A 57,671-nucleotide genomic window follows, 5' to 3' on the forward strand; every position below is an offset into this window, starting at 1 on the left:
GCTCTTTCTTTTGTGATCGAAAGGAGAGATACCCATTCCAAATACAAATTTCTAACAGCAAAAGCACTGGGTGAACTCAATTACAAATTGGATTACCCAAAGATATCAATCAAACGTTATAATGAATACACGACCGCTTATAAAAATGATATGGAAGTTTTGTTCCGATTGGCACAAATCTATTTCGTGTTAGGTGATTTCAAACATTGCCGCCAATATTTAGAACAAATTAGAGAAAAAAATCCGAGAGACATTGATGCCTCGTATATGCTTGCTGAAATTTATTTTATGGATGCGCGTGATCTTGCGCCCACATACTTCGCAACACTGAAAAAAGAAAAAAAAATCCCGAAAGAGGGAATTGTTTTTTTACTCGATAAACTCATTTCTGGATCGAAAACCGGACTGGATGTTAAACTAAAAACCTACATTCAAGAAAATCCAGGAAGGTTATCTCCTCGTGTAGCTCTTTTAGAACTTGCGGAAAAGGAAAAATTTCCTGAATACGAAATCCTTAATGCTGATACAGCCCAGTATGCTTATGAATATAGGCAGTATATCACCGCAGAAAAGATCTTACGGCGAGGTCTTTTACAAATCAGTACAAAGGAAAATGCAGATGAGGAAAGGTCTCTGTATTTTGAAAAGATTTCTTCCTGCCAAGAGATGCTTGGTCAGTGGAATCATTCCATCATCTCTACAAGAGAAGCGCTCCGACTCACAAAAGAAACAGAAAAATCGTTTCGATTGCGGTTTCGTTTGGCTTACCTCTACCTCCAAGGAAACTTAAAAAAAGAATCATTATCTGTTTCTCTTTTGTCCGAAACCATAAAAGAAAATCCAAATCCGACTCACTATTACCTCCGAGGCCTTGCTTATTTCCAATTGGCGAAATACAAAGAAAGTGTGAACGACTTTAGTGATGCAATCAAACTAGATCCTAAAAATCCAAATTACTATTTCTATCGTGCCACAGCCTTTGATAAGCTGAAACAGTTTGTAGATACAGAAGCAGATCTAAAAACCACCATCTCTTTGAATCCCAATGCCTCCAACGCCATGAATTATTTGGGGTATCTATATGCTGAAAAAGACATCAATCCCGAAGAAGCAAATAAACTCTTAAACCAAGCAGTTTCCTTGGAACCAGACAATCCCGCCTACCAAGATAGTTTGGGTTGGGTAATGTACAGAAAAAAAGATTATAATCGTGCCTTACTCCATTTGAACTTTGCGACATCTTTGGCTCTAGAAAGAGGATTTGAAGACCCTGTGATTTATGAACATCTGGGAGATGTGTATTTGGCTAAAAAAGATCCAGTGAATGCTTTGCAATTTTTCAAACTTTCCGAATCCAAATTAAAATCCGAGTCTAACAAAGACTTAGTGGCAAAAATCAAAAAAGTGCAAAAGGAAATTTCTGAATGAAAAGGACCTTACTCCTTCTTAATATTTTATTTTATGTTTATTCTTGTCGGTCGGCAGAAGTGGAAGATCCCAATTTCATTGGCCGGGATAAAGAAAAATACCATTCGGCTAAAGAGGGAGAATCTAAAACCCTTCTAAAAGAAATTCTAGAAAAACAAACCGAATTTCAAAGTTTTAAATCCGAATTTTCCATGCAGATCCAAACCTTTGTTCCTAAAAAAGACAATGTCTATCTGGATGGAAAACTTTACTTTTCGAAAGAAACCAAACAGATCAAAATCCAACTCATGGATAGTTTTTTTGGAATGGTATTTACTGAACTCATCGCCGATCCAAACCAAATCCAAATCAAACCTACGAGTACAAAGGAAGTCCAAACCTTTCCGATGGGGGACATCCTCATCCAAGATCCGAATACGAATAAAAAATTTGCCATACCTTTTCCCGTGATTTATGAATACCTTACTGGAACCTACATTGGGGAGATCCAAAATCCAAAAGCAAAATTCAATACAAAGGATTCGCGAATTGCCCTCACAAAACCCGATGGCGAATACGAATATTTTTTTAAAGAAGGGCAACTGGATCGATTGGAACTTGCTAGCACAAAACGTGGGTTAAAGGCAATAGCCATAGTCAAAACCAAACCAGAACAAATCCATCCACCCAAAGAAATCACCACGAAGGTCATTAGTTTGGATACAGAAAAGGAAAATGTTCTCATTCTAATTAAATTAAAAAAATCGCAAATGACGGAACCACCCGCAAATACATTCCGTTTTTAAATGTACTTATTTCGTTTTTTATTCCTTCTGGTTTTAGTTTGTCCGCTTTTTGTGTTTTCAGCGGACATTCCGGAACCCGAAGAACCTAATTTAGAACTACCTATAAACGATCTTTATCATTTCCGAACGGACACAGGGGAGACTATCAAATTTCCCAAATCCACAAAACTATGGTTTGGTGGGGATGTAATGTTTAATTGGGGAGTTCGGGATTCCATGCGAACTGAGGACCCATACTTTCCTTTTCGCAGTTTTTCTAGTTTTCTAAAAACCTTCGATTATCGTTTCCTAAATTTAGAAACACCGATCCTTCATAAAACACCTGCAGCTGACCAAAGAAAGTCCTATGTGTTCTTTGGGGAAAGACGGGATTTGATGGTTTTGCGAATGCTTGGGATTGATGGGGTTTTTCTGGGAAATAACCATACCATGGACTTTGGAGAAAACGGACTCTATGAGACCTTGGAGCTTTTGGATGAATTTGGAATCCGCCATACCGGAGCTGGCAAACACACTGATGATGCTTTAGTCCCGATTTCTATCACCAAACATAACACAGACTACCGCATCTTTTCCTTTTCTGATACGGGTGAAACCAGGTTGTTTTCGGGAACTAAAACTCCTGGGGCCGCTTATTTCCGAGTGGCGACTGCTGAACGCCTTGTTAAAAAATCGAAACCAAACCAGGTAAATATTCTATCCGTACATTGGGGTGTAGAATACAATCCTTTGCCCATGGATACGGAACGGAATGCCGCCAAATATTTGGTAGGTGCTGGATACAAAGTCATCATCGGCCACCATCCCCATGTCCCCCAAGGGATAGAAGTGTTTCCTACAGGTGTTGTAATTTATTCACTCGGAAATTTTTTCTTTGGATCGAAAAACCAATACTTAAAACACAATATTTCTGTTGTTTTGCATTTTGACGGCGAAAAACTTTTGTTTGTGGAAGTGATACCCGTATTTGGAAAACACCAATCCTTGTCCGGCGATCATTATTTTTTTCCTTTGGGTCCTAAGGAAGCGGAAAACTTTTTAAAAGAGTATTCTATCCTTTGTAAACAACTCGGAACAGAACTTGTGATCTCTGGAGGAAGGGGTTATGTTTTTTTAGATAAGGAACTAAAGGCCAAACTAAAACCGTAGTGGAACCAACTGCAAACAAGTCCCACGGCAAAAAAGGGAAAACTAAGTTCCAGTAAATTGGTTTTATAAATCGAAAACAACTGCAAAAAGAAGCCAGTAAAAAATAAAACCGAAGCCGTTCGCAAAATCCAACCTTTTTCGTATAACCAAAAGTAAACGGAAACAATGGCCGCATAACCAAACAAACAAAACCATTTGAGCTGCGATGTGGGTTTAAGATATTCGAGCGAAGGTGCCATTTCTTCTGCTGTTTTCGCATCGAGTACATTTAAGATTAAAATATTTTCGATTAAGTCCGCAAATCCTGCGATCACAAGAAGTAAAACCATACCCATAAAGATCTTTAAAAAGATGGGCCGCACCTTCCTGCCTGCATAATGGCCGGTATAGGTAAGAAAGGCCAAATAACAGAAGATAAATCCAAAGTCAAAATAATGAACCCTTCGGTATTCTGAGGACAAATTGAAAAAATCGATGGTATCTGGGATTCCAATCAGGTCTTGGACTTGTTTGGGCGTTTCTGCCATCTCGAGTCCAAGGAGGGTGGATTCAAATCCGGAGTGATTGTCGAGAGCTGGTTCTTTCGGGGTGATGTGGTTTAAAAAACCAGCATAGAGTGCTAAAAATAGGCCAAGTCCTAGGCCCCAAACTTCTGGAAAATTTGATTTTTCACCCATAAAAATGTTAGAAATTACATGGAAATGGAAGGGTTTGGGAACTCCAAGAAGAAATTCCATTGACCCTTGCCCCTATTGGCAAAACCCTAGTGGAAACTAACAAATTCTTCTACCTACAAGTGTTTCTATGTAGGTATACCCATAGGAGAAATATGAGAAACTACGAAATCACGAATATTCTTCGTGAAGGTAATGTAGAAGAGACGAAGTCTGCAGTAAAAGACTTACTCTCCAAATACAACTTCACGATCCAAGGCGAAGAGGATTGGGGTTCTAAAAGACTCTGGCATCCCGTTGGACAAGACGAACAAGGCCACTTCACACTTATCAAGTGTTCCGGATCCCCTACAGAAGTTTCAAAGATCGAACATGAGTTTAAACTCAATGGTAACATCTTAAAAACTCTCGTAATCAGGGCAAATGGCTAACGATCTCAACAAAGTACTTTTAATCGGTCGAATGACCCGTGACCCGGAATTTAAATCGGTGAACGGAAGTTCTGTTGTCAATTTCTCAATTGCGAATAACAGAGTTTATGTGACTAACGGTGAAAAAAAAGAGGAAACTCATTATTTTGACTGCGTTGCATGGGGCCGACTCGCTGACATATTAAAACAATATGCTGGCAAAGGAAAACAAGTAGCGATTGAAGGTAGACTTCAACAACAGTCCTGGGAAACACCTGAAGGCAAAAAAGCCACCAAAATCCGTGTCTATGTCGAATCCGCGCAATTACTAGGCGGCCAAGGACAAGGTGGTGGTGGATCAGGTGGCGACCGTTCTGACAGTTCCTCTTCTTATGATTCCGGCGTAAGTAGTGGTTATGATGATTATCCAGCCGGTGACGATGACATTCCTTTTTGATAGGTTATGATAATGAGCGAAACAGCAAATACTGAAGAAACAAGAACAGATTCCCGTGAGAGTATGGACGGGATGGAAGACGACGATAAAGGCGGTTTCCGTGGTAAAGACGGAGAAGGCAAATTCGGTCGTAAAAACGCAAAATATAAGAAGAAAGTATGTAAGTTCTGCGCTGACAAAGCCTTACTTGCAGGACTTGATTACAAACGAGTCGATATCTTAGAAAGATTTGTTACCAACCGTGGTAAAATCATTCCAAGAAGAATCACTGGAACTTGTGGCAAACACCAAAGAGCTCTAGCTCGTGAAATCAGAAAATCCAGATCTATCGGCTTATTGCCGTTTAAAGTTCTGTAGGAGTAACGGATGAAAGTTGTATTGCAAAAAGATGTATTGAATCTTGGTGATGCTGGTGATGTGAAAGAAGTTGCAGACGGTTACGCACGTAACTTCCTCATTCCTAGAAGATTTGCAGTCCGTGCAAATGATGGAAACACAAAAGCCGCAGTCCACCAAAAGAAACTTGCTGAACTGAAACGCGACAAACGCGTGAAAGTGATGAAAGAACTTTCTTCTTCTATCGAAGGTAAAACTTACGAGATAAAAGTGAAAGTGGGTGAGAACGACAAACTTTTCGGTTCTGTAACAGCAAATGATATTGCACTCGCAATCAAAAGCACTGGTGTAGAACTCGACAAACGTAAACTAGACTTAGGTGAGCCGCTAAAATCAGTAGGCGAATATAAAATTAAAGTTCGTTTGGCTGAAGGTGTTGTTCCCCAAATCATAGTTAAAGTCGTCGGCCAAGCATAGTTTTACGCTAAAGCTTTTTCGATGAATTCTAACCCCCTTCAGGAGATAGAGTCTGAGAAGAACTTAATCGGTTACCTACTCATGAGAGGGGTAGCCGGGCAGGAAGACTTAGGTCTAAGCCCGGATGATTTCTACATGGACAGTCACAGGCGTGTCTTTGAAGCTGTCACCGATCTCATCAGTGAAGGGATTGCCATTGACCTGGTTACGGTCACAAACCAAATGCGGGAGAAACGTCTTTTTAAAGATGAGTCCCGCGACTTGGAATACATTACTTCCCTCTACAAAGATACCGTTCCTTTCCAACCGCTAGATTATTATGTTCGGCGAGTGAAACGTATCTCGGACCGTCGTAAGTACGTCGAAGCATTAAACCAAGCCATCGATAAAGTAAAGATCGAACCTGGGGAAAACGATTCTGTATTCAGTCTCGTAGAACAGTCGCTTATGGACATCTCTCGCCAAGAGAGATCCAAAGGTTTACGAAAAGTAAAAGATGATGCCAATGCACTCATTGATTATATCAAAAATGTTGTGGCGGCAAGCCAAAATGGAACGGGTGGAATTAATGGATTAAAAACCCATTTTACGGGTCTGGATATGGCAACCACAGGTCTTAAGTCACACGAACTTATGATCCTTGCGGCTCGTCCTGGTAACGGAAAAACTACATTTGCATTAAACATTGCTGCAAACGCCGCTTTGAAAGAGCGTAAAACGGTTGTTATTTTCTCTCTTGAGATGAGTCGGATCGAATTACTTCTGAAACTCATCAGTGCAGATGCAAGGATTGATTCCTATGCTTTAAAAGCGGGAACTCTCACGTCTGCACAGATGACCCAACTCAAAGATAGTATCGGAAACATAACCTCTGCTAGTTTGTACATTGATGATTCTGGATATTTGACCATCCAAGAATTTTCGGCAAGACTCCGCCAACTTCGCACAACAGAAGAAGTGGGGCTTGTGATTGTTGACTACTTACAGCTTATGAGTGATCCGAAAGCTGCCATGGGGGGAAGGCAACAAGAGGTTGCCAATATTTCCAGGGGACTGAAACAAATGGCACGGGAAGTGGGATGCCCCATCATCGCATTATCGCAGATGAACCGTTCCATTGAAAATCGCTCCAAAGACCAAAGGCCCCAACTTTCCGATTTACGGGAGTCAGGTGCCATTGAGCAGGATGCGGACATTGTATGTTTTATATATCGAGAGGAAATGGTGAAACCTCCCGAAGAGCTTGACCCGAACAAAAGGGGAATGGCTGAGATCATCATCGCCAAAAACAGAGCGGGTGCTACGGCCGATTTTCCATTGATGTTCAATCCGAAGATCAGCCGTTTCGACAACGTTCCATTATAAAGAGGTTTTCAATTGAATCAGTGGGTCAGTTCCGAATATAAAAATAGAATTAGTGCAACGAGTGTTTCGGATGCATCTGTCGGTAAAACTTTATTCCTTTCTGGATGGGCTTTTCGTTACCGCGACCAAGGAGGAGTGATTTTTATCGATCTTCGCGATCGTTCTGGAATTCTACAAATTGTTGCTCGAAAAGAAATCTTAGGGGACGATTTTTCCAAAGTAGAAAAAATTCGTTCCGAATTCGTGATTGCTGTGAAAGGAAAACTTTCGCTTCGCGATGCCGAATCCATCAACCCCAAAATGGAAACCGGCAAATACGAGTTAATCGCCGAATCTGTTGAAATTTTAAATACATCCAAAACTCCTCCTTTTACTTTGGATGAGTTTGATCCTTCTGGGGAAGAAATTCGATTGAAGTATCGTTATCTAGATATGCGCCGCGAAGAACTTCGTGACCGTTTGATTTTGCGTCACAAACTAACCTTTGCTCTGCGTGAATATTTGGACAGCAAATCCTTTTTGGAAATCGAAACTCCTATTTTAAATAAATCCACTCCCGAAGGAGCACGTGACTTTTTAGTTCCTTCTCGTTTGAATGCAGGTGAGTTCTATGCTCTCCCACAATCTCCGCAACTTTTCAAACAAATTCTGATGATTGGGGGAATGGAACGATACTTCCAAATTGTAAAATGTTTTCGAGATGAAGACCTACGTGCGGACCGCCAACCAGAATTCACACAGCTCGATATGGAATTTTCTTTTGTCACGGAAGACGATATCCGTTCTGAGATCGAAGCCATGTGGACTTTCGCATTAAAGAAAGTGTTTCAGTTAGAAGTGAACTCACCCTTTATGACCATGCCGTATCACGTTGCAATGGAAGAATACGGATCAGACAAACCAGACATTCGTTTTGGAATGAAACTTGTGAATGTGTCAGACATTGTAAAAGATGCTGATTTCCAAGTATTCAGTGCGGCTGTTTCAAGTGGCGGAGTGGTGAAAGCAATTTGTGTTCCTGGTGGTTCTGTGATTTCTAGAAAAGAAATCGAAGACCTGACCGCTTGGTTGTCACGGGACTTTCGTGCCAAAGGCCTTGCCTATATGAAACATGGGGCAAATGGACTCGAATCTACTATCACCAAACGTTTCACTCCCGAGGCACTCGCGGCAATTGCGAAAGCTGTTGGTTCGAAAGAAGGAGACATGGTTTTCTTTGGAGCCGATTCTTCTAAGATTGTGAATGCCTCACTCGGCGCTCTGCGTTTGAAATTATCGGATAAATATGATCCACCTAAGGTTCCTTATAGTTTCCATTGGGTTGTGGATTTTCCTATGTTTGAATTGGATGAAGCCACCAAAACTTGGACTTTCCTCCACCATCCTTTCACTTCGCCAAAAGAAGAAGACTTTGACAAACTAAGAGATTGGAAAGCTGGGAAATCAGTTGACCTTTCCACTATTGGTGCTAAAGCTTATGATCTAGTTTTGAATGGAACAGAAATAGGCGGGGGATCGATTCGGATTCACAATCCAGAAATTCAAAGCCTGGTTCTGGAAGCGATTGGAATTGGAGAAGACGATGCAAAATCCAAATTTGGATTTTTACTTGATGCCCTTTCTTTTGGAGCGCCACCTCATGGGGGGATTGCTTTTGGTGTGGATCGGATTATGATGTTACTCACGGGAGGAACTTCCATTCGTGATGTCATTGCTTTCCCAAAAACACAAAAAGGAACTTGTATGATGAGTGAAGCACCAGGGCCAGTCGAAGCAAAACAATTGGAAGAATTAAAACTCAGGGTAGTCACTATCTAATATGGATGAAAGTTTTACATTTCAGGAAGAATCCCTCTACCAAACGGTTTGCGGGATTGGAGACAGCAAACTCCCGTTATGGGAAAGTAGACTCAATGTAAAACTCATCCCCAGAGGAAAATCTCTCATCATCCAAGGAAGCGAGGACCAAGTCCAAGTTGCCTTGGATACCTTTCACAAAGTGGAAGAAAATTTCAAACGTAGACCTGACAAAGCAGAGTATTCTTTTTTTGATATAGATTACTTAGTGAATAAAGTAAAAGACTCGAGTGGAGGTTGGCCCACGCCTGGTTCTTCTGACTTCCAAAAGGAAGGGGAGAGCTGGACTCCGAGAGACAAAATCTTTGTTACCTTCAAAGGGAAACCCATCTTTCCTCGCACCAAAAACCAGGAAAGTTTTGTGGATAGCCTTCACAAAAACTACATTACCATTGCTATGGGACCTGCGGGAACTGGTAAAACATTTTTATCCATTGCGACTGCCTGCCGGATGATGCAAACAGGTGAGGTGGACCGACTCATCCTCACTCGTCCTGCCGTGGAAGCCGGAGAGAACTTGGGATTTTTACCGGGAGACTTAACCCAAAAAGTAAATCCTTATTTACGTCCCATCTATGACGCGTTACACGAATGTATTGGTTTTGAAAAGACTACGGAGTATTTGCAAGTGGGTAAAATTGAAATTGCTCCCATTGCTTTTATGAGAGGACGGACTCTTTCTCATTCCTTTATTATTTTAGATGAAGCACAGAACTGTACTTTGCCTCAATTAAAAATGTTTCTCACTCGTTTTGGCAAAAATTCAAAAATGGCAATCTCTGGAGATGCCACCCAAATTGACTTGGCCCATGGTCGGTCGGGACTGGAAAAAACTGTGTATACTTTACGAAATCTGAATGGAATTGAAACGATTTTCTTTGGAAGAGAAGATATTACGCGCCACCCTATCGTCGAATCTATTGTCAGACGATTCGAAGAGAACGAAAGTTTATTCTCCAAAAAACCATGAAAGCCATCTTAGATTCCTCCATGACCCAAGTGACAGACTTCCTAACAAAAGTTAGGCCAGTCTCTGTTGTCAGAAACATTCAAATCATTTTGGTTTCGCTTACTTTGTTATTTGTCACTTACGTACTTTCGATTCCCTTTTTTGGACAAACAAGTGTCAATACAGATCCCGATGGATTATTTTCAGAAGGTAAAATTGCTCCCGAAACCATCCAATCTGTAAAAGAATTTTCTTATGAAGATACAGAAAAAACAAACGCGGAAAAACAAAAAGCTGCTGCCAATGTTCCTTATGCCTTTGATAAAGATTTTGGAATTTTAGTCGCAGGGATTGATACCAATCTTTCAGAGGATATTGAACTCTTACGTGCTACCCTTGCAGAAGGTAAGGGAACACCAGTCATTGTTAAGGATCGAATTCCGAGATGGCGAAACCGAACCAATGAAGAAATCCAAGCCATTTTGGATTATCCCAAAAAAGAAAAGTTAAAGAACTTTATCCAACAATATACCAACTTAATTTTTTCCAAATATTGTATTGTGAAAGAAGACCTTCCCTTTGCCAAAGATTTGGACAAAGCTGGGGCCAAGATCCGAAACATCGGAACCCAAGACCAAACTTCTATCATTGACGGGAATTTAGTGATCCCAAGATCCCAAATTTATAAAGAGGGGCCTGTTGCTTCCGTATTATCTAAGTTAGCCTCTGAAAAGTTACCGAACGTTTCCGAGTCACTTCTGAAAGCTGTCTCTCGAATAGGACTCTACTATGTATATTCCTATCCTGCTTGTAACTACAACCCAGAAGAAACAGAGAGTGCTCGCATGCGGGCGACAAACTCCATTCCGATTCAGAAAAGTAGAATCCAAGCCAATGAGGTCATCGTTCGCTCAGGAGATGTGATCACCCCTGAAGTTAAATTGAAATTAGAGATGATGAACCGGTATGCTACAAGGGCCAACTTGGCATCAATTGTCTCTATTTTCCTGACCCAATGTGTTCTGATTGTGATTGTTGGGTTTTATCTCATTCGTTATAGGCCCAATCGGTTGAACGACCTTTCAAGTAATTTAATTATCTTTTTTACACTTTGGATTGTCATCGCATCCATTTATCTTGTTTCTAAGGTCTTTTATTCCACTGACAGTGATTTGTCGGGAGTGTATTATTTTGGAATGTTTGTTCCGGTAGGAATGTTGTGTTTACTTCTTGGTTTTGTTTATGACGAACAACTTTCCATCGCCATTGGTTTCTTTCTTTCCTTTGCTGTTTTTTTTGCGTCAAGATACAATCCAACATCCTTTATGTTGGCTTTTACCGTCGCGGTAATGAGTTCAATTTATGGAAGGCGACTTCTTAAACGAATCGATTTTTTAAAGGCAGGGTTTTTACTTACCTTTGTTCAAATCCTCATCACCACTGCCGGGTATTTGTTTGATGGAAGAGAATTCTATGTATCTACGGGTGCTGGTTTTTTTCGGGACTTGAGTAATTCCAATTTATTTCGAATCACAGTGATGTGTTTTATTAATGGATTTGCTAGTGCCACGGCAGTTCAGTTTTTACTTCCTCTCTATGAATATGTATTTAATATTCCTACTCGGTTCAAACTGATTGAACTTGCTGACACGGGTCATCCACTTTTACAACAACTTCTTATGAAAGCCCCATCCACTTATACCCATACCTTTATGGTGGCGGCACTGTCAGAACGTGCAGCACAAAATTTAAACTTAGATAGACTTCTTGTTCGCGTGGGGGTTTACTTCCATGATATTGGAAAAATTCCTAATGCTGGATTTTTTGTCGAAAACCAACATTTGATTCCCAAACCAGAACATATTGATAAAGATAATCCGGCTCTTGCTGCAAAAACTGTGATTGATCACGTGTTAGATGGGATTGAAATGGCAAAAAAGGCAAGGCTTCCGCGGGAGATTATAAGTTTTATCCCAGAACACCATGGAACTTCGACCATGGCCTTTTTCTATCACAAGGCCTTACAGGATATTTCTGCCTCTGCTCGGAAAAATATTAACAAAAAAGATTTTCAATACCCAGGTCCCAAACCACAGAGCAAAGAAACGGGGATTGTTATGATTGCAGATTCTTTGGAAGCCGCCTCGCGTTCGTTAGATGAAGTTTCGCAGGAAAGTTTGGATGAACTAATTCGTAAAATCATAAACTCCAAATTGGCTGAAAACCAATTGGATGAAAGTGGTCTGACCATTGGGGATTTGGAAATCATCAAAGCCAGCTTCAAAGAAGTATTACTTTCTAGTTTGCACCAAAGGCCGAAATATCCGAAGCCAGAAGACACCAAAGCTTTGGAAGCTGCTGGTTCTAAAAAAACTAAAAGATGAATTCTTCACTTATGGTTTCGACGCACTGGAATGACCAGTGGGGAAATTCTGAAATTCGATCCGAATTGGTATTGGAGAACTGTGAGCGAATTCTTAAATTTTTAAGCCCTACGTTTTTACAATCTTTAGAACTTTCCATCCTCGTTGTGGACGACTCCCTCATGCAAGAAATCAATTTGGAGAGGAGGGGGTTAAACAAAACGACCGATGTTTTATCCTTCCCCCTCTATTCAGAATCTCCTCCTATCCCCTTTCAGATCTTAGGTGAAGTGGTCATTTCCATGGATACCTGTATCCTCCAATCAAAAGAAATTGGACATAGTCTCTTAGATGAATTCTATCGTTTACTCGTTCATGGAATTTTACATTTGTTTGGTTATGACCATGAAACAAATGAAGAAGATGCCATCCTGATGCGTAAAAAAGAAGATGAGTGTTTGGAATTGGTCTTTGAAAGATAGATGGCCATTCGAAAAGAAAGAGGGATTGTCATCCATAGTCGAGACATTGGAGATAGTGACAGAGTCATAAGTCTTGCCGGTGAATCGCAAGTAAGAATGAACTTTTTAAGCAAAGGAATTCGAAAGTCCAAACGCCGCGCCATCATCACCACAGAGCTTGGCTCTCTTGTGGAACTGGATTATTATGATCAGGCAGAGAAAGATTGGAAGTCCATTAAGGAAGTCCATTTAGTGAACCGGTATGATGAATTGAAATCGGACTACTTGGGTACTTTGTTTGTACTCTATCTGACAGAACTTACATCGATGATTTATCCTGAGGGAGAAAGCCATCCTTTTCTTTTCCAGCTTCTTTCGGGGAGTTTGGATACAAGTAACGAAAAGGGTTTTCAGAAACAAATCCTTCCCTTTTTTAAGTTGAGAGCCCTATCGCACATGGGCCATTTCCCAACAGAATTTTATTGCCATACTTGTGGGGAAGAGGTGTTATCTAAACGGGCTGCTTACTTTTCTGTGGATGACCGTGAATTTTTATGTTCCGATTGCCATCCTATTCCCAAAGATCATTTGCCTGTTTTGAAACTATTTCATACTATGTTATCAAAGAAATTTTCAAACGTAGTGGGTATGTTCCCTCGGGAAACGGAGTATAGGGATGGGGATCTGATTCTGAATCAGTTTTTGCGATCTTTATTCGGAAAAGAGTTAAAATCATACTTCGAGTTTTACAAAACGATAGGGTATTTATGAATTCTATTACTAAAACAATTTTACTTTGTATGACTCTTTCTGTTTTTTTTGCGTTGTTCCAACTTTTGCTTAAGGGTGAGAATTTGCGAAAGAATGAGAAAAATAGAACAGGAAAAATACAGTCCGAAACTTTCCAAACCACTCTCAGAGAAGAAAAAGAAAGTATTCCTCATTTTGTATCCAGGTTCAAGGCCAAAAGTTTTGAACTTTGGCAAAACTCAGACAAACTTAAGATGGAAATCAAATATTAAAAATGAATGTAAATCAATTATTAAAACAACTTGTATTATCGGAATTAGAGAAGGCAATCGATCTTTACCTAAAGCAAGAAAACCTAACTTCACTTAAAGATTCCTTAAAAATTCGAATTGAATATTCAAGGGATGAAAAATTCGGAGACTACTCTTCCCCTTTTGCTTTAGAAAACAAAAATGTATTAAACAAAAATCCAAAAGAAATTGCAGAAGCAGTCCTTTTGGAAATCAAAAATGATTCGATGTTTGAGTTTGTCACTTTTTCTCCCCCCGGTTTCATCAATTTTCGAATCCATTCTGATTATTTGAATCAGTATGTGGCCTCTGTCATGTCACCTAGTGTTCTATTTGCAGAATCACCTAAAAAAGAAAAAATCCTATTAGAGTTTGTTTCTGCCAATCCTACAGGACCTATGAATATTGTCTCCGCTAGGTCTGCAGCTTATGGGGATGCAATGGCAAATCTACTTTCAAGCCTTGGTCATAACGTCAAACGAGAGTTCTATGTGAACGATTACGGAAACCAAGTCTATTTACTTGGTGTGGCAGTTTTACTTAGAATTTTCGAAATCAAAGGAGAGACCATTCGTTTCCAGGAAGAGGAATCTGATGAACCTGTGATTGGCCTCATCAAAAAAAGAATTCTGCCTAAGGAAAGTTACCGAGGGGAATACATCAAAGACATTGCGATCCAATGTTTAGAGGACCAAACAAGAACTCAATTTGTCTTTGATTCTGTTGCCGGTGAAAAATGGGACGAGGTGATTGACTTTCTTTCTCGTTATGCGGTGGAATACAATTTAGGCAGACAAAAAGAAGATTTGGCTCTCTTTGGTGTGAACTTTGATTTGTTCTTTAGCGAACGTAGTCTTCACGAAGCAGGGGATGTAGAAAAAGTACCTTCTATCTTAAAGAAAGAAGATGTCACAACGATTGATGGAAAACTCCATTTCCTTTCCACATTGTATGGGGACGATAAAGACCGTGTGATTCGAAGAGAGGATGGTCGTCCTACGTATTTGATGGCAGACATTGCTTACCATTACAATAAGTTTCAAAGAGGATTTGATACCCTAATCGATATTTGGGGGCCAGACCACTATGGATACATTGCCAGATTAAAAGGGGCAGTAAAATCTTTTGGAAAAACAGAGGAGAGTTTTAAGGTTCTTATCGCCCAACAGGTCAATTTGATTGAGAATAAAGAAAAGGTCAAAATGAGTAAACGTTTGGGAATTTTCCAAACCATGAGAGACTTACTTTCTTATTTGGGAAAACAAGGAAGGGATGTGGGAAGGTATTTTTTCTTAATGAGAAGTTCCGATGCCCCACTTGATTTTGATTTGGATTTAGCAAAAGATGAATCTGACAAAAACCCTGTATTCTATATTCAATATGCACATGCGAGGATCTGTTCTATCTTTCGGGAATTACAAGTTCCTATGGAATTCAAACCGCTGCTGTCGGGAATTTCCGCTGAATTTCTAAAACAAGAAGAAAGGACACGACTTCTTTTTTGGGTGGCAAGGCTCCAAGAAGAAGTGTATGATACGGCAACTAGTTTCGAACCACATAGACTGACAAACTATCTTCAATCTCTCAGTAAATCGTTCACAAAGTTTTATTCTCACAAGGACAATCGAATTAAGGACAAAGCAGGAAAAGAAAGAGATACACTCCTTGTCCTTGTTTTGTATACCAAGTTGGCCTTAGAGAATGGGCTAAAACTTCTCGGAATTTCCGCCCCAGAGAAGATGTCAAAAGAAGAGATTTAAAAAGAATGGAAGCACCATACATCGTCATTATCTCAACAGGTTCTGAGATTACCGCAGGCCGAAGTTTGGATACAAACTCTGGTTGGATGGCTAACCAACTCTTTGAACTCGGTTGGAAGGTAAAAAAATTCATCGGTCTTCCTGACGATCCGGATCTGATTCTTTCAGAACTAAAAGCCCTAAAACAACTGGCAGAAACAAGGCCAGTACTTGTTCTTATGACTGGCGGGCTTGGTCCGACAGAAGACGATTATACTTTAGAAACAGTTTTGAAACTGAGTGGAAAAAAATCCTATTCTGTAGAGAAAGCGAAGATTCGTTTGCAACGAATTTATGAATCTCGGGGAAAACAATATAGCGATATCCTACCGACAGTCCTTCGCCAGACCCATGTGCCCGAAGATTGTAAAACCTTAGACAATACGGTCGGGATTGCTGTTGGGTTTGTGGAGCCGATTGGAACAGATTCCTATTTAGTTTGTATGCCAGGGGTTCCTTCGGAAATGAAGGAGATGTTTACGCGTAGGCTTGTGCCAGAACTCAAACGAATTTATCCTCGGGAAAACTTAGTCCAAAAAACCAAATGGTTATGGAATATCGGGGAATCCTTATACCAAAAAGACTTTGTGGAAACACATAGGGACGAATTATTCCAAAATGTAGAATGGGGAGTAACAGCAAACAGAGGTTATATTAAGTGTATCTTCCAATCTACTGATTCTAAACCATTGGAGAGAATCATCCAGAAGTTGGAAACTCAGTATCCGAAGATTATATCTGATGATGTTTTCGAATTCGTTCATGAGCATTTAATTTCTGAAAAGTTAACCATCGCTGTAGGAGAAAGTTGTACTGGGGGCCTTCTTGGAAAAAAACTGACAGACTTCCCAGGATCTAGTTCCTACTTTGTAGGCGGATTTTTAACGTATTCGAATGAGATGAAAGATTCTTTGTTAGGGGTTCCGAGTGATACATTACAGAGTTTTGGGGCAGTGAGTAAAGAAACAGCAGAAGCCATGGCAAAGGGTATTTCTGAAAAAACAAAGGCTGATTATTGTATCTCGATCACAGGGATCGCAGGTCCTGATGGGGGAACTGAGGCAAAACCTGTGGGAACTGTTTGGATTGGCATAAAAACTCCCGATGGTTCTGTCCAAACTCACTCTTATATTTTTCCAGGAAACCGAGAAGGAATCCGAGAAAATGCAAGTAATACTGCTTTATTTTTATTATACCAGTCATTAAAAAAAAGGAACGTTTAACATGTGGCAGACGATCATTTATTCATTTGGTTTTTTTCTATTATTCTTCTTTAGTTGGGATGTGGACTTAAACCTAGTTCCAAACATCAGAGAAACTTGGGTTTGGAACAGTGAAGGAAGGTTCGGAACCACTTCTCCGAAAATTGGAGAAGACCCATTGAAAACCATCAATGGATACAAAGTAGGGGGAAGGTATTATTCGTTTCGCACAGGAAAATTTCCTGAGATCGATCCTAAGTATTTGGTCGACTTTCCTTTACTTGCCAATGGGTATCTATTGTACGAAAAGATTGGAGATGAGGTGGATTTTTTCTCTGACTCAGGGGAGCTTTTCTGGAAAAAACCAATCAATTCTTATCCACGGAGTGGATACTTTGCATCTCCCGTTTTGTATTTATCCGGTGATAATAACACGGTGTTTCTCATGGATGAAAGTGGGAACAGGGTCGGTAAATCGGAGTTAAACGGAAGATTTTTAACAGATTACCAATTTGATTCTAAAAACAAAGGTGTAATCGTTCTCTTTTCTGGTGGCGAGTTGTATCGGTTAGACGAAAAAGGAAATGTACTTTTTGAAAAGGAATTATCTAAAGATAAAAAGGATTCTTTTTTCAAGTCTGTTTCTCTATCTCCCGATGGAAAATTTTCCTCTATCCATTATTCCTTGTTAGATAAAGATTTTGTTGAAGTATTAGATGAGGCAGGAGAAACGGTGGAAGAGTTTTCTCTTCCTAAGTTCTATCCACATAAACTTTATTTTGTTACTGGAAATGATGGTTCTGTGATTTTTAATTTACCTGATTCTTTGGTATTTTACAAGGATGGAAAGTTGGTTTGGGAAAAAACCAAATCCAAACTCGGTGGGGTATACCAATCCATTTTTAATATGGACTCAATTTACGTGGCTGTTACCGAATCAGAAATGCAAATTTATAATACTAAAGGAAATTTGATTCGTTCCAAACGAATTCCCCCATCAGAGTTACCTGTTCGGTTCTTTCCCGGAAAAACAAGTTCGGCGTTTTACATGCAGTCGAAATCGGATTTGATTCAGTTTCAAATATTTTAAAGGTTTTAATGTCCTAAGAGTTGGTTTTCGATTTTGAATCTACTTCATAAATAGAAAGTGATTTAAAACCAGTGCGTCCTTCTCTGTTGATCATCGCTATGGTTTCAGTGCACACTCCTGGTTCAATGTTGAAAATCAGTTGGTCAGAGATTTCCCGGCAAATATAAAGTCCACGGCCATGACTATCTTCTAGTCCCTTTGGAAAACCTGTAGAATCATCGATACTAATATGTCGATCTAACCTATGTAAAATTTCTTCTTTTCTAAGAGACCCAAACTGGTCGCGAACGACAATAAAAATCGTACTTTCTGTTGCACCATATCCAATTAAGAAATAATCGTCAGGCATCAGTTGGATATTATCGAGGGGAACCACCATATCATGACTTGGAATTTCAAATTGGTATTTGTATTCTCCTTCGTGAGTGCGAGGAGCACGAATCATAGCATTGGAAGTTAATTCCTCTAACACTTGTTGGATGGCTTTCGGGGCCCCTAATTGGATTAGGTTTTTTGAGATTTTACCGCAAAGAATGGATCTGTCTTGGTCTGATTTAATTTGTTTGTAAATGATTCCGTTTGATGGAGCTTCTTCAAACTCGCTATTAAAATTGTCGCTATAAACTTTGAAATCATTCGAAAAATATTTTTCTATTCCGAAAATATCTTTGGAAAGAAGTTTCTCTACCATTACTTCGATTAGGTGGATATCTAAAAAACTATATTTGGGAATGATGTTCCAAATGTGAAGATCTTTAGCATATTTAATATATTCGTTGATATTGTAAGCAGTCATCAGTGCATAAAGTACATGAGGAAATTCTTTTTGGATAAGTTTGACTAAGTCAATTCCCGACTTACCGGGAAGCCGGATGTCTGTAATCGTTAAATCAATTTTTTCGTTCGTTAGATACCAAACTGCTTCTTCGAAATGTTCAGCACCAAATACGTTATATTTTGTACTGAGTAAATCCATAATCGCTTCGCGAATAGAATGGATGTCTTCAACAATAAGGATTGATTTTTTCATGGATTTTGCTCCGTGATATCGTTGGTAAGAGGAAAGGAAATGGTGAAGCGAGTTTTTTGTTCTACGGACTTCACTGAAATATTACCATCATGTTCTTTGACAATGGAGTGACAAATGGAGAGGCCAAGTCCCGTGCCTGTTCCCGATTTATTGCTTGTGAAAAAGGGATCAAAAATCTTTTGTATGATGGCATCGGGAATTCCACCTGCATTGTCTTCCACGATGATATGAAGCCAGTTTTTTGTTTTTCGTAGTTCTATAGAGATTTCGCCCGGTCTATAATCAAATGCCTGTAGTGAGTTGCGAAATAAGTTCATAAACAAACGTTCCATCTTTCCTGGATGAAAAGGGAATTGGTATTCATAGTCACAGGAGATTCGCCAAACAATGTTTTTACTCAAGTGGGGATAAAGACGAATCACTGTATCTTTGGCACGGTTGATGGTTTCAACAATATCACCAAGAGTTACTTTGACTTTATCTGTTTTTGCAAAAGAAATGATATCCGATACGATGATGGCAGCTCTAGAAATATCATTTTTAATCATATCCAACCGTTTTTCAATTTGTTCTGGAGGTTGGTTTTGCCAATTAGCCTTCAGGTTTTGTAATGTTAAACTAATCCCCGTTAAGGGGTTATTTAATTCGTGGGCAATCCCGGAAATTAAGATTCCAAGCGAGGCAAGGTTACGCATCCGAAAGGATTCTTCTTCTTTGTCTCTTTGTTTGGTAACATCCGAGATTTTTTCCACCATCCAGAATAGATCTTCTTGTTTAGGGTAGGGATAAAATTCGAGTAGGAGTGTTTGTTTTTTATCTTCGGAGCGAAAAAAGATCTCTCTTGTGATCGGAGTGGAGTAGGTTTGGTTTTTGTCCTTGGGTTTGACGTTAATTTTGGGGCAGTAAGGACAGATGTCGCTGCGCTGGTAAAGCACTTCGTAACATTTACGATCTAGAAGTTCATCGTATTTATTGTTTTTGGCAAAGAGGATAGTTGCAAGGTTAGCTCTCTGGATATTAAAATCGGAGTCAATGAGAACCAGCGGGTCTTGAACCACATCATAAATGGCTTCCAGTTCTCGGGCTTTTTCTGCCACTTTTTCAACAGAGGCAGAATCATTACTTTGCGAGTTCCCTGACAAAATTAGTATCCCAAAGATTGGTTCAATTGTTTGAACATGGACTTTTGATTTTTATTCCCACCTGTTTTTTGTAAGGCGGAGATAGATGCCAGTTGGCTATGAAAGTCTAAAAGGAATTTAATATAAAAATCCTTTTTGAAATCATTACGTTCTCCTTTGATTTCATCATTACGAAGAGAAGAGAGTGGAAAACTATCTGATCCATCAAGGCCTGAAAAACTAATCACCATATCATTTAGTGATGTATCCAAAGGGGACGTATCCGAGATTTTAGTTTTTGTTTTTTGTTCGATTTCTGTATCTTCAGTGACCACTAAAACTTCCACCTTAGAAAGAACCGATCCATTGAATTCTAGGAGGATGGATTTTTCTTCAGAATGTTTGATTCGGTTTTTATTTTGTGGGTCTGGATCTACTTTGTATTTACGAATGCGAATGCCCGTCCTATTGGGATAGGTTCCAATAAAACTGATTGTAGTGTTTGCGGGTAAGGAAGTGAGATGTTCGTAGGTAAGAAGATCCCTGGCTTTAGCGATCTCTCGGTAAAGGCTAAGGATTTCCTTATCTAATCTACTTTCTTTTTCGGAAATCTCAGTCTCTGCAAAAAGACTAAGATTTAGCGAGAAAAAACTAAGGAGTAGTAGGAGCCGGTACTTCGGAAGGTGTTCCATCAGTTTCTACCGGAGCTTCTAAACTTGGTTCTAGATCGGGAACTAAAACTTCGTCTTTTTTAGCGAATACAAAAGAAAGTGCCAAAGAGAGGACGATGAAAAGAATCGCTGCCACTCTAGTGGTTTTTGTCATCACGTCAGCAGTAGATGCTCCAAATACTGATTGGCTCGCGGTGGATCCACCTAACATTCCAGCACTTCCGCCTTTTCCAGTTTGGATCATGACGAGAAGGATAAGAAAGAGTGAAAGTAGAATAAAAAGTGTGAGGATGGTTCCTGCAAAAAATCCCATAGTGTTTCCTTATTTCAAAAGTCCTAAAAATGAATCTAATTTTTGACTAGCTCCCCCTACGAGGCCACCGTCTATGTTTGGTTTGGTGAGTAGATCTTTGATATTGTCCGGTTTTACCGAACCACCATAGAGAATTTGAATTTTCTCAGCGATCGAACTGGCACCTACAAATAAATTACCGATTTCCTTACGGATAAAGGCATGTGCTTCTTCTGCTTCCACGGGAGTTGCTACTTTTCCTGTTCCAATAGCCCAAACGGGTTCATAAGCAATCACAAGATTTGCGAATAGGTCGCTTGTAATGTCTTTGAGTCCTTTTTTAATTTGGTCTTCTAACACAGTAAAGGTGTTTCCTTTTTCTCTTTCTGCCCAGGTTTCCCCCACGCAGTACACCACTCGGAGGCCCGCTTTTAAAAAGTAGGAAATCTTCGCATTATCAAACTCGGAAGTTTCTCCAAGGAATTGTCGTCTTTCGGAGTGACCCACAAGAACGGTGGTAATCCCAAGCTCCGCCAGTTGTGTAGGTGAGATCTCTCCCGTCATCGCAGTGAGTCCCGATTGGTAAGCATTTTGTGCCCCCACGATGAGTTTGGATCCTTCGGCAATTCCCGCAACAGTCTCCAAGTGTAGAGCACTTGGGAAAACCATCACTTCATGAGTCGATGAGTCACTCGCAGAAACCAAACCTTTGGTGATGGTAACTGCTTCCGCCAATGTCAAATTCATCTTCCAATTTCCAGCAATGATCTTCTTTCTCATCTTATTTTTCTTCCTTAGGGAGTAAACATTGTACACCAGGTAGTGTTCGTCCTTCTAAAAATTCTAAGGAAGCACCACCACCAGTGGAAATATGAGTGATTTTGTCTGCCACACCCGCTTTGTTCACAGCGGCAATGGAATCCCCACCACCCACAACCGTTTTGGCCTTGGATTTACTGATGGCTTTGGCAATTTCGATGGTTCCTTTGGAGAATTTATCCATCTCAAACACACCCATAGGCCCGTTCCAGAGAATAGTTTTGGCTTCTTTGATTGCCTTTACATAATTGTCGATGGTTTTAGGCCCAATGTCCATTCCCATCCAACCATCCAAAATTCCCATTTTGTCTACGGATTTCGTTTTAGCGTTAGGATCAAAAGCATCCGCAATGACATGGTCGATCGGGATTTGGAGGTCGACTCCTTGGACTCCCGCTCTGTCGATGAGTTGGAATGCTTGGGATTCAAAGTCCGGTTCCACAAGGGATTTTCCCACGGGAACGGCTCTGGATTTGAGAAAGGTATAGGCCATTCCCCCGCCAATGAGCAGGTGGTCTACCTTCTCGAGAAGGTTTTTTAAAATAGCAAATTTAGAACTGACTTTGGAGCCGCCAACAATCGCCACAAAAGGGCGTTCGGGGCGAGCAAGGAGGCTACTCAAAACTTCGATTTCTTTACGCATCAGAAGTCCCGCAAAAGCGGGCAGTATGTGTGCCACACCTTCTGTGGAGGCATGGGCACGGTGAGCTGTCCCGAAGGCATCGTTCACATAGACATCCGCTAATTTGGCCAGTTCTTTGCAGAAACCGGCCGCATTCTCCTCTTCTTCTTTATGGAAACGAAGATTTTCTAAAAGTAGGATTTCTCCTTCACCGAGTGCGTTCGTCATCTTCACCACGTCAGGTCCAATCACAGATTCAGAGAAACTGACTTTGGTTTTGACGAGTGTAGCGAGAACATCAAACACCGGTTTCATGGAATATTTGGCCTCAGGGCCGCCTTTGGGGCGACCTAAGTGACTTCCAAGAATGATCTTTGCCCCTTTGGAAATCAGTAACTCCAAAGTGGGAAGGGTTTTTTCAATCCGAGTTTTGTCCGTGGCTTTGCCATTTTCGACAGGGACATTGAAGTCCACACGAACAAAGACTCGTTTTCCTTTTAGATTTTGTTCTTCTAGAAGAGGTAATTTCATCTTAGCCTTTTTTTGCCATGTAACGAACGAGGTCGAGCACTCGGTTTGAGTAGCCCATTTCATTGTCATACCAAGATACGAGTTTGAAAAAAGTGGAGCTTAGTTCGATACAAGCATCGGCATCAAAGATAGAAGAACGAATGTCTCCGAGGAAGTCGTTAGAAACCACCATATCTTCTGTGTAACCAAGGATTCCTTTCATGGAACCTTCGCTCGCTTCTTTCATTTTCTTTTTGATTTCTGCGAGTGATGTTGGTTTTTCTGTGCGAACCGTTAAGTCCACAACGGATACGTCTGGAGTGGGAACTCGGAAACTCATACCTGTGAGTTTTCCGTTCACTTCTGGAATACAAAGTCCTACAGCTTTTGCAGCCCCAGTGGATGCTGGGATGATGTTTTGTGCCGCACCACGGCCACCACGGAAGTCTTTTTTAGAAGGTCCGTCCACAGTAGGTTGGGTTGCGGTCATCGCGTGGATGGTAGTCATAAGGCCTTCTACAATTCCAAAGTTGTCAAGAACCACTTTTGTGATCGGAGCCAGGCAGTTTGTTGTACAAGAGGCATTGGATACTACATTGTCTTTTGCAGAATCATATTTTTCATGGTTCACACCCATAACAAAAGTAGGGATGTCTTTGTCTTTTGCGGGAGCAGAGATCACCACTTTTTTGGCACCTGCTTTGATGTGTTTTTCGGCACCCACTCGGTCCGTAAAAAGACCAGTAGATTCAATCACAAAGTCCACTCCGAGTTCTTTCCACGGGAGTTTTTCTGGGTCTCTTTCTGAGAAGGTTTTTACTTTTTTGCCATCGATAATGATTTCGTTGTCTGTGTGAGATACTTCACCGTCGAATCGACCATGAGTAGAGTCATATTTAAATAAATAAGAAAGGTTGTCCGGTGTAACAAGATCGTTGATTGCAACGAATTCTAAATTGGGATCTTTGATTCCTGAACGAAGCACCAGTCGTCCGATGCGACCAAAACCATTGATTGCGATTTTTACCATGAGTTTCTCCTAAAAGGCTCGTATCTAGAGATGAAACGATTTTTTAATTACAGAATTTCGAATTCGGGGTCTCTGTCACTCATTTTAAGACCTAAAGGTGCGTAGAAGCCTTAAGAAATTGAGATTTTCTCACTCGCCTGCCTATAATTGCCAATAGTATCCGGCCTATTGATTCTCTATGACCAAGGATGGACTTGCGGATGAGAGCCCTGACGGGCAAGGGGTGAATCAAAAGTTTAGGTTTAGTTCCTTCTGTTTGGCAGTCCGTTCCGAGGAAGGCAGTGGATCCAATTTTTTTCGGGGTTTACCTTTGGTCCTTACTACCTAATCGTTGTTTGTTTTGGTCATATAACCCTATCAGTAATTTGTCTCCGTCGGTATTACCTTCCCGAAAACGGATTCCCGCATATTTGGCTTCGCTATAAAGATCCCCGTCCCCCTCTTGGAAAAAATAGGACTCAGCACCTATTTTTAGGTCATAATCACTTCGGTAGTATTGCAAACAAAATTCGGAAACTTTTAGGTCAGTAAAAGAAGATTGTAACCGAACGGGCATTAACACATCTTCTTGGATCTGGAAAACTAAACATCCTCTGTTTGGTGCTTTTGCATTTTCTTCTCTTTCCAAAAGACTCCAGTCATAATTTAGAATCATATAGTCGCCTTGGAATAAGGACCTTGGGTCTTTGGGGAGAAGAGGCAGGAAAACCAATCGGCCATTGTTACGGATTGTTTCTTTTTTTATGACAGCCTGAGTGAGAAAGCCAAATAACAAAAGTAAGTTGATTGTGAGAAGGACGGTTATTTTCTCTTTCATCTTTTTTTACCCATGGGGGAGAAACGTAAACAAAAATAAGCAAAGAAAAACAGAAGTGAGGATCCTAACATCATTTTGGATTTTTCAAAAAGGGTTGTCTCTAGGTCATAATAGAACGCAAAATAAAATAGAAGAAGAGAAAACCAGGCCAAGTAGGAAAGGAAATTGTATCCTCTCACAAACCCAATGAGGATGAGAAAAAAAGAAGCAATGATTCCGGGAGTTCCGAGTGTTGGGAAAAAAATAAGACCATAAAAAAGAATTACGCATCCCACTGTCAGGAGATTGGTTTTAGAGCTAAGTTCTTTGTAAAATAAAAGGCATCCTGTAAAATAGAAAACCAAGGATTGAAACTCTGAAATTTGCGGACTTTGTTTTAATTCTGGAAAAAAAGAAAAACCAGCCAAACAAAGTAGAGAGATACTCAGAGAGTAAGGTAGGCTTTCGAAGTTTTCTTTTATATTTTTAGGATATGTGTAAAAGTATAATAAAAACAAACAAACTGTTGTTAATAAAGGGATAAAAAATAGAATTTTGTATTCATAAAGCAATACTCCTGAAAACACAAAAACCAAAATGGGGGATAAAAACCTTTGGATGGGGCTGGATACTAGAAAAAAGAAACCTAACTGAAAACAGATGATAGTCCAAAGAAGAGAAGTATCTTCTGGTTTAAAAACTTGATTCACACCAAAGAGAAACAAAACAAAACCTTGGTTTAAAAAAGAAAAAATCACAGGTCCTAAACTCCGTTTTTTACCATCTTTGGAGAAAAAGGAAAGGATAGAGACTAGGATCATGACAGTGAAACCTAAAAAAAGATTTACATGTTCGTTGTTTAGAAGGCCAAGGACAACCAAACAAAGTAGAAAAAATCCTCCAGCGAGAAGGGATCCAAAAAAACTTAAAAGTTCAATGTACCAAGGAGATATCATGTTTTGCCTTCTTCAGTAGGTTGTGACTTTCGTAGGCTTTGGAGGTGCGAAACCGCCCAAACGGTATAACCTGTGATCAAAAGGGCAAAAAGTAAAAAACTTACACCCGAACTATAGCTCCAAATTTGAAAAAGTTCCATTATTTTTAGAAAGATTTGTCCGAGTCCAAAGAGTAAAATAAGTGTTAGGTTTAAGAGTCGGAACCGAACCCATCTGTAGTAATAATAATAAAAACCGTAAAAAATAAGCGGAACAAGGATTTGGTAGAATTCATTATTTAGGGAAGATCCGTTTTCTTCTGATACCCACATTAGACTCAAAACCGCAGAATGAAGGAAGGAAAGGGCAATGGTAAGTCCGAGTCCCGAAAGAAACGATTTTGTTTTTGGAGAAAACCGATCGGTTTGGAACCAATCAAAACAGATCATTGTCACACCAAAGAGAAGTGAGGTGATACTATATAAAACATGAGATCCATTTCCCTCTACTTGCTCGGAATACAAATAGACAGTAACAGCACAAAGGATCATCCATAGACCTGTCACTACACCCGATCGCGAAACTGGAATTAAGAGAAGTGTGAGTGCCGACCAACCGAAAAAAAGATCATAAACATCGGCCCCTGTTTGGTAAATTTGACCAAAAACAAGGAGTGCCGAACCAGTGAGAAAAAAAATAAGGGTAAGACCAATTTCGAAATAGAGTGATTTTTTCCGGAATAAAATGGTGAAAAGATAGGCGATGAGGTTGAGCGACCCAACTAGTCCGAGTTTGGTGAATCTGTCCAAATGGTTCCAATTGAAGGCTACTAGGAAAAAGATTCCTGAGAGGAAAAGGGCCGTTCCAATCAGTAGTAAAGTGGATTCAAAAAACCGAACCCACTCTTCTACGCTCCTCTTTACCATAAGGTGGCAATTACATGGCTTTCTTGCACTACGCCTAAAGTTCTAGAATCCACTCCCAGTTCTCTGTTATCAGCCAGCAAAAAAAACGATTTTTCTGGAACTGTCAGTTTTGGCATGTCATCGGATTCTGTTTTACCGGGAGGGATCATGGGAATGTCATTCGAAGCAGATTCAGGAAAACTTGTGGGATCAAGAAGGGTATCATTTCGAAAGACCATTCGCTTTTGCACATAGATCGTGTCTCCTGGTTTACCTACAATCCTTGCAATGAAAACCGACTTGGGATCGAGAGGAGAACGAACCAAAACAACATCACCAATTCCCAACTGTTTGGATCGAAACATACGATTGAAGTAGGCTGTGGATCCATTTTTTAAGGTGGGTTCCATAAACTGGTTCACAACGTGAACAGGAGTGATGACGTAGTATTTGACTAAAATAGCAGAGATAAGTCCTACAACTAGGGGGATGAGAAATGCATATAACCTAGTTTTGAATGGTACTTTGTTTTTCGATTTAGACATGGAAATAGTTTATCTCTCTTCGTAGACTTTCGGATAATTGATTCATGGTTTGAGAACTGGATTTGGTTCCTTCACTTGACATGGCAGTGGTTTGTGCATGGTTGTTGATCTCTGCCATGGACCTAGAAATTTCTAACATCGCCATTTTTTGTTCGTCGGTGGCTTCCTTAATCATCTCGGAGAGTTCACGAATTTGAGTGACACCTTCGTTGACTTCATCGTTGGTTTCAATTTGTTTTCTGACTACCGAACGAATCTCTTTTGTCATTTGGTTGATGGAGTTAACGCCAGAAATGGTCTCGCTTAAAATTACGATGGACTTTTCAATTTTCTCCTGACCTTGTTGGATCTCACCTTCGTTCTGTTTGATGAGTTCTTCAATATCATCAATGGACTTTGCTGTTTTATCGGCGAGTTTGGAAATTTCGTCGGCAACCACAGCAAATCCTCTTCCACTAGCCCCAGCTCTTGCGGCTTCGATGGCGGCATTGAGTGCGAGTAAATTGATTTGTTCGGAGATATTGTGAATGATTTCTACAACATTGGTCATCTCTGAGGAAGATTGGTAGATTTTATCCATGGAAAGTTTCATCTCTCCTAGGGACTTCTCACCTAACTTAGCGTCCTTTGTGATTTCTTCCACTCTCACGTCAGCGATTTGAAATTTTTTGTCAATTTCGGAAACGGCCCCATTGAGCTCTGTCATTTTTTTCATCAGTGAAGCCAGGGTAAAGGATTGAGTCTCTGTTCTTTGGGCCACACTTTCTATCCCTGCAGTAATTTCCTCGACAGAAGCAGAAATTTCTTCACTGCTTGCTGCCTGGTTTTGTGCGGCATCGGAAAGGGATAACATAGATTCGTAAATATCAGAACTTGTGTTTGTGAGTTCATTCGAAACAGTTTGTGTTTGGTTGACAATTTGCCGTAACTTGGTTTGGAAATCAAACATGGCATTTGCCATACTTCCAATTTCATCTCGGCTAGAGTCGTAAAAATCGGATTGTAAGTTTCCCTTTACCATTTCTGAGATTCTAACTTTGATTCGTTCTAATGGCTTTAGTTTGGACTCAATCACAAGAACTGTTATGATTCCAATGAGTAAAACAACAACAATGGAGATTCCCAGTGTGGTGAATAAACTGGTAAGTGTTTTTTCATATAACTCTGCATTTTCAAAAATACAATAGATAATATAATTGAACTCAGGGTTTTTGACATAAAAAATTCTTTTTAAGGTTCCATCTTCAGTTGAATCGGCAAAACCGAGTGCTTCTGTTTTCTGGAAGGGAGTATCAAAAACTAACTTTGCTTTTGCGTTACTTCCAATTTCTTTTTTATTTGTATAATAGACAATGGTTCCATCTCCATCAAAAAAACCAACTTTCCCAGATGTTCCTATTTTAATATTTCCTAATATAAAACTAGAAAGTTTGCCAATATTTAAAAATCCACCAACATAACCTAAAAATTGATCATTTTGATACACGGGTAGTGTGTACGGTGATACAATGTCTCCAGAGATACGAGAACGAATGCTTGTATGTCGAAGTGGACCCTGTTTTGCGAGCCCCACATCTTCTATAAAAAATATGGATCCTGTGTGAGAACGGTCGTATTCATTTGTGGAAACAAAAATTCCTTCTTCTGGTTTGTAGTAGAAGAGAGCTTCCACTGCATGATTTGTACTTTTTAGTTGGATTTCGTTTAGAACCGAACGGATTCCTTGCAGGTCTTTTTTTACAATTTGGTCTTTTAGTTTATTTTCTGCAAAGATAGAAAGAGTGAGCCTATCTCGAAAGTCAACCAGTGTCACTCGCATGAGTGTCTCTGAATCCATTGCTGCTTGTTCCATACTGGAATGAACTAAATCCAACTCTTGTTTGAAATTGAGTCGGTAGTTGACAATAAACAAAACTAGGATAGCTGCAAAAAAAGCTAATACAGTTTGAAATCCCAAATCTCTAGCGAGGTTTCTTGTATTGATTCGTTTGGTATGGTCGCTTCTGATAGAAAGCAAGATTCCTTTAATATTGAATTTGTTTTCTACATAATTGATAAAGATGGATTGGAAGATAACGGTAAAGGCAAGGGTAAGAAAAAGACCGATTGCCATTTCACTCATGAGGACAAAGTTTTTGGACTTTAAGTAGAAGAGAAGGGCTCCGATCACAAACAAAAAACCAATGGCATAGCGAATGATCATATCGATGATGGCAACTTTTTCTAAATGATCCAACCAGAAATAGGCCAGTTTATGATCTCGTTTTGTGACTTCCGGTCTTCCAATCCGAGAGACCGGTGCAAATCGAATCCAATAAAAAGTGATACAAAACCCGATTATAAAAAAAACTGCAATAGAAGTGGAAATTAGAATAGTTTGAAATTCTTCTCCCGACCATTCGGTGAAAAAGTAAATATAGCCAAGGAGAGTGGGGACACCGATTCCGTAATTAAAACCTTCTAGACCAAAAATTATGAATTTGATCATTTTACGCATATCCATACCCTAGGGATACAGATCGTCTAAGAATTGTAAACGTAAAATTCCCACTGAAAGCCAATATGAAAGACTCACTTGTTCTAAAAACGATCCAGGAAAAGATTAAAAACTTAGGAAGTCTTCCCGGTTGTTATCTTTGGAAAAATGAAATTGGGGAAGTTATCTATGTAGGGAAGGCTCTGAAATTGCAGTCACGAGTCAGGTCCTATCTGAATCCCAACCAAAAGGATCGGAAAACGCGAGCCCTCTATGTCGAATTGTTCGACCTGGATTGGATTGCCACCATTACAGAAAAGGAAGCCTTACTCCTCGAAGCCACACTCATCAAAAAATACAATCCTAAGTTCAACGTTAGGTTAAAGGACGACAAAAAATATCCCTTTCTCTGTGTTTCCACTAGCGAAGATTTTCCCATGGTATTTTTGACAAGAAAGGTCAAAGACAATGGAGATCGCTACTTCGGCCCCTTTACCGATGTCAAAGCGGCTCGCGATACTATGGAATTGATACATAGAATCTTTCCAATTCGTAAAACAAAACTCAAACTGCCTCTAGCAAAACCACAAAGGCCTTGCCTCAACTTCCATATGGGCCGTTGCCTTGGCCCTTGTCAGGGAAATGTCACAAAAGAAGCCTATTCAGAGTTAGTGGATGAAATCGTAAGTTTTCTCGAAGGAAAAAAAGAGCGATTGGTTTCTGGTTTGAAATCAGCGATGGTAAAGGCCTCAGAAAAAATGGAATATGAAAGGGCAGGTTTTTTAAAAACTAGAATCGATAAAATTATTCAAGTTCGTGAAAAACAAACTGTTGTTAGTATGGATGGTGGGGATGAAGATATCCTCGGGATCAGTAAACGTGAGGATGAGGGACAAATGATCATCTTGGAAGTAAGAGGAGGGAGATTGGAAGGCAAAAAATCTTTCCCACTAACAGGACTTTCCTTTTCGGAGGATGAAGAAGTTTTCACCTCTTTTCTTAGGGACTATTATTTGAATGCCACTCTCCTTCCGAGTATTGTTTTTTTACCTCCTTCGGCCAAAGGCAATTATGATGTCTTTTTGGAAGCTATCACAGAAAAATTTGGAACTTCCATTAAATTAAAATTTCCAGAAATGGGACCCAAGAAATCTCTCCTTCGATTGGCGGAGAAGAATGCGGATTTAAGTTTAACCGAAAGAATCCTAGCCACGAAATTGCGAGACCAATCCGTAGCGATGAAGGAACTCCAAGAAAAACTGAATTTGCCCGTATTGCCGAGAACCATCGAATGTTATGACATCTCACATTTTCAAGGATCCTCTCCCGTTGCCAGTGGTGTAATGTTTGTGGATGGTAAACCGTATAAGGCGGGTTATAGGCATTATAAAATGCGTGGGTATGAGGGGATCAATGATCCTGGTATGATCCATGAAGTAATTGCAAGAAGGCTTAGTCATTTGGTGAACGAAGAAGAACCTCTTCCCGATCTGATTGTGATTGATGGGGGACTGACTCAATTATCACGAGCCGCAGAAGCTGCTAATGCTTTGGAACTGGGTCATATTCCTATGGTGGGACTTGCCAAAAAAAGAGAGGAAATTTATTTTCCCGGGGAAAAACATCCTTATAGTTTTGATATTCATTCTCCTATGATGCGCCTCCTTCGCAATTTACGAGATGAGGCCCACCGGTTTGGTGTTACCTTCCAACGAGTTCAAAGAAAGAAAAAGGCCCTAAAATCTATCTTAGATGATATGGAAGATATTGGAGCTAGTAGACGAAAAAGTATTTTATCGTATTTTCAATCCAAAAAAAAGGTAACCGATGCGACGAAAGAAGAGTTAATGGAAGTATCAGGAATTGGGCCTGTGCTTGCTGAAAAAATTTATTCAGGCATCCAAAAACTTAAAAAAATAGAACCATAAATTTGTATCAGCCACCCAAAGACATTGAGGTGGGAGATGCGAAAACAAACCCTTGTCTTTCTTTTATTTTTCCTTGGTTCCTGCCAAAACAAAGATAAAGCTCCCTTCTTATTGTTTGGTGATGGTTTTACAGAAACACCAAAACTTGAATTCCAATATGGAAGTTTGGAAGAGGCTCGTGACTTAACTGAGAATACTAGTTTTACTAGTTTTGATTCTGGTATTTTTTGTCTCCATTCCCTTCCGATTTCTTTATACAGACTTGAGTTAGGTGGTAAATTTAAAATCTGTTGGAAAACGGACGAAGCCGTCTTAAACAAATGGAAGCAGGGTTTTTCTTTGTTGGATGCAGATTCAAGCGAATACCCTTCTTGGAATTTAAAAGGAAAGGGTTGGGCTGCTTCGCTCACTGAATATGGGAAGTGGAAAAAAGAATCTGACAAGGTAGGTGTCCTCTTAGAATGGGATTCCCAAATTTGGTCTAATGGTCTTGTCACCTATCAGACGTTTGCCATTCCACATCCTTTGTTTTTGCAAAGAACAACGGAACTTTGTGAAGTTGTTTTTCCCACAAAGAGACTTTCGGCTTCCCTAAACAAACGAACTTTAATTTCTTTGGAATTTCCTTGTCCTGATTTAATTGAAATCGCCGAGAAAATCGAAACACAAAATGAAGAGTGGTTATCCGAGTGTGAACAAACAGAACCTGTGGTATCCGAGCTATTTCGGCACTCAGAGTCTTCTTATCAAAGATTTATAGAGTGGGAGAATCCAAAAGATTCCGTGATTTGTCCGAGTACCCATTCTTTAGAATGGGAAAAGGAAGGAACAATAAAGTCATACCATTCGGATCTTTTCTCTAAACGAACCAAGTTACTATTGCCAGGAGGGATTGTCCTGCTTTCGGATGATCCTGGATTTAGTGGTATTCTCATTCCTAAAGAATTCCTCGCAGATTTAGGAACACAAACGATCGTTCGGTGGGGAAATTCGGAGTATCATGATTCGGAATTTTTCTTTCGTCAAGGAAATGAGTTTTTTTCCAACCAATCAAAGCCTATCTCTTGCCGGGACCAATTCCAATATTGGAATTCTAAAGATTTGTTTTGTGGCAATCCTGGCCTACCGAACCAGATGGAAAGAGAGGTAAAAGAAGGTAGTCCCCTTGGCTGCCAACCTGACCAAATTCAAATCACAGAATTCTATCCAGGGAACCACTTTGATTCTGGGATGCCAATCCCTGCCTACTTTGAATTTCAAAATACCGGAGACAATTGCGATGGTTCCGCCCTCGATTGGATTTTTGAAGATAGAGTCTATCCCCTGTCAGCTACTGAGTGGAATTTGCCAAAGGGAGCCACATTTCTAATTACAAGAAAACTTTGGTTAGGTTGGGACCTCTTAGAGAAAGAAAAACCTTTCTCCATCCCTAAAGTAGTATTCCAAATTCCGAATTTTATTTGGGAAGAGCGAAAAGGGAAAAATAGAAAAGAATTTCAGTCGGTTCCCCCTCTTCACCATTTACTTCGTTTGAAAGATCAAAATCGATTTTCGATTGTGGTTGGTTCTCAGGGAGAACACCCACATGGCAGAAAGGAAGCTTCATCCAATTTTTTACAATATGGATTTCAAATCAGTCCAGGGTCAGTAAACAATGATTTGGTGGAAAGTCTACCATTGGATTTTTTGGAATACAACCCCAACCAATCTCCCTTTTTGGACTTTGGATTTGTGGGTCCTGAGGAGGGACTTGTTTCTTTTGAAAGAGAAAATGGAAATCGGTATTTGTTCTGGAAACCGAACGGGATTCAATTTCAAACTTTGGCAACTTTTCCTTCCCTCTGTAATGGAGAGAATTTCTACCAATTGCCAGAAGGATTCTTTTCGGATAGTTTTAGTTCTCTTCGATACCAGGGAAGAGAAAGTGGAGGGTCAGTCCTTTTTTCCTGGGATCCAAGAATCATAAAGGAACGAACTTTAGGGGGAACTCGTTCCCTCCATCCAGAACCTAATCCTTTTGTGTTTTCTCGTTCCCTATTTCCATCGAACCAGTGTAACTCTGACTTTCGGAGTCCTGGGACGAGTAAACACCGCAGTTTGGAAATAGAGCGATTGACACCCGCATTCACTTATCTCACCAATCTTCCTTTAGGAAACCAAACAGAAGTAAGGCTTGGAAATGGTAGTGCTAACATACCACTGGTTATACAAACTTCAGGAGGGAATACCTATACTCTGAGTTTTGGATCTCCTCTTCCTTTTTTTCCTGAAGAACAACTCTATTCTTATTTTTCAGATCCTTCCCTCATCCAACCAAAAAGTTTTTTGGAACGTAAAGGGCCTGTCCAATTAGAAGCCATCTATCCCAATCCAAAGGAATCTCAAAACGAATGGATCTATCTCTGCAATCGATCGGAAAGTGCCGAAGATTTAAGTTTGTATTTGGTGGAAGACGAGATGAGCACCGACGAACTTGTGTCTTACCAAACTCGGTTTACCAATTCATCACCGGTGGGCCTCGGTGGGCAGACCTTCGAATATAGTTCAACAATACTAAACCCGGGTCATTGTGCCTGGATTGTCGATCCTGACGGTAAGGATTGGTATTTTCCGATCTTTCACTCGGAGTCGGATTTACTACTTACAGTCAAGTCAACCCAAACCATTGGAAACGGAATTTCCTCAGGGGAATTCGTCCAAGTCCGAAAGAAACTGGGGCAGACCTCCAAACTCATCTCCTCCTTTGGGCACAAGGAAAGCCATTCTCCTTTTCGTATCCCTGTAGTAACGGGGGAGTTCCTTTGGCTGAAATCTGGAGCCGTTGGAATCTCACCTGACGATTTTGAAATTTTTCGTGAGGAATTTTGAATCGTTTTCTGGTCCGCACTATTATCGTAATATCTTTGTTATTCTATACTAGTCCCGGATATGGAGTGGGAATCGAAGTTGGGATTTTGGGATATGAATTGTTTTTAAAAGAAACAAGTGTTAAAAAAAATCAAACTCCTGGTTGGGATTTACAAATGGACCAGATGGGTTCTGATTTCCAGAACGTTTCTTATCTTAATAGAACTTCAGACAAATCTATGTTAGTTGGTCTTAAGGACAAAAGTCGGAGAGATCGAATCGTTTGGGATATCGACATCCAACTAACGACTGGGAAAGAAACAGGGCTAAAACCCTTTTATTTCGGAAAAAATAATTATATAGGGTATGAGACATCGAAGTTCCTTTTTGGTGTAGGTCGTCGAGAGCATAAGTTTCGACCTATGAGTTTTCAGACTAGTTATGATGGGGGTGAAGGTCTTTTTTTAGAATTCCTACCTCAGCCTAACTTAACCCTACAGTTTTTTCTTTGGGACCAGTATTCGGGAGCTTTATTATTCAATAAGGATAGGTTCCATTCCTTACTACCGCATTCACAAAAGGGAAAAACTTTTTTCCCTGCAGAATCAGAACCAAACGAAACCAGACTTAGCCACCATCGTAGACATTCCATTGGGATAGTGTATGGAGACTATCTATCTCTTCGTATGGGCGTGCAATACATAGAACTGGGAACTTGGGGACGGCATGTCAAAGACAGTCCCAGGGAGACTAAGAATTCCGGAGCCGATGGAGATTCTTTGGTCAATGGTAATTTGGGCCTAGGATTCGATGCTGACTTATTTGAAGTACAATTTGATTTTCTCTGGGCTAAGGGAAACGATCGCACAAGTTCCAAGATTGCAACCACACCTGGTTCGATTCCGATTTCGGGTGAGGCAATCCAATGGGGAGCCGAATTTAAGTTTGGCGATTTTTTGCTTCGTAGTTCGCACTTCCTTTCTGACAGAGAAGAAAGAAATTCAAAAAACCAAATCATCAAAGAGGGTTACATTTCCTTAGGAGCCCATCCAGGCCAAACCCCATACATTTCGCAAATCTTTCAGATCTTTCCCTCTGCAGCAGTGACCGAGTCTGGATATGAAAAAAACTTTGCCTTTAGAAATGGAAGATGTTTCGGCTATTTAAGTGAACTTGTCCTACAATTCACCTACCATCAGTTCGTTGCAAAGATGGTAGGTTCCTACTTTCTACCTTACAGGTTGGGTGGTGCCTCTGATGGAAGGATTAGTTTTCAAAAAAGAGATTTCGAAGTTTTTTCTATAGGAGAGGGACTATTGGAACTCTCCTTAAAAGAAGATTCTTCTTTTGAACTTGGAATTGGATTCTCTCAATTATTTCTACCTGAATCCATCCCCATCAAATCAAACTTTGGATATATATTTGGGAGATTAGAGATATGAAGAATTATCTAAGGACTCTTTCTTTGTTTTCTTCTATATTGGTTCTGTTTTGTCAGAAGCCAAAACAGAAAACTGACCTTTCTTGGCTTCTGGTTTCTACTTCTCCTATTTCAGAGTTATACTTTTCCTATCCAGGCAGGGAGGTAGCGGAAGAGAAAAAGAGAATGGTAAAGGAGGCCTTACTTTCAGAGATTCGAAAAGCAAAAATTTCCATTCGGGCTTATTTGTATTCGATAGATGATTATGAAATCCTTACCGAACTTTATATAAAAAAACGGATGGGAGTCCAGATCCAGTTGTTTGGTGATAAGGAAGAAGATTATAGTGAATTGGAGTCACTTGGTCTTGAAATACAGAGATGGTCTGGATCAGGAATTCATCACACAAAGATTTGGATCTTTGACGGGATTCGTTTTTTTACAGGGACCGGAAATTACACCACTCACGGTCTCTATACAGATCACAATGTCTTCTGGACACAGAGCATTTCTTATGGAGAGGCAGAAGGTATCATTTCTACTCTTGAAGGTAGAAATCCTCGAGGATACTTTCATATAGGTTCCTTGCAGTATTGGGTTTCCCCGGAGGCAGGTCTTGAAGTTCAGCAACAATTGCTGGATGCTGTGGACTCTGCCAAACATTCAATAAAATATTTAATCTACTCTCATTACGATCCTGTGTTCAGTTTAAAACTACTCGAGGCAAGTAGAAGGGGAGTCCGGGTCGAAGGAATTTATAACGGACCTATGAGTTCTAATCCAGAAGGAATTTATCTCAGTCAACATCTAGAATTTCCATCCCAAATTTGGGAAGATGGAAATGTAGATTTTGTCTATAAAAATGATCGTTATTTGGGAGGATTGTTACATCACAAAACGATGTTAGTTGATGATCAATTTGTTTATACGGGTTCTTACAATTATTCTGTCTCAGCAAGAGATAAAAACAAAGAAGTCTTTGTTAAAATGAACCATCCCTCCATCACGGAAGAATTTCTTAGCGAATGGAAACGAATTTTGTGGGTTGCCCTTCCTATAACAAATTCCTCTGTGAGTTCAGGAGGATCGAGTACAAATACAGAAAACCAGCTCCGTATGTATTCCCTCGAGCGCTTTCAGAATTCACTTTTCCAAACCAACGTTTTATTCAATAGTGAAGGTTTTTTTGATACCAACTCAAATGCTCTCTCTAGCGCCTATCGCCAGACCTTGGGACTCTCTGGCGTGATTAGGTCCAAAGTCGGCGAACGGTTCGAATTTTCGTTTTATGGAACAGATCCCATTTGGGAGGAAAGTAATGGATCAAGTCTACACTTGTATTTACAAAACTATTTTTTAGGAACTAAGGTAAGTCTTTCAAGTGGAGAAAAGATTTTGTCACTCTCTCTTTGGGATGGGTCTCATCCAAAAGAAAAATTTGTTTTAGATTCAAATTCTACAATTTTAGGTCAGACGGATTTTTGGAAGGGAAAGAACTTATGGATTTGGGTTCAGACAGAAAATGAAAATCTTTCTTTTTGTCACACCAAAGAAAAAACGAAACCACCCGAATGGATGGTATTTCTTAAGAACAGACTCGAAGTTATGGGGAAAATCTCGCCAGTCTGTTCAAATGATTGATTCGTCATTCCATTTTATCTTCGATGACTGGAACAAGAATCTTTGCAATTTCATCCTGGAGTTTCATATAGTTATTGATTCCTAAATGAGTGATTTGTTTGTTCACATCGTTTAACATCGTTTGTATGAGAAGCACAAGGGTGTGTTTTTTATCTGCGGGAAGTTTGGAATCATGGATCAAATCTGACATGGCTTGTCCAGTATTCCCTAGAAAAGAGATTTTCCAAGCACTTTTAAACCCAGTCTTTCAGTTCTAACTCTTTCAACTTAGGAGATAACCGGAAGGTGAAAAATACAATAAGTATCGTCATTGTTGCTCCAAAAACAACAGAACCCACGGGCCCTAGGATTTTTGCGGAAACTCCTGATTCAAAGGCACCAATTTCATTGGAGGAACCAATAAATACTTTATTGATCGCACTGACACGGCCACGCATCTCTTCGGGAGTCATGGTTTGCATAATGGTGGAGCGAACCACAACAGAAACACTATCAAATACTCCCGAAAGAAATAAGGCAAACAAGGACAAAAGAAAGGACTCTGAAAGGCCAAACACGAGCATACAAACCCCAAAACCAAACACGCAGAATAACAAAACTCTACCTGATTTTTCGAGTGGTGGTTTGTATGTGAGGTAATAGGCCATAAGAAGGGCTCCGAGTGAAGGTGCGGCACGTAAATATCCAAGCCCTTCGGATCCAACAAATAGAATATCTTTTGCATAGACTGGAAGAAGAGCCACAGCTCCTCCAAAAAGAACCGCAAACATGTCCAGAGCCATGGCACCTAACATAATCTCATTTTTCAAAACAAACCTAAGGCCTTTGAGGAGGCTATCCTTCAGGGCTTCTTTTTCTTTTCGCTCTGGAAGACTACGTTTGTTTATCCAAAAGAAAAGTAAAAAGGGAAGGCCAATACAAACGGAGTCAAGCCCATAAGCCATTTGCATTCCAAAACTTCCATACACAATTCCACCGAGGGCCGGACCAATCACCGCACCCGCCTGAAAGGATGTTCCCATCCATGCAGCAGAATGAGGGTAGTGTTCTCTGGGAACCAGTTGTGTCACAAAACTAAAGATAGCAGGGGAGATGAAACCTCGAGCAATGCCTGAAACTAAAATGACTAAAAATATTGGATATGCTTTGTATGTAACAAGTAAAAAAGAAAGAGGGCCGGTAAATGCAAATAGCGTGAGGGAACAAGCGAGTAAAAAAAATAAACAAATAACAATGATATTTCGACGATCTCTAAGGTCTGCTAGGTGTCCTGCATAGAGAGAAACCACAATAGAAGGTATTGCTTCAAAAAGACCAACGAGACCTAAGTCTAAGACACTTCCCGTGAGTTCATAAACTTGCCAACCAACAATGGTTGCTTGAATGTTGATCGCAAGGACCATAAAAAACCTTGCTACGATAAAAAAACGAAAGTCGCGGTGTTTGAAAATGGCCAAAGAAAGGTTTTTCTTCATCTCTTAGGCCAATATTTATTATAGAAAAATTGGGGCAATCGACAATCTAGTTTTATCTTTCAATTGGATTCGCTACCCAATTGAAAATTTAAAGTTTTGACTGCTTCTTCATTCCCTACCTGGTCCACGGAGTAGTAAAAAAGTTGGAAGGAACCTTTACATACTGATTTTAAATCATAAACAGAGATTTCAGAAACATAAGGTTTAAACTCGGTCTGTGTTCCCGACTGACAAGTGTAAGCAACAAGAATATCTTTTGGGCCACTTAGACGATCCTTTGCACTCAGTTTGATTTTCGTTTCTGGAGAAATAAATTTGGTTTTCCCTTTCCCGAGGGAACTTGGCCCGATCCATTCTAGTTTTGTTTCAGGAGAAGTTGTATCCTTAATAAATTCCAGGGCTTGCATAGGTTCTTTGTTTCCGGCCTTGTCCAGTGCGAAGTATAAAAATTTATAATTCCCTTCTTCTTGGATAGGAACAGAAGTAAGTGATTTTGCAGAGTTCCAATGACCGCCATTGATCTGGTAATGAACTTCCGCAACGCCGGAAGCATCATCAGAAGGATTTAGAGTCAACTGATCTTTTGTTAGATACCGAATGGACTCATTCTTCTCTTTAACAATGATAAAACTGTCCGTTGAAATTACTGAGGTGATTTTTTTTGGTTCCTCTTTGGGGACAAAAACTTTTTTAGCCACATATTCTTTGGGAACAGAAAGTGGGGAACCTGGATCCACATTTGTCGAATAAACTTGTGTCCAAAAACCCTTTGCTCCGTATTCACCTAACCTACGAACACGGAAATACTCAAAATCATCTTTTGGGGTCACAACGATTCGATTTCCCTTAAACTGAATGGATTCAGGAGGTTTGGGAGCGATGGTGTCACCACTTTCATTTGGCTTTTCTTGCCAAAGTTCTAATTCAAAATTAGCATCTGGTTCTGCATCAATAAGAACTCTAAGTTCCCTTTTGGGTTTAGAAACTAGAGAACTAAAAACTAGAAAAACGATTCCAATACTCAGTAAAAATTTTTGCTTCATAATCCTACTATTCTTCTCTTATGCGTGGTGCTTCTGGAATTTTATAAGGTTGTACGGGAGTTTTTCCTTTTTCTACAAAAGTTGCCATCCCTTGAGTGAGCTCCACAGTTTTCCCTTGGGCACCAACATCCACCACTCCTTCAAAACACGAAATGGTTGAGCTGAGTTTTTCATCTAATTCTACTCGGAATTCGGTTCCGCGAACTCCCGCTGTGGAAGAAGGACTTACAATGTTGAACTTGTGTTCGGTGGTAGGTGGATTGGATTTAGTCACTTTCGCATCCAAACTTCCTTTGAAGAGAGCAACCGTCACAGGTCCGCCTTTTTTATCTTCACCCTTGACTTCAAAGTGGCTATTGGTTAAGATTCGCACCATACCCACATTGTTGATATGGACATCGGTTTTGCCTTTTCCACTAGTTTTGATTTGGTCATTGGGATGGAGTTCTTGTCCCAATTTCAGGGGAACCCAAGGTCCTTTGCCACCAGTTCCATTCCATTCTACTTGGCCCATCACAAACTCAGTGACACCAACGACTGCTTTGCGTAGGAAAACAGGAACGACTAAGGATAAACCCGGCTTGATTAAATCGGGATTGGGAATTTTGTTATGTTTAAGAAGTTCTGGCCAGCGTTTGGGATCAGAAAGATGTCTTTCCGAGATCAAAGAGAGTGTTTCACCCTTTTGGACTGTGATGGTAATAGGCTCTAATGTTTCGCCACCTTCCGCAAAGAGCGAAAACTGACTGAATACTATGATAAGTACTAAGATTGACTGTGCGATGGACTTTCTCATATATATACAGTCTCAAACTTATGTTTAAATTTCCAGCGATTTCGAAAATCTTGGGGATTTTTCTAAACATACATCCTTCCATTTTTTAGAATTCACTAAAGAATGAATGTGATTCTCCGAGGGTTCTCTAGTAAAAAACTCTACAATCGTTAGGTTATCTCAGAGATTGTAAAAAATAAATCCCGAGAGCTGCTGCCATTTGCGGGTGGTGAATCGTACCATCGAGTAACAGACGTTTCACTTCCTCTGGTTTCTTTAATACAATTTCGATATCTTCCCCTTCATCAAATTCAACATCGTGAACTAACTCAACGTCCTGTGCTACATAGGAATAGGACCAATTGGTAAACATGGCTGGGTTACCTGAAAATTTAGCGAGGAGTTTATAGTTAGAAGTATCCGTAGCATATCCTGTTTCTTCACGGAGTTCTCGGATGGCAGATTCCAGTTCGGATCCAGGTCCATCATCCACAATCCCTCCTGGAATTTCCAAACTGTCCTCTCCAATCCCATGTCGGTATTGTTTGATGAGGAGAATCTCACCTGCCTTTGTCACTGGCACCACATTCACCCAATTTTTGGATTTTAGAACATAGTATGTTTTTTCCTCCACAGAACGAGGAAGTTTGATATCAAAACTAGCAAGGGTATAAATCGGAGTAGGGTAGAGATCTTTCCAGTTCTTTCGTTCTTTCACTTTCTGTTTCCTTCAATCAAAGGAATTTCTGATTCCAGGAATTGTATAGAGATTTTCCTCTTTTTTAAAATTATAAAAAACTTACTCTTGAAGGATGGAAGCACAATGAAAATTATCTACTTATGAAATTATATGGTAGCATTACCTCTCCCTTTGTAAGAAGAATTCGTTTTCTCTGCTTGGAATTGGGGATTCCCTTTACGATGGTGGATACAATGACCGAGGCAGGTCAAAAGGAACTTCGGGACAAAAACCCACTTTGGAAAGTTCCTTACGCTGAGATTGACGATGTGAAAATTTGGGATAGCCATACCATCATCGACTATCTTTTTGAAACCAAAGGATCCGGGAACTTTAGACCCAAAGCAGGGCCCCACCATTACCGTGAAGCAAATTTACAAACAGCAATTGATCAGGCTCTCGACAATGCCATTCTTATCTTTTACTTAAACAAAGAGGGGATTAAACCTGATGCGGCTCCTTATTTAACCAAAAATGCACTGAGAATCAGCTCCATTTTGGATTATATCAAACGCGAGTTAAATGGTCATTTTTTCTTTACCGATGGGAAAGTGGGCCTCTCTGAAATTGCCTTATATACCACTCTTGATTGGATCCGGTTTCGATCCGTTTTGCCAGTGGAAGAGGACCCAGTTTTTGCAGGGTTTTTGAACTTCCATGGCCAGAACAAATCCTGGAAGGAAACGGCTCCTAAGCAATAAAGAACAGCCGTTTTTCACTCGACCGGATCGGATTTCTTTGGATTATGTCCCTTACCGGTCTCCTTATGAAATTAAATGCGGCGCAAATGGAAGCAGTTTCCACCATCCAAGGCCCCCTTCTTGTCTTCGCTGGTGCGGGGTCGGGAAAAACACGGGTCATCACTAACCGCATTGCGCACATGATCGAGGGAGTGAAAATTCCTGCGAGTAAAATTGTAGCCCTTTCCTTTACCAACAAAAGTGCCAAAGAAATGGCCGAAAGGCTTCGCAAAATGGTTCCCCGGGAAAAACTCAAAGGAATCACTCTTTCCACCTTTCATTCGTTAGGTTTAAAAATACTTAAAGAACATATTACCAAACTTGGTTATAACGAAACCTTTTTACTTTTTAATGGAACTGACCAGGAAGCCTTTGTTTCCGACCTTTTAAAAGCCAAACGACTGGACCCAAAAAAAGTTCCTCCTAAAGAAATCCTAAGAAGAATTTCTTATGCAAAAAACACACAAGTCCATCCGGCAGACAATGGCCAAACAGGGGAGTTTGATTTAGTCGCAGCCGAAGTTTTTTCTATGTATGAAGATGGTCTCAAGGAAAAAAATGCAATCGACTTTGATGATTTGATTTTGCTTCCCAAGCGCCTTCTCGCAGAGTTTCCTGAAATTGCTGCCTATTACCAAAGAAAACATGAATACTTTCTTGTGGATGAATTCCAAGATACAAACCAACTCCAATACGAGTTTTTATCCTTATTCCGAGGGCCAAGTGACAATCTTTGTGTCGTAGGGGATGATGACCAAAGTATTTATGCCTTTCGTGGTTCGAATGTACAGCTCATTTTAAATTTTGAAAGAGAATTCGCTCATGCCAAAGTGGTGCGACTTTTGGAAAATTACCGTTCCACTTCACTCATCATCCAAGCTGCAAACTCTCTCATCCAACACAACAAAGGCCGAAAGGAAAAAACTCTTTATAGCCGTATTCCTTCCGCCGAACGAGTGGAATACTATGAAACCGCAGATGAAAGAGAAGAAGCCATTTTTGTAGCGGGAAGAATCCAAACCTTACTCATTAAAAATGAATTTAAAGGAAAAGAAATTGCCATCTTATTTCGGACCAACTTCCAATCCCGTCCATTTGAAGAAGAACTTCGCAACCGCAGTATTCCTTACAAAGTAGTAGGTGGTTATAACTTTTTTGACCGTAAGGAAATCAGGGATTGTATCTCGTACTTACGTTATGTGGCAAATCCTAAGGATGATTATTCTCTTCTTCGAATCATCAATTATCCCAAACGAGGGATTGGCCCTGGTACCATGCAAAAACTCCAAGAGGAAGCCTTTACCCATAAACTGTCTTTATACGAAATCTTTCATAAAATGATCGAGAGTCCCGACTATTTGCCCGAAGTTAAAGCTAAGGTCAGACAAGAAATCTACCAATTTGTGGAACTTGTGGATGCCTTTAAAAAGAAGTTTGCTATGTCGCCCAAGATGGCACCAGTGCTTCGGGAAATGATCACCCAAATCGGATTCGAGAGAGAAATCTCCATGGAAGAAACCGAGGAGAAAGTGGTCAAAGCTCGGATCTACAATTTGAGTGAACTTGTGAATATGTTGTCCTTTTTTGAAGAAGAAGAGGGCCGAGAGGGCAAAGCCACCGTATTTGACTTTTTGCAAAGGTTGGTCCTTCTCATGGAAGACGAACCCAAAGAAGATGAGGAAGACCGACGGGTCCAGCTCCTCACCATGCACCAGTCCAAGGGACTGGAATACGATTTAGTTTTTTTAGTGGGCTTAGAAGAGGGAATTTTACCGAACTCACGTGTTATAGAAGAAGAAGGGGAAGTGGTCGATGAAGAAAGACGCCTTCTCTACGTGGGTATGACTCGCCCAAGACGAAAATTGTACTTGACTTCGGCTCGTACAAGACGCAAATTTGGGGAGCAAATCGAGAGTGCCCCTCTCGGTTTTTAAATGAGCTGTCTCAGGACGCTGTTCTTTTTTTCCCTATGGAAACGAAGGATAGAGACACAGAAACTAAGAATTTCTTAGAGGAATTAGACAAACTAAAGGTAGGCTAATGAAATCGATTCTCCCACTAACCCTCATTTTGGCGTTGGTAGTGGCATTTGAAAATTGCGCATCAAATCAAGGAACCCTGAATACAGGAGTTTCTAAAGTAAACACCGGGTCTCATTTGGCCCAAATCGAATCCATCGATGCTGATCTCAAATCCTCTTCTCTCTCTGACGAATCCCGAGACAAACTAGTGATCCGAAAAGGAAAACTTTTATTAGATCTTGGAAAATATGATGAATCTATCTCTGCCCTCAATCAAGTGAACCAGGCTAAGTCCAACCCGGTCCAGCTTTCTGAGTGGAACCTCACTATGGGAAAAGCCTATGTGGGAAAAAACGAATATTCTAAAGCCATCCAGTTTTTGAACCAATCCGAAAGATTAGACAAAAACACAAACCTTATGGAACGGAAAAAACTAGTGGTTCAATCCCTGGTAGCGGAACGGGAATACTATCCGGCTCTTGCGACTCTTACAAAGACTTATACCAAGGGGAACCAAAAGAAAGACGAATTCTATTTTGAAACTGCTGCGAAGACCTATTTGAAAATGGGCTTTGAATATAAGAATACAGGATTTTACCAAAAAGGTTTGCAAGTTGCCAATTTAGGATTGGAAGAATTTCCCAACAACGAAACTCTGAAGTCCATTCAGAAAGAGTGTTTGGAAGTGTTGCAGCCGGAGGGCAAACTCTAAGTTCTTTTGGAACGGATCCTTTCTTTTCAACGCCTATATGTTTATAGGCAATCCCTTTCCCAACTACTAAATAGAATCCGAGAAAACAAACGGGTTCTATTTTCATTTCTGGCCCTCGGTTTCATTTTTTTCGCTTTTATTCTCTGTTATTATGGCCTTGAATTCTACCTCCGTAACTATCGCATTCCTTTGGTTCAACTTAGAAAAGTGGTCTCCTATACGATCAATAAGGAACTTGGAAAGGCGGTCGACATCGGTGTCCTTGACTTTTCTCTTAGAGAAGGCCTCATTATTGAGGACTTAGTAGTTTCCAATGAAGAAGACTTCTCCTTTAACGACCACATGTTGAAGGTAAAAAAAGTTACCTTTCGGTTATCAAGTTACTTCAAAGATTCACCCACAGTCGAACAAATAGATTTTTATAGTCCGCATTTGGTTTTGAACGAAAATGCGAGTTTACGAAATCAACTCATCGAATATGCGCAAAAGAGTAAATTAAAAGACATTCGATTTCATGATGCAAGGCTTACCGTCAAACAAAACGATTCTACATTAGTGGATTGGAAAGAGGGTTGGGATATTGTATTGAAACGAAAGAGTAAAAAATTATATCTTTCGTATAACAACGGTTGGTTTTGGATTCCTAACACAACTCGAATTAAAGGAGAGGGTGAATTTTCCGAAACGAATTTGGATGAGTTTCAATTTGAGTTTAAATGGAAAAATTATCCATCGGAAGAAGCCATCATCCTTACCAATTATCTATTTGGCTCCAACGTACATTCGGCAGTCCTTTCGGGAGAAGGGAAGATTTTTCGGGATCCCCTATCTGGATTTACAGCAAGTGGTGATGTAGAGTTTGAAAATTCACTCATACCAGTTCCATTTTTTGAAAACTATATCTTGGATGGATTTAGGTTTCGGGAAGTTTTTCTTTTCACTCCCAATAAAGAAGAAAGGGAATTTTTGGGAACGGACTTTCGAATCAAAACTTCTGTCAAAACGGAAACCATCAAAGAGCCACTTCTAGAAAGACATTTAGAATTCCAAATTGAATCACTTGAAAACATTGCAGAAAGGATATCTGATCTTTCTGGCAATTTTAATCTTCCTTTGTCCGGAGTTCTAAAAGGGAATATAGAGTTAACCGAGTCTGGTGATAAAAATAAATGGTTCCAACTCCGGGGTGAACTTAGCGGTTCGGAAATCCAGTGGGATTCCCGACTGTTACAATTGGAAAAAGGAAACCTTTCGTTGAAACTATTGGAAGGCAATGAATGGGATTTGAATTTTGATTCTCTGCTTTTTGGAAAACCTTCTCATCTATCTGGAGCAGGTTTGAGTGTTTGGGGTCGTTCGAAAAAAACGGATGGTTCTTATTATTATCCGATGGTTTCCAAAACAAAACTTAATTTCCAAACACCAGACTTAAATGGAAGCGATTGGAAACCTTTGTATGAGGATTGGAAAAGGGAGACCTTGGAAGAAATTCGGGAACGCCAAGAGAAATTAATTCCGGAAGAATACTTTTATCAAACTAAGATTTATAAATACTTCTTAGAATCGATGAACCTAGATCTCGGATTTCAAATTGCCAATTATTATCCTTTTGGTGGATCCAAATCGCTTGGCGAATCGAAAGGAAATTTTTTAGTCAAAGACGGAAGGATGAGTTTTAATTTGAATTTGGGTAATTCCAATTCAAAGATTTCAATGATTTCTTACTTCGCAAGTAAGACACCTAACTTTGGATTTAGTTTGGTTTTAAATGAATATCCCTGGTCCGATCCGTGGATGAATTTTTGTGGAGCCGAACTAAAACCCACGCATGTCAGTTTGGATTATAGTTTCAATAGTATGGGAAGTGATTATTATACCCTTCATAAAGATGCCCGAACTTCCTATTTTCTGAAACTTTTTGGAGTGAGTTTAAAGGAAGCAGATTTGGTTTCTAAATTGGAAATGGATTTAAGCCCACTGAAAAAACCTTTCCAGATGGAATTTGATTTGAGTCGTTATTCCGATATGGATTATATTTCTAATTTAGTGGTTACAAGCGAATCCTTAGACTTAAAAGGTTATGGAAATAACAAAAATGGAAACTATGCTTTTACCACGTATGGGCTCGTTGGAGAATCTAGAGGAAGTTTTAGTTTTACAGAAGAGGAAAATAAATGCGTCATCAAATAGTGTCTGTTAGTTTTCTTTTTTTCCTTCTTTTCTTTTTCGTTTGCAAAGAAACCAAAAATCCTGCAGACATAGCACCCGAAGTATCCAAGTTGCCGGCGTTTGGTGGGGAATGGATTTTGGAATGGGAGAATAAAACGCACTCAATCAATATTCAACCGAATGAAAATAAAGTGCTTTGGAATGGGGCAGGAGACCTCAGTTTGGAATTGGACTCTGTAGGCATTCGCCTTCGGCCCAGTGATGAAGAAACCATTAAAGGTTATTTTTTATACTCAGACCTGAAACCCAAGTCCTGGATTGGAACTTGGGAGAATCGTGTGGTTCGTTTAATTCGAAAGGGTTCGAAGGAGTGACTGGATTTCCTTTGCCGCCTTTTTGGATGCATTTGTAGTTCCCAGTTCCCTTTCTTTTGCGTCTCGAAGGATTCCTTTCATTTTATTTCTTAATTTTGTATTAGATAAAATCTTCCATGCCTCTTGGAAAATATACTTCGGTTGGCATTCATTTTGCGTAATTTCCCGACAGACTTCCTGCCCAGATAGAATATTGGCAAGACCTATAAATTTTGACCTCATCAACAAAGATCCGAGAAGATAAGTAAACAGACTCACTTTATAGAGAATCACCATCGGGGTTTCAAAATACAATCCTTCCAAAGTGGCTGTTCCTGAGGCTATGAGAAGTAAGTCGCTTGTTTCCATCACTCGCAGGGATGCATTCCATAGGTAATGGATTTGGATATCGGGATGGATTTGTTTTAAGGAATCAATTTTTTCCAAAAGGAAGGTTTCTTCTTTGGCATTGATATTCGGGAGAAGAAAAACAATCTTCTTTTTCTCTAACTTACATTGTTCGTGGAGAAGGGCCGCAGTCCCAAGAATGGGATCAATGAGCCTACGAATTTCCCCTTTTCTGGAACCAGGAAGGAGTCCTACTGTATAACCATGGTGGGAATCAGGAAGTTTCTCCGTGATCACAGGTTCTTTTTTTAGTTTTTCTGGAATCCGTTTGGTGATGGGATGGCCCACAAATTTTGCGTTCACACCATATTCGGTATAAATTTCTTCCTCGAATTGGAAGAGGGTAAGCATAAGCGCTATCTGTTCTTTGATAAAATAAATGCGGTTGAATTTCCAGGCCCAGATTTGAGGAGATACATAAAATACTGTGGGAATGCCTCGTAACTTTAACTCTTTCGCCAAACGTAAGTTAAATCCTGGATAATCAATTAAAATGGCGAGTTTGGTTGGTCGGCGTTCCGTTTCGTCTAAAACGCGGTAGAAAATCTTTTTTAAGAAACTATATTTTTTTAAAGCTTCCGAAAATCCAATCACACTGAGATGTTCCAGTTCTTCCATGGAATCAAGTCCGTGTTCGATCATTCCTTCCCCACCAATTCCATAGAATTTATATTCTGGTTCGAGGATTGCGAGCTCTTGTAATAGATCAGCTCCGAGTAAATCGCCGGAATGTTCGCCGGCAATGACTAGGATATTTTTGTCTGACTCATGTAGATGGGATTTTTTTTTGGTTACCATTGAGAACCTTACTTCCGCTTTTTCCTACAACACAAAAGTTTAACTTATGTTTGGTTGCAAATTCGATCACTGCTTTTGGATCCACTACTAAAGTTTCACCTTCCCTAATGCAAAGTGTTTTACAACCACTCTCGAGCATGACTTGGAAGGTGTGTATTCCTATGGTCGGGAGGTCAAAACGATTGTCTTGTTTGGCTTTAGGGCTTTTACAAACAACGGCACCACCTTTCTTTTTGGTATACACTCCACCTCGTTTGATAGTTTCATCTGTCCCTTCTACTGCCTCCACGGCAATGACGGATTCGTCACAGACAACAACCATTTGGCCAATGTCTAAATCGGCCATTTTTTCAGCGTAGAACATCCCAAAGTCGATATCCTTTAATTCTTGGGAACTAAACTTTTTAGGGGTGTAACGACCTTCTGGAAGCAGTAAGGATTGTAAGTAGATCTTTTGGGAGATGACTTTAACACCCATGGCTTCAAACTCATCGGCTATGGCAAGAAAGATGGGGTAGTCGTTTCGGTTGATGGTGCGAGCAAGGATGGCCAGGGCTTTTAGATCGAATTTTAGCTTTTGAAAGAGTAGGTCTTTGCGAACTTTCCCAAGCATCAAAATACGGGTGATTTTTTCTTTTTGAATGGTTTTTAGAATTTTGCCAACTTGGGTGATGTGGACCGGAATTGTACGTGCACTGTGTTCTCTCGGAGTGAAGTCCGATTCTATAAGTCCAAGAAATAAGGGATCCTCACCGGCAAGAAGTGCTTCTGTCATACCAATATGGGGAAGTTCCCCACCACCAGCGATAATGGCTAATCGGCCTTTGGGTGCCAAAGAGAGACCTTAAGGAGTTCCTGAATCGCTACTGCCAGTCGAAGGCGGAGTGGAACCAGAGTCGGTTTTTTTGTAATCGGTTACGTAAAATCCAGATCCCTTAAAGATGATTCCTGCACTGGCTGAAATTCGGCGTTCGACAGTTCCTTTTTTTCCACAGAGGCACTCTGTGAGTGCATCATCTTTCATTGACTGAACGTGTTCAAAGTCTTTTCCGCATGTATTACAATGGTAATCGTAGGTAGCCATAGTTCCCCCTCTAATGGATTCCTGTTCTAATTTCAAAGAGTATCACTTGTTCCCTGTTCGGTTCTTTTGCTAGTGGGAGACAAATTTCCCAGGAATAACCGCCCGATGAAAGGGCAGATTCATCCAAAGGAAAAGAATGGATGGACTGGATGAGTCCCGTATTTCGTCTCCAAAGACTTGCGTTCCATTTGTCCCCTTTGCGAGATCCAATGTGTAAGGACAGGTTTTCTCTTCTTTTTTCACCGTCTAGGACATATCGATTTTTATTTACCCAAATGGATTCTTTATCCAAAGAGATAGAATAGGCTAGGTGATCCTTGTTTTCGTAATTTAGGTGGAGCTCTAAAAAAGAGATAGGGAGATTGGAGTCTGTAGGTTGGAAGGAAAACTCAAAGTAGTTTTTGTCACCTGCGAGTTTTTTACAAATTCTCTGTAAACCTTTTGATTCTTTAGTTAGACCATAGATCGGAAATCCTGTCTCGCCTGAGATACGAACCGAGTCTCTGGGAATATAATCACCAAAGAAGGTGGCAGGGATTTGGGTTCCATTCCAACCTTCAAAATCGATCCGAACCTCATTTTCGCTAGACTTAAATCGTTTTTCCAATTCTGCAATGAGAGTGGGGTTGGGAGGAACCTCTGTTAAAAATCCAGAAAAAATCCATGCGGATCTTTGTAGGTTAGGAAAGTAACATCTCTTCCAATGTCCGGAACTACCGGCAATGGTTTCTGTACCTGCATCTTCTTCTAAACAGATTGCCTGTTCAGGTTCCGTGATTTTTCCCACTTCGGAGTTCTCGCGGCCTGGTCCACTACGAAGGTTGACATTTTTTCCTCGTAAAATCGCTGTTTGGTGGAAGAGATTGGTATTTGTTGTATTGGCTAAAAAATGTAAACTTTGTAATAAAAATTCAGATTCAATCTCTCCAATGGGTTCAAAAGGAAAACTAAGTAGGTTTGTGAGAGCACGGCTAAACCGATCTTCCATTCCGCGTGGATCTTCCAGAATGAGTTTTAGGAGCAGGTTTGTCACTTCTGGTTTGGGAATTGGCTTAGTGAGTGTCACAATCTTTGTGATGAGAGCTCTTTTGTAACCGTCACCATGTTTTTTTAAATTGGGAAGGTATGGATCCTGAATATGGTAATAGGTTCCACGAGTGGTTTCCCATTCTGCAAGTTTGGTTTCCGAACGTGATTGGAAAAAGGATTGAAGCTCTTTGGTTGTTTCCTTCTCGTTCAATTTTTTTTCCAATTGAGAGATGGTTTCGGAAAGGATGGTGAGTTCTAATTCACTGGAGGGAATTTCTTTCTCCTGATAAAGTCCAAGGACTTTGAGATAGGATTCCGATTGGTAGAGGTCGTAGGCTTTGTCTTCTCTCTCTCGAAAGTCAACAAAGGCATAAGTAACAAGGGCGATAAAAAGAAAAACTAGGCTAAAAGCAAGAAATACACGGGAGCGTATCAAAAGAATCCTCCCGTTTTAGTCTTAAAGATTTTCAGGTAGGAGCTTGGATCTTTCCACTCCGTATTCTTCAAACAAAGCATTTTTGGCAACATAGTATCTGTGTAAATTGATGTTGTAATCTACTTTGACTCGGACAAGTGACAACTGGTCTTGCACATGAGTATCCAAAGCATTTTTGACTGCGAGTGCATTGAAACTTCCTTGTTGGAAGGAACGTAACACTCCATTGTAATACTTTTTAGATTCGTCTTCAGTGCGTTTTGCATTTTCCAATACCTGGTAGGAAGCCTTTAAGATATCAATCCGTGTTTTAACATCATCAGAAACTGCTTTCACGAGGTCTGCTTCTTCCAAAGAAACTTGGCGTTTTTGGATTTCTGCATCGCGGATTCCGGCCTTCACTCCCTTATCCATAATCGGATAAGAAAGGTCAAGGGAACCTTGCATTACGGGATATTGGTAAGAAAATACTCCATGACGGTTATCAGAATAGTTGTTTTGTGGACTAATCGTATTTTGCGCTTGGTATCCGTAAGTGCCCGCAGCTTTTAAGGATGGGAGCGCTTCATTTTTAGCAGTTTTCATCGAAAGTTCTGCATTTTCTTTTTTTCGGACGATGGCACGGAAATCTGCTCTGTGTTTGTATGCGTAATCGATATCGGCTTGGTAGTCCAACTTCGTAGGAAGAGATTCCGAAAGAGGTGTTGTCTTTTGGAAGATGGTATCTTCTGGAAGGTTGAGAGAACGAATGAGTTTACGGCGAGCCTCTTCTCTTTCTGCACTTGCTTGTGCCATTTGTCCTTCCACTTGAGAGAGAAGGGCATTCCATTGGTTGACTTCAAAACTTTCAGAAAGCCCAAGTCCTTGTTTGCGGATGGTAAGATCCCGAACATTCTTTGTGTTTTTTAAAAGTTGTTCGAAGGTTTGGTATCCAGATTCTTTCACAGAGTAATTCCAATAATCTACAAGAGTGGCAACCACTTTACTTGCGACTTGGTCTTCCATTTGCTCCCGCAAAATCTCTGTTTGGTTTTCTAGGATTTTTTCCATATTTCTTTCATTAGCACCAAAGGCATTTTTTAGTAAATCCTGGGCAATGGTTACGGAAAGAGTATCTGTATATAACGGAGGAAGGCCGAGAGCTGTAAATCCCGCAGGAGTTTTGTTCGGATCTTCAAAAGCGTTCGAGTCAAAACGTTGTGACTTTGCTTCTAACTTAAAATACGTTCCTGTTGTGAAGAGTTTTTCTAACCCAGCACTATAGGTATTGGTTTGGGTTTTAGTTCCCGTAAAGATATTGTTTTGGTTGAAAGGGAATTGTTTTTGATCCAATTCCGCTTTGGAAAGAGCTCGCCAAGAATACTTTCCCTCATATTTCATAAGAGAAGAATCTGCTTTTGCTAACTCCAAACGGGCCTGCATGACCTCGCGGTTGTTTTCAATGGCATACTTGACTGCATCTTGTAAGCTAAGTGTAAATCCCTTATCTCCAGATTCCGCAGCCAATAGGCCGACGGAAACGAGGAGGATCAATGTACTTGAAACCCATGAACGTTGTTCCATACTGTTAATTCAGACTCCTCATTCCCTTTGAATAGCTGTTTTTTTTGAGGCAAACCCTTATTTTTTAAGGGCTTGTTTCATTTTATCGCCTACTTCCCCAATATGTGCACAGATGCTGATTCCAGCGTCTTTCATTGCAGCAATTTTAGAAGTGGCAGTTCCCATGCCCCCGGAAATGATCGCACCGGCATGACCCATACGTTTTCCTGGAGGAGCTGTTTGGCCGGCAATAAAACCAACCACTGGTTTTTTTACATGGGCTTTGATGTAAGCTGCGGCTTCTTCTTCCGAAGTTCCACCGATCTCACCAATCACAACGATTCCTTCAGTGTCCGGGTCTTCATTTAAGAGGCGAACTGCTTCTACGTGGTTCATTCCGGGAACAGGGTCTCCTCCGATTCCAATACAAGTGGACTGGCCAAGGCCTGCCGCAGTAAGGGAAGCAACGGATTCATAAGTCAAAGTTCCTGAACGAGAAACGATACCAATGTTTCCAGGAGTGTGGATAAAACCTGGCATAATTCCCATCTTTACATTGTAGCGAGGGTTGATCACACCGGGGCAGTTTGGTCCTACCAGTTTCGTTTTAGAATTACGAAGCACACTGTATACTTTTAGCATATCGTGAGTAGGAATTCCTTCCGTGATACAAACTACGAGTGGGATCTCAGCAAAGATTCCTTCCAAAATCGCATCAGCTGCGAAAGGAGGGGGAACAAAGATCACGGCAGCGTTCGCACCGTCTTGGATCATTGCATCTTTGATGGTGTTACGAACAGGAGCAGTTTTTCCTGTTTCGGAAGTCCAGATCTGGCCACCTTTGCCTGGAGTGACTCCGGCAACTACTTTTGTACCATATTCCAACATTTGAGTCGCATGAAAGGATCCTTCCTTACCGGTGATCCCTTGGACGACTACTCTTGTGTTTTCATCAACTAATACAGCCATGTTTTATAGTTCCTATTTTTTGATTAGGGAGACAATTTTGTCTGCCGCGTCACGGAGTCCTTCCACTCCAACAATATTCATTCCGGATTCGTTCAGGATTTTTTTCCCTTCTTCTGCATTGGTTCCTTTCAAACGAACCACTACTGGAACCGATACATTTACCTTTTTGGTTGCTTCGATAATTCCCACAGCCACTCGGTCACAACGAACGATACCACCAAATACGTTTACAAAAATACCTTTAACGTTTGGATCAGAAAGGATAAGACGAAAGCCATTTTCTACAGTAGTAGGGTTCGCTCCACCTCCGACATCCAAGAAGTTTGCAGGTTCAGCACCAGCTAACTTAACGATATCCATAGTTGCCATCGCAAGACCGGCCCCATTTACCATACATCCGATGTTACCATCTAACTTTACGTAGTTGAGGTTGTATTCTTTTGCTTTTACTTCATACGGATCTTCTTCAGTGATGTCACGAAGAGCTTCGTTTTCAGGGTGGCGATAAAGAGCGTTTTCATCCAAGTCCATCTTGCAGTCACCTGCGATGATTTCGTTTTGTTTAGTCAGGATGAGTGGGTTGATCTCGAGTAGAGCGGCATCTTCTTTGATGTATGCGTTGTAAACGGAGTTTACAAGAGCTGTGAAGGATTTTTGTGCTTCCGTTGGAATTCCTAAAGCGAATGCGAGTTCACGCACTTGCGAACCTTGGATTCCGATTCCTGGATCAATTTGAATTTTGATGATTTTTTCTGGATGAGTCTCTGCAACTTCTTCGATTTCCATTCCACCTTCGGTAGAAGCCATAATGATGGTTTTGCGGAAAGCGCGATCGAGTAGGATGGAAAGGTAGTATTCCTTTGCAATTTCAAGACCTTGTTCCAAATAAACTTTGAGAACTTTTTTTCCTTCTTCACCGGTTTGAGGGGTGATGAGTTGCATTCCTAGGATTCTTTCCGCTGCTGCTTTGGCATCCTCTTTGGTTTTGGCGACTTTGACCCCGCCACCTTTTCCTCGTCCACCAGCGTGGATTTGGGCTTTCACCACCACTACGGGTGATTTTTGGACAACTTCGCTATATGCCTTTTCGAAATCACCGACTGTGTCGATGACCTTTCCGAAGGGAACGTTGGCATTGTGTCTACGTAGGATTTCTTTGGCCTGGTATTCGTGGACTTTCATGGATTTCCTTATGTCATTGGTACGTCCGTAGGGCAAACCTACGGATCACTAAGGTAAGCCTCGGGGGTTGGGGGAGATTGTCAAGACCGAATGGGTGGTTCTACTGATGCAAACTGTGGGAACGGAAAATTCTTGGATGTTGAAGTTTTAAGCAAAAAAGAAACAACTATATGGGAGCAGACTCGTTTGGATTTTCTGGGAAAAGGACCGTGAACGTAGAGCCCATTCCTTCCGTGCTTTGGACTGAGATGGTCCCCCCGAGAACCTCTACTTGGGATTTGGTGATAAACAGTCCGATCCCACGTGCGTCTTCGTTTTTATGAAAGGTCTTAAACATACCAAAGATTTTGTTACCGTGTTTTTCTAAATCAATTCCCAGGCCGTTGTCTTCTACAGTGAGTTGCACTTGGCCAGCTTTCTTTTTTGCGCTGATTCGAATAAATGCTCCATTCTTTAAACGTACATATTTGATCGCATTAGAAACTAAGTTTAAGAGGATACTTTCCAAGTATACAGGAATGATTTTGAGTTCTAAATGATCTTCGATTTCCAAAAACAATTGGATATTTCGCGATTCGATGGACCCTTTTAGAATGTTTAAAGTTTTTTGAACTTCACTATTGATTGAACAAATCTCCATTGGTTTGTTTAACATCTGGTTGATGGAAATGATATCATTCAAATGAGTGATGGTTTCGTTCAATTTGTCAGAAGATGCATGTAACATGTTCACAATGTTTCTTCGTTCCTCCTCAGAAGGATTTTCTTCTAGTAAATCAATGAGAGATGTAAAGTTAGAGGAGTGTTGGCGGATGTTATGGGAGACAATATAGGCAAAGTTTTGTAAACGACTGTTTTGGATTCCTGTAAAGTGGAGCATACGGTTTGTGTTTTCCAAAGCCTCTACTTCTTCAGTAATATCGAATCGAATGGATAAAAATGATTCTATAGAATCATTTTTATCATATAAAGGATGAATGAATGTTTGTAACCAAAAGAAATTTCCTTGTTTGGATTGGTTCCGAATCACTCCTTCCCATGGGAGTCCTGATAAAATGTCTTTCCACATCTTTTCCCAAAATTCTTTCGGATGAAATTTGGAATTTAATTTTCTATGATCAGAACCTAAAAGTTCTTTTTCCGAATAACCAGAAATTTGGATAAACTTTTTGTTAGCTCTCAGGATGGTTCCTTTAGTATCGGCAACACTCACTATCGCTGACCGTTCAATGGCATCAAGGATTGCTTTTAGTTTTCTATTCTTTAATTCAATTGTATTTTGTGTGTTTTTGAATTCTGTAATGTCAAGAAAACTTGCAGTAGCACCTTCTAGTTTTCCATCAGCGTTGTAAAGTGGGGAGGCATTGACACTAAGCCATTTGACTTTTTCTCCATCAGCTATGATCCCATGTTCGCAGTTGTAAACCGTTTGTTGGTTTCCAAGTGCTAGGGTTAGTGGTAGCTCTTCTGCGGGAAAAGGATTACCATCCTCACGAATCTGTCGCCAATCCTTAGAGGTAAAGTATTTGTTTTCGATCTTGTCGATACTCAGCGAAAGGATATTGGCAGCACTATCATTTGCATAAATGATTTGTCCTTGCAGATTAACAACCACCACTCCATTAATCATTGTTTTTAAAACACGATCTAATTGTGATTCATTTTCGCGAAAAGTTTTTTCAGCAAACGATAGTTCTGTGACATCTTCGAACAAGAAGAAAAAATAATTGTCTGAAAGTTGTTTCGCTAGTAACGAATAGACCTTTCGAGATTCAGATATTTGATCGGATAAAAGCTCTGCATTTAAATAAATAGGAGAACCATTTTCCTTGGATATATCTGAGAGGATATGGGAAAGTACACCTTCTTTCTGTAAGTTGGGGAGTAATTCTTTTACTGTAAGTGGATTTTCTGGTTGCGATTGAAATTCGATAAAAGATTTTGCGAGCGTATTTGCATAAATTAACTTACTTTCTAAGGAAAAATCTAATGTCGGGGACTCGAAGACAAACACTCCGAAAGGAAGTTTGTCTGCAAAGAGAACAAAGGACGAATGACTGTTTTGATTAAATGATTCCATCGATTGTCTTCTTTCGCAGGCGGGCAACCTACATCCATCGGACGAATGGAACTTGGAAATTATGGGACAAGTTTGGGATTATAGTTTATTCCAGTAGGGAGAGAGCCTTAGGGAAGGACAGAACTTCCCGAGGGAATTGGTTTGAATGACATCAAAACGATCCGCTAAATGGGGTGCCAAATAAATTTCTCCATCGGGTCCTAGGGCTCCCCCTCGATAGGAACCTGCGGGTTTGGAGAAGAGGGTAGTTATTGTATGGTCTTTTGTGTCGATGGAAATAAAATTAGAATAGTCTTCTGGGATAGGATAAATTTTTCCATTGGGAGCAAGGACAGCTCCATTGAACATAGAACCAATGGCAGCAGGAATGTTGGTAACTGTCACTATTTCATCTGTTGTTGTGTCTAGATAAATCAAAGGAATCTGTCTGAATGGAATCATATAGATTCTGCCATTGGGAGTGAGAATTCCTGAAATATAAGCATTACTGCCTGGAAATACATGAGGGTGGGTGGAAACTGTATCGTCCTTCGTATCCAAAATGTACATTGTAGTACTCACAAATGGAATAAAATAGATTTTCCCTTGTGGGGTAAGAACCGCTGAAGAAAAACCTCCACTTGTCGGGGTAGAAACTGTTCCGATAGTTTTAGTGTTTGTGTCATAGTAACGAATGTTTGTTTCTG

General features: G+C 40.3%; 52 protein-coding genes and 1 pseudogene (2 of these 53 cut by a window edge). 26 read left to right on the forward strand and 27 right to left on the reverse strand.

Going from position 1 to position 57,671, the window contains the following annotated elements:
* The 3 genes in view from LEP1GSC195_RS02065 to LEP1GSC195_RS02075 are tightly spaced (each overlapping or abutting the next) and all read left to right on the forward strand, a layout consistent with a single transcriptional unit that may run on beyond the window.
* Window positions 1-1,428, forward strand: the 3' portion of a protein-coding gene (locus tag LEP1GSC195_RS02065) for a tetratricopeptide repeat protein (RefSeq protein WP_015679972.1). 573 nt of this gene lie to the left of the window's left edge; the window shows 1,428 of its 2,001 coding nt (coding positions 574-2,001); its start codon lies off the left edge, out of view; the stop codon is at window positions 1,426-1,428.
* The gene (locus LEP1GSC195_RS02070; RefSeq protein WP_015679916.1) at window positions 1,425-2,213 is read left to right on the forward strand and encodes a hypothetical protein; all 789 of its coding nucleotides are present in this window, start codon (window positions 1,425-1,427) and stop codon (window positions 2,211-2,213) included. Before LEP1GSC195_RS02065 ends, LEP1GSC195_RS02070 begins: the two co-directional genes overlap by 4 nt.
* The gene (locus tag LEP1GSC195_RS02075; RefSeq protein ID WP_015679843.1) at window positions 2,214-3,362 is read left to right on the forward strand and encodes a CapA family protein; all 1,149 of its coding nucleotides are present in this window, start codon (window positions 2,214-2,216) and stop codon (window positions 3,360-3,362) included. It begins immediately after the preceding gene.
* Here the strand turns inward: LEP1GSC195_RS02075 and LEP1GSC195_RS02080 are convergent.
* Window positions 3,317-4,099 carry a hypothetical protein gene (locus LEP1GSC195_RS02080; RefSeq protein WP_002982729.1) on the reverse strand — a complete coding sequence of 261 codons (783 nt, stop codon included), beginning with the start codon at window positions 4,097-4,099 and terminating at the stop codon, window positions 3,317-3,319. The two genes, LEP1GSC195_RS02075 and LEP1GSC195_RS02080, sit on opposite strands and share 46 nt — an antisense overlap.
* 92 nt (window positions 4,100-4,191) lie before the next feature.
* Here LEP1GSC195_RS02080 and rpsF point away from each other — a divergent pair, with 92 nt between their 5' ends.
* From rpsF to LEP1GSC195_RS02150, 14 genes are all read left to right on the forward strand, one after another.
* Window positions 4,192-4,467: a 30S ribosomal protein S6 gene (rpsF, locus tag LEP1GSC195_RS02085; RefSeq protein ID WP_015679921.1), complete on the forward strand. Its 276-nt coding sequence runs from the start codon at window positions 4,192-4,194 to the stop codon at window positions 4,465-4,467.
* On the forward strand, window positions 4,460-4,903 hold the full coding sequence (locus tag LEP1GSC195_RS02090; protein ID WP_040506218.1) for a single-stranded DNA-binding protein: 444 nt from the start codon (window positions 4,460-4,462) through the stop codon (window positions 4,901-4,903). The genes rpsF and LEP1GSC195_RS02090 overlap by 8 nt, the downstream gene beginning before the upstream one ends.
* A gap of 72 nt (window positions 4,904-4,975) precedes the next feature.
* On the forward strand, window positions 4,976-5,260 hold the full coding sequence (rpsR, locus tag LEP1GSC195_RS02095; RefSeq protein ID WP_198012760.1) for a 30S ribosomal protein S18: 285 nt from the start codon (window positions 4,976-4,978) through the stop codon (window positions 5,258-5,260).
* 9 nt (window positions 5,261-5,269) lie between these two features.
* Window positions 5,270-5,716 (forward strand): 50S ribosomal protein L9, encoded by a 447-nt coding sequence (rplI, locus tag LEP1GSC195_RS02100; protein WP_015679973.1) that lies wholly within the window; start codon window positions 5,270-5,272, stop codon window positions 5,714-5,716.
* A 21-nt stretch (window positions 5,717-5,737) separates the two neighbouring features.
* Complete coding sequence (gene dnaB / locus LEP1GSC195_RS02105) at window positions 5,738-7,081, forward strand: replicative DNA helicase (RefSeq protein ID WP_040506219.1); 1,344 nt, start codon at window positions 5,738-5,740, stop codon at window positions 7,079-7,081.
* A 12-nt stretch (window positions 7,082-7,093) separates the two neighbouring features.
* Entirely contained in the window at window positions 7,094-8,899 is a 1,806-nt protein-coding gene (aspS, locus tag LEP1GSC195_RS02110) for an aspartate--tRNA ligase (RefSeq protein ID WP_015680183.1), read from the forward strand.
* Window position 8,900: 1 nt separating this feature from the next.
* Complete coding sequence (locus LEP1GSC195_RS02115; protein ID WP_015680064.1) at window positions 8,901-9,908, forward strand: PhoH family protein; 1,008 nt, start codon at window positions 8,901-8,903, stop codon at window positions 9,906-9,908.
* A complete protein-coding gene (locus LEP1GSC195_RS02120; protein WP_015679887.1) occupies window positions 9,905-12,271 on the forward strand; it encodes an HD family phosphohydrolase in 2,367 nt (788 codons plus the stop codon). Before LEP1GSC195_RS02115 ends, LEP1GSC195_RS02120 begins: the two co-directional genes overlap by 4 nt.
* Window positions 12,268-12,732: an rRNA maturation RNase YbeY gene (ybeY, locus tag LEP1GSC195_RS02125; RefSeq protein ID WP_040506220.1), complete on the forward strand. Its 465-nt coding sequence runs from the start codon at window positions 12,268-12,270 to the stop codon at window positions 12,730-12,732. Before LEP1GSC195_RS02120 ends, ybeY begins: the two co-directional genes overlap by 4 nt.
* Window positions 12,733-13,482, forward strand: a complete 750-nt coding sequence (gene recO, locus LEP1GSC195_RS02130; protein WP_015680125.1) for a DNA repair protein RecO — start codon at window positions 12,733-12,735, stop codon at window positions 13,480-13,482. It abuts the gene before it with no gap.
* Entirely contained in the window at window positions 13,479-13,733 is a 255-nt protein-coding gene (locus LEP1GSC195_RS02135; RefSeq protein WP_015680050.1) for a hypothetical protein, read from the forward strand. The genes recO and LEP1GSC195_RS02135 overlap by 4 nt, the downstream gene beginning before the upstream one ends.
* Before the next feature lie 2 nt (window positions 13,734-13,735).
* Window positions 13,736-15,511, forward strand: coding sequence for an arginine--tRNA ligase (gene argS, locus LEP1GSC195_RS02140; RefSeq protein WP_015679817.1), 1,776 nt, complete (start codon window positions 13,736-13,738; stop codon window positions 15,509-15,511).
* Window positions 15,512-15,516: 5 nt separating this feature from the next.
* Window positions 15,517-16,773: a CinA family nicotinamide mononucleotide deamidase-related protein gene (locus LEP1GSC195_RS02145; protein ID WP_015680081.1), complete on the forward strand. Its 1,257-nt coding sequence runs from the start codon at window positions 15,517-15,519 to the stop codon at window positions 16,771-16,773.
* A gap of 1 nt (window position 16,774) precedes the next feature.
* A complete protein-coding gene (locus LEP1GSC195_RS02150; RefSeq protein WP_015680151.1) occupies window positions 16,775-17,842 on the forward strand; it encodes a hypothetical protein in 1,068 nt (355 codons plus the stop codon).
* 13 nt (window positions 17,843-17,855) lie between these two features.
* Here LEP1GSC195_RS02150 and LEP1GSC195_RS02155 read toward each other — a convergent pair whose 3' ends face one another.
* From LEP1GSC195_RS02155 to LEP1GSC195_RS02210, 12 genes are all read right to left on the reverse strand, one after another.
* Window positions 17,856-18,872 (reverse strand): response regulator transcription factor, encoded by a 1,017-nt coding sequence (locus LEP1GSC195_RS02155; RefSeq protein WP_015679860.1) that lies wholly within the window; start codon window positions 18,870-18,872, stop codon window positions 17,856-17,858.
* The gene (locus LEP1GSC195_RS02160) at window positions 18,869-20,014 is read right to left on the reverse strand and encodes an LIC_12097 family sensor histidine kinase (RefSeq protein WP_015679945.1); all 1,146 of its coding nucleotides are present in this window, start codon (window positions 20,012-20,014) and stop codon (window positions 18,869-18,871) included. Before LEP1GSC195_RS02160 ends, LEP1GSC195_RS02155 begins: the two co-directional genes overlap by 4 nt.
* A 2-nt stretch (window positions 20,015-20,016) precedes the next feature.
* On the reverse strand, window positions 20,017-20,685 hold the full coding sequence (locus LEP1GSC195_RS02165) for an LIC_12096 family protein (protein ID WP_015680156.1): 669 nt from the start codon (window positions 20,683-20,685) through the stop codon (window positions 20,017-20,019).
* Window positions 20,645-20,977, reverse strand: coding sequence for a preprotein translocase subunit SecG (gene secG, locus LEP1GSC195_RS02170; RefSeq protein ID WP_015679931.1), 333 nt, complete (start codon window positions 20,975-20,977; stop codon window positions 20,645-20,647). Before secG ends, LEP1GSC195_RS02165 begins: the two co-directional genes overlap by 41 nt.
* 9 nt (window positions 20,978-20,986) lie before the next feature.
* Window positions 20,987-21,736 (reverse strand): triose-phosphate isomerase, encoded by a 750-nt coding sequence (gene tpiA, locus LEP1GSC195_RS02175; RefSeq protein WP_015679841.1) that lies wholly within the window; start codon window positions 21,734-21,736, stop codon window positions 20,987-20,989.
* 1 nt (window position 21,737) lies between these two features.
* Window positions 21,738-22,928, reverse strand: a complete 1,191-nt coding sequence (locus LEP1GSC195_RS02180) for a phosphoglycerate kinase (protein WP_015680006.1) — start codon at window positions 22,926-22,928, stop codon at window positions 21,738-21,740.
* Window position 22,929: 1 nt separating this feature from the next.
* Entirely contained in the window at window positions 22,930-23,937 is a 1,008-nt protein-coding gene (gap, locus tag LEP1GSC195_RS02185) for a type I glyceraldehyde-3-phosphate dehydrogenase (RefSeq protein ID WP_002973650.1), read from the reverse strand.
* Window positions 23,938-24,241: 304 nt separating this feature from the next.
* Window positions 24,242-24,754 (reverse strand): GDYXXLXY domain-containing protein, encoded by a 513-nt coding sequence (locus LEP1GSC195_RS02190; RefSeq protein ID WP_015680147.1) that lies wholly within the window; start codon window positions 24,752-24,754, stop codon window positions 24,242-24,244.
* On the reverse strand, window positions 24,751-25,689 hold the full coding sequence (locus LEP1GSC195_RS02195; protein WP_015680026.1) for a DUF4401 domain-containing protein: 939 nt from the start codon (window positions 25,687-25,689) through the stop codon (window positions 24,751-24,753). Before LEP1GSC195_RS02195 ends, LEP1GSC195_RS02190 begins: the two co-directional genes overlap by 4 nt.
* Complete coding sequence (locus tag LEP1GSC195_RS02200) at window positions 25,686-26,594, reverse strand: DUF2157 domain-containing protein (protein WP_015680122.1); 909 nt, start codon at window positions 26,592-26,594, stop codon at window positions 25,686-25,688. The genes LEP1GSC195_RS02195 and LEP1GSC195_RS02200 overlap by 4 nt, the downstream gene beginning before the upstream one ends.
* On the reverse strand, window positions 26,588-27,118 hold the full coding sequence (lepB, locus tag LEP1GSC195_RS02205; RefSeq protein ID WP_015679954.1) for a signal peptidase I: 531 nt from the start codon (window positions 27,116-27,118) through the stop codon (window positions 26,588-26,590). Before lepB ends, LEP1GSC195_RS02200 begins: the two co-directional genes overlap by 7 nt.
* Window positions 27,111-29,606 carry a methyl-accepting chemotaxis protein gene (locus LEP1GSC195_RS02210; RefSeq protein WP_015680074.1) on the reverse strand — a complete coding sequence of 832 codons (2,496 nt, stop codon included), beginning with the start codon at window positions 29,604-29,606 and terminating at the stop codon, window positions 27,111-27,113. Before LEP1GSC195_RS02210 ends, lepB begins: the two co-directional genes overlap by 8 nt.
* 74 nt (window positions 29,607-29,680) lie before the next feature.
* Here LEP1GSC195_RS02210 and uvrC point away from each other — a divergent pair, with 74 nt between their 5' ends.
* From uvrC to LEP1GSC195_RS02230, 4 genes are read left to right on the forward strand one after another with little or no spacing between them, the layout of a single operon-like run.
* Window positions 29,681-31,522 (forward strand): excinuclease ABC subunit UvrC, encoded by a 1,842-nt coding sequence (gene uvrC / locus LEP1GSC195_RS02215; RefSeq protein ID WP_015680119.1) that lies wholly within the window; start codon window positions 29,681-29,683, stop codon window positions 31,520-31,522.
* A gap of 36 nt (window positions 31,523-31,558) precedes the next feature.
* Entirely contained in the window at window positions 31,559-34,390 is a 2,832-nt protein-coding gene (locus LEP1GSC195_RS02220) for an LIC11755 family lipoprotein (RefSeq protein WP_015680023.1), read from the forward strand.
* Window positions 34,391-34,398: 8 nt separating this feature from the next.
* Window positions 34,399-35,811 carry an LA_2168 family protein gene (locus LEP1GSC195_RS02225; RefSeq protein ID WP_408605917.1) on the forward strand — a complete coding sequence of 471 codons (1,413 nt, stop codon included), beginning with the start codon at window positions 34,399-34,401 and terminating at the stop codon, window positions 35,809-35,811.
* Entirely contained in the window at window positions 35,808-37,430 is a 1,623-nt protein-coding gene (locus LEP1GSC195_RS02230) for a phospholipase D-like domain-containing protein (RefSeq protein ID WP_015680176.1), read from the forward strand. Before LEP1GSC195_RS02225 ends, LEP1GSC195_RS02230 begins: the two co-directional genes overlap by 4 nt.
* A 4-nt stretch (window positions 37,431-37,434) precedes the next feature.
* On the opposite strand, the gene LEP1GSC195_RS02235 is transcribed toward LEP1GSC195_RS02230, so the two are convergent.
* The 5 genes from LEP1GSC195_RS02235 to LEP1GSC195_RS02255 all read right to left on the reverse strand — a co-directional run bounded on the left by LEP1GSC195_RS02235 (window position 37,435) and on the right by LEP1GSC195_RS02255 (window position 41,441).
* Window positions 37,435-37,620, reverse strand: a complete 186-nt coding sequence (locus LEP1GSC195_RS02235) for a hypothetical protein (RefSeq protein WP_002983123.1) — start codon at window positions 37,618-37,620, stop codon at window positions 37,435-37,437.
* A gap of 43 nt (window positions 37,621-37,663) precedes the next feature.
* Window positions 37,664-38,905: an MFS transporter gene (locus LEP1GSC195_RS02240; RefSeq protein ID WP_015680005.1), complete on the reverse strand. Its 1,242-nt coding sequence runs from the start codon at window positions 38,903-38,905 to the stop codon at window positions 37,664-37,666.
* 59 nt (window positions 38,906-38,964) lie between these two features.
* Window positions 38,965-39,948, reverse strand: a complete 984-nt coding sequence (locus LEP1GSC195_RS02245; protein WP_015680098.1) for an LBF_2017 N-terminal domain-containing protein — start codon at window positions 39,946-39,948, stop codon at window positions 38,965-38,967.
* A 7-nt stretch (window positions 39,949-39,955) separates the two neighbouring features.
* On the reverse strand, window positions 39,956-40,744 hold the full coding sequence (locus LEP1GSC195_RS02250; RefSeq protein ID WP_015679886.1) for a FecR domain-containing protein: 789 nt from the start codon (window positions 40,742-40,744) through the stop codon (window positions 39,956-39,958).
* Between the two features lie 154 nt (window positions 40,745-40,898).
* The gene (locus tag LEP1GSC195_RS02255) at window positions 40,899-41,441 is read right to left on the reverse strand and encodes an NUDIX hydrolase (protein WP_015679912.1); all 543 of its coding nucleotides are present in this window, start codon (window positions 41,439-41,441) and stop codon (window positions 40,899-40,901) included.
* A 122-nt stretch (window positions 41,442-41,563) separates the two neighbouring features.
* Between LEP1GSC195_RS02255 and LEP1GSC195_RS02260 the strand changes: the two genes are divergently transcribed.
* The 5 genes and pseudogenes from LEP1GSC195_RS02260 to LEP1GSC195_RS02280 all read left to right on the forward strand — a co-directional run bounded on the left by LEP1GSC195_RS02260 (window position 41,564) and on the right by LEP1GSC195_RS02280 (window position 47,478).
* Window positions 41,564-42,163, forward strand: coding sequence for a glutathione S-transferase family protein (locus LEP1GSC195_RS02260; protein ID WP_015679839.1), 600 nt, complete (start codon window positions 41,564-41,566; stop codon window positions 42,161-42,163).
* Window positions 42,164-42,228: 65 nt separating this feature from the next.
* Window positions 42,229-44,243, forward strand: a pseudogene (locus LEP1GSC195_RS02265) (ATP-dependent helicase).
* Entirely contained in the window at window positions 44,243-44,935 is a 693-nt protein-coding gene (locus LEP1GSC195_RS02270) for an LIC12587 family lipoprotein (RefSeq protein WP_015680025.1), read from the forward strand. Before LEP1GSC195_RS02265 ends, LEP1GSC195_RS02270 begins: the two are co-directional and overlap by 1 nt.
* A gap of 6 nt (window positions 44,936-44,941) precedes the next feature.
* On the forward strand, window positions 44,942-47,125 hold the full coding sequence (locus tag LEP1GSC195_RS02275) for an LIC_12586 family protein (RefSeq protein ID WP_015680105.1): 2,184 nt from the start codon (window positions 44,942-44,944) through the stop codon (window positions 47,123-47,125).
* Window positions 47,110-47,478: a hypothetical protein gene (locus tag LEP1GSC195_RS02280; protein ID WP_015679827.1), complete on the forward strand. Its 369-nt coding sequence runs from the start codon at window positions 47,110-47,112 to the stop codon at window positions 47,476-47,478. Before LEP1GSC195_RS02275 ends, LEP1GSC195_RS02280 begins: the two co-directional genes overlap by 16 nt.
* Here LEP1GSC195_RS02280 and lpxB read toward each other — a convergent pair.
* The 9 genes from lpxB to LEP1GSC195_RS02325 form a co-directional block, all read right to left on the reverse strand.
* A complete protein-coding gene (gene lpxB, locus LEP1GSC195_RS02285; RefSeq protein WP_015679938.1) occupies window positions 47,452-48,663 on the reverse strand; it encodes a lipid-A-disaccharide synthase in 1,212 nt (403 codons plus the stop codon). The two genes, LEP1GSC195_RS02280 and lpxB, sit on opposite strands and share 27 nt — an antisense overlap.
* On the reverse strand, window positions 48,632-49,498 hold the full coding sequence (locus LEP1GSC195_RS02290) for an LpxI family protein (RefSeq protein WP_015680144.1): 867 nt from the start codon (window positions 49,496-49,498) through the stop codon (window positions 48,632-48,634). Before LEP1GSC195_RS02290 ends, lpxB begins: the two co-directional genes overlap by 32 nt.
* Before the next feature lie 9 nt (window positions 49,499-49,507).
* A complete protein-coding gene (locus LEP1GSC195_RS02295; protein ID WP_040506269.1) occupies window positions 49,508-49,747 on the reverse strand; it encodes an FmdB family zinc ribbon protein in 240 nt (79 codons plus the stop codon).
* A gap of 10 nt (window positions 49,748-49,757) precedes the next feature.
* Window positions 49,758-51,212, reverse strand: coding sequence for an SH3 domain-containing protein (locus LEP1GSC195_RS02300; protein ID WP_015679865.1), 1,455 nt, complete (start codon window positions 51,210-51,212; stop codon window positions 49,758-49,760).
* A 21-nt stretch (window positions 51,213-51,233) separates the two neighbouring features.
* Window positions 51,234-52,775 (reverse strand): TolC family protein, encoded by a 1,542-nt coding sequence (locus LEP1GSC195_RS02305; protein WP_040506222.1) that lies wholly within the window; start codon window positions 52,773-52,775, stop codon window positions 51,234-51,236.
* A gap of 57 nt (window positions 52,776-52,832) precedes the next feature.
* Window positions 52,833-53,723: a succinate--CoA ligase subunit alpha gene (gene sucD / locus LEP1GSC195_RS02310; protein ID WP_015679870.1), complete on the reverse strand. Its 891-nt coding sequence runs from the start codon at window positions 53,721-53,723 to the stop codon at window positions 52,833-52,835.
* A gap of 12 nt (window positions 53,724-53,735) precedes the next feature.
* Window positions 53,736-54,905 (reverse strand): ADP-forming succinate--CoA ligase subunit beta, encoded by a 1,170-nt coding sequence (gene sucC, locus LEP1GSC195_RS02315; protein ID WP_015679970.1) that lies wholly within the window; start codon window positions 54,903-54,905, stop codon window positions 53,736-53,738.
* Window positions 54,906-55,071: 166 nt separating this feature from the next.
* A complete protein-coding gene (locus tag LEP1GSC195_RS02320) occupies window positions 55,072-56,985 on the reverse strand; it encodes a PAS domain-containing sensor histidine kinase (RefSeq protein WP_015680009.1) in 1,914 nt (637 codons plus the stop codon).
* A 78-nt stretch (window positions 56,986-57,063) separates the two neighbouring features.
* Window positions 57,064-57,671 carry the 3' end of an NHL repeat-containing protein gene (locus tag LEP1GSC195_RS02325; protein WP_015679838.1) on the reverse strand. Its footprint extends 652 nt past the window's final position, so only the last 608 of its 1,260 coding nucleotides appear in the window; its start codon lies beyond the right edge, outside the window — the gene reads right to left on this strand; it ends in the stop codon at window positions 57,064-57,066.

Origin of the sequence: Leptospira wolbachii serovar Codice str. CDC (genome assembly GCF_000332515.2) — a bacterium.
GTDB lineage: Bacteria > Spirochaetota > Leptospiria > Leptospirales > Leptospiraceae > Leptospira_A > Leptospira_A wolbachii.

What these genes read in the sequence shown, in the direction of transcription:
- LEP1GSC195_RS02250 (WP_015679886.1), bottom strand. Translation starts at nt 40,744, where the DNA reads ATGAGAAAGTCCATCGCACAGTCAATCTTAGTACTTATCATAGTATTC.
- rpsR (WP_198012760.1), top strand. Translation starts at nt 4,976, where the DNA reads ATGGAAGACGACGATAAAGGCGGTTTCCGTGGTAAAGACGGAGAAGGC.
- LEP1GSC195_RS02220 (WP_015680023.1), top strand. Translation starts at nt 31,559, where the DNA reads ATGCGAAAACAAACCCTTGTCTTTCTTTTATTTTTCCTTGGTTCCTGC.
- LEP1GSC195_RS02080 (WP_002982729.1), bottom strand. Translation starts at nt 4,099, where the DNA reads ATGGAATTTCTTCTTGGAGTTCCCAAACCCTTCCATTTCCATGTAATT.
- LEP1GSC195_RS02305 (WP_040506222.1), bottom strand. Translation starts at nt 52,775, where the DNA reads ATGGAACAACGTTCATGGGTTTCAAGTACATTGATCCTCCTCGTTTCC.
- LEP1GSC195_RS02230 (WP_015680176.1), top strand. Translation starts at nt 35,808, where the DNA reads ATGAAGAATTATCTAAGGACTCTTTCTTTGTTTTCTTCTATATTGGTT.
- LEP1GSC195_RS02195 (WP_015680026.1), bottom strand. Translation starts at nt 25,689, where the DNA reads ATGATATCTCCTTGGTACATTGAACTTTTAAGTTTTTTTGGATCCCTT.
- gap (WP_002973650.1), bottom strand. Translation starts at nt 23,937, where the DNA reads ATGGTAAAAATCGCAATCAATGGTTTTGGTCGCATCGGACGACTGGTG.
- secG (WP_015679931.1), bottom strand. Translation starts at nt 20,977, where the DNA reads ATGGGATTTTTTGCAGGAACCATCCTCACACTTTTTATTCTACTTTCA.
- rpsF (WP_015679921.1), top strand. Translation starts at nt 4,192, where the DNA reads ATGAGAAACTACGAAATCACGAATATTCTTCGTGAAGGTAATGTAGAA.
- LEP1GSC195_RS02120 (WP_015679887.1), top strand. Translation starts at nt 9,905, where the DNA reads ATGAAAGCCATCTTAGATTCCTCCATGACCCAAGTGACAGACTTCCTA.
- sucC (WP_015679970.1), bottom strand. Translation starts at nt 54,905, where the DNA reads ATGAAAGTCCACGAATACCAGGCCAAAGAAATCCTACGTAGACACAAT.
- LEP1GSC195_RS02145 (WP_015680081.1), top strand. Translation starts at nt 15,517, where the DNA reads ATGGAAGCACCATACATCGTCATTATCTCAACAGGTTCTGAGATTACC.
- LEP1GSC195_RS02240 (WP_015680005.1), bottom strand. Translation starts at nt 38,905, where the DNA reads ATGAAGAAAAACCTTTCTTTGGCCATTTTCAAACACCGCGACTTTCGT.
- LEP1GSC195_RS02270 (WP_015680025.1), top strand. Translation starts at nt 44,243, where the DNA reads ATGAAATCGATTCTCCCACTAACCCTCATTTTGGCGTTGGTAGTGGCA.
- LEP1GSC195_RS02235 (WP_002983123.1), bottom strand. Translation starts at nt 37,620, where the DNA reads ATGTCAGATTTGATCCATGATTCCAAACTTCCCGCAGATAAAAAACAC.
- LEP1GSC195_RS02245 (WP_015680098.1), bottom strand. Translation starts at nt 39,948, where the DNA reads ATGAAGCAAAAATTTTTACTGAGTATTGGAATCGTTTTTCTAGTTTTT.
- LEP1GSC195_RS02135 (WP_015680050.1), top strand. Translation starts at nt 13,479, where the DNA reads ATGAATTCTATTACTAAAACAATTTTACTTTGTATGACTCTTTCTGTT.
- LEP1GSC195_RS02295 (WP_040506269.1), bottom strand. Translation starts at nt 49,747, where the DNA reads ATGGCTACCTACGATTACCATTGTAATACATGCGGAAAAGACTTTGAA.
- rplI (WP_015679973.1), top strand. Translation starts at nt 5,270, where the DNA reads ATGAAAGTTGTATTGCAAAAAGATGTATTGAATCTTGGTGATGCTGGT.
- LEP1GSC195_RS02260 (WP_015679839.1), top strand. Translation starts at nt 41,564, where the DNA reads ATGAAATTATATGGTAGCATTACCTCTCCCTTTGTAAGAAGAATTCGT.
- LEP1GSC195_RS02165 (WP_015680156.1), bottom strand. Translation starts at nt 20,685, where the DNA reads ATGGAACACCTTCCGAAGTACCGGCTCCTACTACTCCTTAGTTTTTTC.
- LEP1GSC195_RS02115 (WP_015680064.1), top strand. Translation starts at nt 8,901, where the DNA reads ATGGATGAAAGTTTTACATTTCAGGAAGAATCCCTCTACCAAACGGTT.
- ybeY (WP_040506220.1), top strand. Translation starts at nt 12,268, where the DNA reads ATGAATTCTTCACTTATGGTTTCGACGCACTGGAATGACCAGTGGGGA.
- LEP1GSC195_RS02200 (WP_015680122.1), bottom strand. Translation starts at nt 26,594, where the DNA reads ATGGTAAAGAGGAGCGTAGAAGAGTGGGTTCGGTTTTTTGAATCCACT.
- LEP1GSC195_RS02320 (WP_015680009.1), bottom strand. Translation starts at nt 56,985, where the DNA reads ATGGAATCATTTAATCAAAACAGTCATTCGTCCTTTGTTCTCTTTGCA.
- lpxB (WP_015679938.1), bottom strand. Translation starts at nt 48,663, where the DNA reads ATGGTAACCAAAAAAAAATCCCATCTACATGAGTCAGACAAAAATATC.
- LEP1GSC195_RS02210 (WP_015680074.1), bottom strand. Translation starts at nt 29,606, where the DNA reads ATGATCAAATTCATAATTTTTGGTCTAGAAGGTTTTAATTACGGAATC.
- LEP1GSC195_RS02150 (WP_015680151.1), top strand. Translation starts at nt 16,775, where the DNA reads ATGTGGCAGACGATCATTTATTCATTTGGTTTTTTTCTATTATTCTTC.
- tpiA (WP_015679841.1), bottom strand. Translation starts at nt 21,736, where the DNA reads ATGAGAAAGAAGATCATTGCTGGAAATTGGAAGATGAATTTGACATTG.
- LEP1GSC195_RS02280 (WP_015679827.1), top strand. Translation starts at nt 47,110, where the DNA reads ATGCGTCATCAAATAGTGTCTGTTAGTTTTCTTTTTTTCCTTCTTTTC.
- LEP1GSC195_RS02075 (WP_015679843.1), top strand. Translation starts at nt 2,214, where the DNA reads ATGTACTTATTTCGTTTTTTATTCCTTCTGGTTTTAGTTTGTCCGCTT.
- dnaB (WP_040506219.1), top strand. Translation starts at nt 5,738, where the DNA reads ATGAATTCTAACCCCCTTCAGGAGATAGAGTCTGAGAAGAACTTAATC.
- LEP1GSC195_RS02190 (WP_015680147.1), bottom strand. Translation starts at nt 24,754, where the DNA reads ATGAAAGAGAAAATAACCGTCCTTCTCACAATCAACTTACTTTTGTTA.
- LEP1GSC195_RS02070 (WP_015679916.1), top strand. Translation starts at nt 1,425, where the DNA reads ATGAAAAGGACCTTACTCCTTCTTAATATTTTATTTTATGTTTATTCT.
- argS (WP_015679817.1), top strand. Translation starts at nt 13,736, where the DNA reads ATGAATGTAAATCAATTATTAAAACAACTTGTATTATCGGAATTAGAG.
- LEP1GSC195_RS02180 (WP_015680006.1), bottom strand. Translation starts at nt 22,928, where the DNA reads ATGAAATTACCTCTTCTAGAAGAACAAAATCTAAAAGGAAAACGAGTC.
- lepB (WP_015679954.1), bottom strand. Translation starts at nt 27,118, where the DNA reads ATGTCTAAATCGAAAAACAAAGTACCATTCAAAACTAGGTTATATGCA.
- uvrC (WP_015680119.1), top strand. Translation starts at nt 29,681, where the DNA reads ATGAAAGACTCACTTGTTCTAAAAACGATCCAGGAAAAGATTAAAAAC.
- LEP1GSC195_RS02090 (WP_040506218.1), top strand. Translation starts at nt 4,460, where the DNA reads ATGGCTAACGATCTCAACAAAGTACTTTTAATCGGTCGAATGACCCGT.
- LEP1GSC195_RS02155 (WP_015679860.1), bottom strand. Translation starts at nt 18,872, where the DNA reads ATGAAAAAATCAATCCTTATTGTTGAAGACATCCATTCTATTCGCGAA.
- sucD (WP_015679870.1), bottom strand. Translation starts at nt 53,723, where the DNA reads ATGGCTGTATTAGTTGATGAAAACACAAGAGTAGTCGTCCAAGGGATC.
- recO (WP_015680125.1), top strand. Translation starts at nt 12,733, where the DNA reads ATGGCCATTCGAAAAGAAAGAGGGATTGTCATCCATAGTCGAGACATT.